General features: G+C 59.9%; 45 protein-coding genes (1 of these 45 cut by a window edge). 18 read left to right on the top strand and 27 right to left on the bottom strand.

Annotated features, from left to right (window positions below; all coding sequences use genetic code 11):
- Positions 1-219: 219 nt before the first annotated feature.
- Both ABD903_RS08045 and ABD903_RS08050 read left to right on the top strand, forming a co-directional pair.
- Positions 220-465 (top strand): hypothetical protein, encoded by a 246-nt coding sequence (locus tag ABD903_RS08045; RefSeq protein WP_345222942.1) that lies wholly within the window; start codon positions 220-222, stop codon positions 463-465.
- Positions 465-1,724 carry a hypothetical protein gene (locus ABD903_RS08050; protein ID WP_345222944.1) on the top strand — a complete coding sequence of 420 codons (1,260 nt, stop codon included), beginning with the start codon at positions 465-467 and terminating at the stop codon, positions 1,722-1,724. The genes ABD903_RS08045 and ABD903_RS08050 overlap by 1 nt, the downstream gene beginning before the upstream one ends.
- Here ABD903_RS08050 and ABD903_RS08055 read toward each other — a convergent pair.
- Complete coding sequence (locus tag ABD903_RS08055) at positions 1,714-2,253, bottom strand: DUF6642 family protein (RefSeq protein WP_345222945.1); 540 nt, start codon at positions 2,251-2,253, stop codon at positions 1,714-1,716. The two genes, ABD903_RS08050 and ABD903_RS08055, sit on opposite strands and share 11 nt — an antisense overlap.
- A 68-nt stretch (positions 2,254-2,321) precedes the next feature.
- Positions 2,322-3,722: an asparagine--tRNA ligase gene (gene asnS / locus ABD903_RS08060; RefSeq protein WP_345222946.1), complete on the bottom strand. Its 1,401-nt coding sequence runs from the start codon at positions 3,720-3,722 to the stop codon at positions 2,322-2,324.
- A gap of 210 nt (positions 3,723-3,932) precedes the next feature.
- Between asnS and rpoN the strand changes: the two genes are divergently transcribed.
- Entirely contained in the window at positions 3,933-5,510 is a 1,578-nt protein-coding gene (gene rpoN / locus ABD903_RS08065) for an RNA polymerase factor sigma-54 (RefSeq protein ID WP_345222948.1), read from the top strand.
- Between the two features lie 73 nt (positions 5,511-5,583).
- Here the strand turns inward: rpoN and ABD903_RS08070 are convergent, their stop codons facing one another.
- Complete coding sequence (locus ABD903_RS08070) at positions 5,584-8,475, bottom strand: T9SS type A sorting domain-containing protein (protein WP_345222951.1); 2,892 nt, start codon at positions 8,473-8,475, stop codon at positions 5,584-5,586.
- Positions 8,476-8,762: 287 nt separating this feature from the next.
- On the bottom strand, positions 8,763-11,333 hold the full coding sequence (locus ABD903_RS08075) for a T9SS type A sorting domain-containing protein (RefSeq protein WP_345222953.1): 2,571 nt from the start codon (positions 11,331-11,333) through the stop codon (positions 8,763-8,765).
- A gap of 205 nt (positions 11,334-11,538) precedes the next feature.
- Between ABD903_RS08075 and ABD903_RS08080 the strand changes: the two genes are divergently transcribed.
- Complete coding sequence (locus ABD903_RS08080) at positions 11,539-12,171, top strand: phosphatase PAP2 family protein (protein ID WP_345222955.1); 633 nt, start codon at positions 11,539-11,541, stop codon at positions 12,169-12,171.
- A 79-nt stretch (positions 12,172-12,250) separates the two neighbouring features.
- On the opposite strand, the gene ABD903_RS08085 is transcribed toward ABD903_RS08080, so the two are convergent.
- Positions 12,251-13,633, bottom strand: coding sequence for an FAD-dependent oxidoreductase (locus tag ABD903_RS08085; RefSeq protein WP_345222957.1), 1,383 nt, complete (start codon positions 13,631-13,633; stop codon positions 12,251-12,253).
- Between the two features lie 629 nt (positions 13,634-14,262).
- On the opposite strand from ABD903_RS08085, the gene ABD903_RS08090 reads away from it, so the two are divergent.
- Positions 14,263-17,007: a TonB-dependent receptor gene (locus ABD903_RS08090; protein WP_345222958.1), complete on the top strand. Its 2,745-nt coding sequence runs from the start codon at positions 14,263-14,265 to the stop codon at positions 17,005-17,007.
- 75 nt (positions 17,008-17,082) lie between these two features.
- On the opposite strand, the gene ABD903_RS08095 is transcribed toward ABD903_RS08090, so the two are convergent.
- From ABD903_RS08095 to ABD903_RS08125, 7 genes are all read right to left on the bottom strand, one after another.
- Entirely contained in the window at positions 17,083-17,682 is a 600-nt protein-coding gene (locus tag ABD903_RS08095; RefSeq protein WP_345222960.1) for an alpha-ketoglutarate-dependent dioxygenase AlkB family protein, read from the bottom strand.
- 14 nt (positions 17,683-17,696) lie between these two features.
- Complete coding sequence (locus ABD903_RS08100; protein ID WP_345222962.1) at positions 17,697-18,353, bottom strand: hypothetical protein; 657 nt, start codon at positions 18,351-18,353, stop codon at positions 17,697-17,699.
- A 49-nt stretch (positions 18,354-18,402) separates the two neighbouring features.
- A complete protein-coding gene (gene kynU, locus ABD903_RS08105) occupies positions 18,403-19,686 on the bottom strand; it encodes a kynureninase (protein WP_345222964.1) in 1,284 nt (427 codons plus the stop codon).
- A 53-nt stretch (positions 19,687-19,739) separates the two neighbouring features.
- Positions 19,740-20,762 carry an amidohydrolase family protein gene (locus ABD903_RS08110; protein ID WP_345222967.1) on the bottom strand — a complete coding sequence of 341 codons (1,023 nt, stop codon included), beginning with the start codon at positions 20,760-20,762 and terminating at the stop codon, positions 19,740-19,742.
- A gap of 28 nt (positions 20,763-20,790) precedes the next feature.
- Positions 20,791-22,134 carry a hypothetical protein gene (locus ABD903_RS08115; RefSeq protein WP_345222969.1) on the bottom strand — a complete coding sequence of 448 codons (1,344 nt, stop codon included), beginning with the start codon at positions 22,132-22,134 and terminating at the stop codon, positions 20,791-20,793.
- A gap of 229 nt (positions 22,135-22,363) precedes the next feature.
- The gene (locus tag ABD903_RS08120; RefSeq protein ID WP_345222970.1) at positions 22,364-22,588 is read right to left on the bottom strand and encodes a hypothetical protein; all 225 of its coding nucleotides are present in this window, start codon (positions 22,586-22,588) and stop codon (positions 22,364-22,366) included.
- An 8-nt stretch (positions 22,589-22,596) separates the two neighbouring features.
- The gene (locus ABD903_RS08125) at positions 22,597-23,124 is read right to left on the bottom strand and encodes a 3-hydroxyanthranilate 3,4-dioxygenase (RefSeq protein ID WP_345222972.1); all 528 of its coding nucleotides are present in this window, start codon (positions 23,122-23,124) and stop codon (positions 22,597-22,599) included.
- Positions 23,125-23,322: 198 nt separating this feature from the next.
- On the opposite strand from ABD903_RS08125, the gene ABD903_RS08130 reads away from it, so the two are divergent.
- Positions 23,323-24,114: an SDR family oxidoreductase gene (locus tag ABD903_RS08130; protein WP_345222974.1), complete on the top strand. Its 792-nt coding sequence runs from the start codon at positions 23,323-23,325 to the stop codon at positions 24,112-24,114.
- Between the two features lie 186 nt (positions 24,115-24,300).
- Here ABD903_RS08130 and ABD903_RS08135 read toward each other — a convergent pair whose 3' ends face one another.
- The 3 genes from ABD903_RS08135 to ABD903_RS08145 are packed head-to-tail and all read right to left on the bottom strand — an operon-like array spanning position 24,301 to position 27,888.
- On the bottom strand, positions 24,301-24,831 hold the full coding sequence (locus ABD903_RS08135) for a carbohydrate binding domain-containing protein (RefSeq protein ID WP_345222975.1): 531 nt from the start codon (positions 24,829-24,831) through the stop codon (positions 24,301-24,303).
- Positions 24,832-24,869: 38 nt separating this feature from the next.
- Positions 24,870-26,258, bottom strand: a complete 1,389-nt coding sequence (locus tag ABD903_RS08140; RefSeq protein WP_345222977.1) for a hypothetical protein — start codon at positions 26,256-26,258, stop codon at positions 24,870-24,872.
- Between the two features lie 52 nt (positions 26,259-26,310).
- The gene (locus ABD903_RS08145) at positions 26,311-27,888 is read right to left on the bottom strand and encodes a glycosyltransferase family 39 protein (RefSeq protein WP_345222979.1); all 1,578 of its coding nucleotides are present in this window, start codon (positions 27,886-27,888) and stop codon (positions 26,311-26,313) included.
- 159 nt (positions 27,889-28,047) lie between these two features.
- On the opposite strand from ABD903_RS08145, the gene ABD903_RS08150 reads away from it, so the two are divergent.
- The 3 genes from ABD903_RS08150 to ABD903_RS08160 all read left to right on the top strand — a co-directional run bounded on the left by ABD903_RS08150 (position 28,048) and on the right by ABD903_RS08160 (position 30,399).
- Positions 28,048-28,797 carry a class I SAM-dependent methyltransferase gene (locus tag ABD903_RS08150; protein WP_345222980.1) on the top strand — a complete coding sequence of 250 codons (750 nt, stop codon included), beginning with the start codon at positions 28,048-28,050 and terminating at the stop codon, positions 28,795-28,797.
- Between the two features lie 42 nt (positions 28,798-28,839).
- Positions 28,840-29,823: a glycosyltransferase family 2 protein gene (locus ABD903_RS08155; RefSeq protein ID WP_345222981.1), complete on the top strand. Its 984-nt coding sequence runs from the start codon at positions 28,840-28,842 to the stop codon at positions 29,821-29,823.
- Between the two features lie 138 nt (positions 29,824-29,961).
- Positions 29,962-30,399, top strand: coding sequence for an Imm50 family immunity protein (locus ABD903_RS08160; protein ID WP_345222982.1), 438 nt, complete (start codon positions 29,962-29,964; stop codon positions 30,397-30,399).
- A 27-nt stretch (positions 30,400-30,426) separates the two neighbouring features.
- Here the strand turns inward: ABD903_RS08160 and ABD903_RS08165 are convergent, their stop codons facing one another.
- A complete protein-coding gene (locus ABD903_RS08165; RefSeq protein ID WP_345222984.1) occupies positions 30,427-32,175 on the bottom strand; it encodes a DUF6311 domain-containing protein in 1,749 nt (582 codons plus the stop codon).
- A 122-nt stretch (positions 32,176-32,297) separates the two neighbouring features.
- Here ABD903_RS08165 and ABD903_RS08170 point away from each other — a divergent pair, with 122 nt between their 5' ends.
- On the top strand, positions 32,298-33,740 hold the full coding sequence (locus ABD903_RS08170) for an aldehyde dehydrogenase (RefSeq protein ID WP_345222985.1): 1,443 nt from the start codon (positions 32,298-32,300) through the stop codon (positions 33,738-33,740).
- Between the two features lie 172 nt (positions 33,741-33,912).
- Positions 33,913-35,403, top strand: coding sequence for an ArnT family glycosyltransferase (locus ABD903_RS08175; protein ID WP_345222986.1), 1,491 nt, complete (start codon positions 33,913-33,915; stop codon positions 35,401-35,403).
- Between the two features lie 18 nt (positions 35,404-35,421).
- Here ABD903_RS08175 and ABD903_RS08180 read toward each other — a convergent pair whose 3' ends face one another.
- Together ABD903_RS08180 and ABD903_RS08185 are read right to left on the bottom strand one after the other, a co-directional pair.
- Positions 35,422-36,879: an energy transducer TonB gene (locus ABD903_RS08180; RefSeq protein ID WP_345222988.1), complete on the bottom strand. Its 1,458-nt coding sequence runs from the start codon at positions 36,877-36,879 to the stop codon at positions 35,422-35,424.
- Between the two features lie 234 nt (positions 36,880-37,113).
- Positions 37,114-39,390, bottom strand: a complete 2,277-nt coding sequence (locus ABD903_RS08185; RefSeq protein ID WP_345222990.1) for a DPP IV N-terminal domain-containing protein — start codon at positions 39,388-39,390, stop codon at positions 37,114-37,116.
- 154 nt (positions 39,391-39,544) lie between these two features.
- On the opposite strand from ABD903_RS08185, the gene ABD903_RS08190 reads away from it, so the two are divergent.
- Positions 39,545-40,435, top strand: a complete 891-nt coding sequence (locus ABD903_RS08190; RefSeq protein WP_345222992.1) for a hypothetical protein — start codon at positions 39,545-39,547, stop codon at positions 40,433-40,435.
- A gap of 83 nt (positions 40,436-40,518) precedes the next feature.
- On the opposite strand, the gene ABD903_RS08195 is transcribed toward ABD903_RS08190, so the two are convergent.
- The gene (locus ABD903_RS08195) at positions 40,519-42,030 is read right to left on the bottom strand and encodes an OmpP1/FadL family transporter (protein ID WP_345222993.1); all 1,512 of its coding nucleotides are present in this window, start codon (positions 42,028-42,030) and stop codon (positions 40,519-40,521) included.
- A 44-nt stretch (positions 42,031-42,074) separates the two neighbouring features.
- Positions 42,075-43,406, bottom strand: a complete 1,332-nt coding sequence (locus ABD903_RS08200; RefSeq protein ID WP_345222995.1) for a hypothetical protein — start codon at positions 43,404-43,406, stop codon at positions 42,075-42,077.
- Positions 43,407-43,599: 193 nt separating this feature from the next.
- Here ABD903_RS08200 and proS point away from each other — a divergent pair, with 193 nt between their 5' ends.
- A complete protein-coding gene (gene proS, locus ABD903_RS08205) occupies positions 43,600-45,075 on the top strand; it encodes a proline--tRNA ligase (RefSeq protein WP_345222997.1) in 1,476 nt (491 codons plus the stop codon).
- 112 nt (positions 45,076-45,187) lie between these two features.
- Here the strand turns inward: proS and ABD903_RS08210 are convergent, their stop codons facing one another.
- From ABD903_RS08210 to ABD903_RS08220, 3 genes are all read right to left on the bottom strand, one after another.
- Positions 45,188-45,433, bottom strand: coding sequence for a hypothetical protein (locus ABD903_RS08210; RefSeq protein WP_345222999.1), 246 nt, complete (start codon positions 45,431-45,433; stop codon positions 45,188-45,190).
- Between the two features lie 58 nt (positions 45,434-45,491).
- The gene (locus tag ABD903_RS08215; RefSeq protein ID WP_345223001.1) at positions 45,492-46,067 is read right to left on the bottom strand and encodes a DinB family protein; all 576 of its coding nucleotides are present in this window, start codon (positions 46,065-46,067) and stop codon (positions 45,492-45,494) included.
- A 62-nt stretch (positions 46,068-46,129) separates the two neighbouring features.
- Positions 46,130-46,735: a Crp/Fnr family transcriptional regulator gene (locus ABD903_RS08220; RefSeq protein ID WP_345223003.1), complete on the bottom strand. Its 606-nt coding sequence runs from the start codon at positions 46,733-46,735 to the stop codon at positions 46,130-46,132.
- A gap of 158 nt (positions 46,736-46,893) precedes the next feature.
- Here ABD903_RS08220 and ABD903_RS08225 point away from each other — a divergent pair, with 158 nt between their 5' ends.
- Together ABD903_RS08225 and floA are read left to right on the top strand one after the other, a co-directional pair.
- Positions 46,894-47,358 (top strand): NfeD family protein, encoded by a 465-nt coding sequence (locus ABD903_RS08225; RefSeq protein WP_345223004.1) that lies wholly within the window; start codon positions 46,894-46,896, stop codon positions 47,356-47,358.
- Between the two features lie 113 nt (positions 47,359-47,471).
- Entirely contained in the window at positions 47,472-48,473 is a 1,002-nt protein-coding gene (gene floA / locus ABD903_RS08230; RefSeq protein WP_345223007.1) for a flotillin-like protein FloA, read from the top strand.
- Positions 48,474-48,564: 91 nt separating this feature from the next.
- Here floA and ABD903_RS08235 read toward each other — a convergent pair whose 3' ends face one another.
- Positions 48,565-50,628 carry an OmpA family protein gene (locus tag ABD903_RS08235; RefSeq protein WP_345223008.1) on the bottom strand — a complete coding sequence of 688 codons (2,064 nt, stop codon included), beginning with the start codon at positions 50,626-50,628 and terminating at the stop codon, positions 48,565-48,567.
- Positions 50,629-50,862: 234 nt separating this feature from the next.
- Between ABD903_RS08235 and ABD903_RS08240 the strand changes: the two genes are divergently transcribed.
- Positions 50,863-52,908, top strand: coding sequence for a hypothetical protein (locus tag ABD903_RS08240; RefSeq protein ID WP_345223010.1), 2,046 nt, complete (start codon positions 50,863-50,865; stop codon positions 52,906-52,908).
- 75 nt (positions 52,909-52,983) lie between these two features.
- Here ABD903_RS08240 and ABD903_RS08245 read toward each other — a convergent pair whose 3' ends face one another.
- Positions 52,984-53,808 carry a hypothetical protein gene (locus ABD903_RS08245; protein WP_345223012.1) on the bottom strand — a complete coding sequence of 275 codons (825 nt, stop codon included), beginning with the start codon at positions 53,806-53,808 and terminating at the stop codon, positions 52,984-52,986.
- 115 nt (positions 53,809-53,923) lie between these two features.
- Here ABD903_RS08245 and ABD903_RS08250 point away from each other — a divergent pair, with 115 nt between their 5' ends.
- Together ABD903_RS08250 and chrA are read left to right on the top strand one after the other, a co-directional pair.
- On the top strand, positions 53,924-54,901 hold the full coding sequence (locus ABD903_RS08250) for an isopenicillin N synthase family dioxygenase (protein ID WP_345223014.1): 978 nt from the start codon (positions 53,924-53,926) through the stop codon (positions 54,899-54,901).
- A gap of 244 nt (positions 54,902-55,145) precedes the next feature.
- The gene (gene chrA / locus ABD903_RS08255; RefSeq protein ID WP_425555425.1) at positions 55,146-56,387 is read left to right on the top strand and encodes a chromate efflux transporter; all 1,242 of its coding nucleotides are present in this window, start codon (positions 55,146-55,148) and stop codon (positions 56,385-56,387) included.
- 85 nt (positions 56,388-56,472) lie between these two features.
- Here the strand turns inward: chrA and rfbA are convergent, their stop codons facing one another.
- On the bottom strand, positions 56,473-57,351 hold the full coding sequence (gene rfbA, locus ABD903_RS08260) for a glucose-1-phosphate thymidylyltransferase RfbA (RefSeq protein WP_345223016.1): 879 nt from the start codon (positions 57,349-57,351) through the stop codon (positions 56,473-56,475).
- Positions 57,352-57,425: 74 nt separating this feature from the next.
- Positions 57,426-57,671: the end of an SDR family oxidoreductase gene (locus ABD903_RS08265; RefSeq protein ID WP_345223018.1), read on the bottom strand. It continues 762 nt past the right edge of the window; only the last 246 of its 1,008 coding nucleotides appear in the window; its start codon lies off the right edge, out of view — the gene reads right to left on this strand; it ends in the stop codon at positions 57,426-57,428.

Here is a 57,671-nt window from a genome sequence, read left to right on the forward strand (position 1 = left end):
AACCGCGCTAACCTGAGCGCTGCACGCCACCCAACGGCACCCTGCATGCGTAACAGTGGCTGCTCTGACTGGTGTTAAGGCGGATTCTAAGCTTGTTGTTAGCTACTAGCCAATGCCGTTACCGCAGCTGAAATGCGTTGCCATTCAAACCTGGAACAGGCCAAGTGAAAAGCCCGGGAAGCGCGCTTTTCTTTCCTTTGTTGTCATCCTACATCTGCCATGGCTGCTTACCGTCCCATCAGCTGCGTTTTCTACGACGAGTTAGAGTCCCGCGCCACTCTGCGTCAACCCTGCGCCATTGTGTACCGAGTTGGCGGTGAGGGCACTGAGGCCACAACACACGGCGTAATCGATACGCTCTACATCCGCGACAAGGTGGAGTACCTGCGCCTGACCGACGGCTTCGAGCTGCGGCTTGACTGGCTCGTGTCGGTAGACGGGCGGCAGCTCGACGCCTACTGCTAATGCGCCACCCAGCAGGTTTCACGCCCCGGCCGACTGCGGCACAGGTCGCTCTGTTCGGTCTGCTGTTCGCAGGGCTTGTGGCGCTAACCTTTCCCCTTGGGCACCGCAGCGACGTGGGCTACTGGACCGACTGGGCCAGTCACATGCACCGGCACGGCTTAGGCAGCATTTATCAACGCTCCGATAACAGTTACAACCCCCTGTACCACTATCTGTTGTGGCTGTACGGGGAAGCGGCCGGCAGCCTGGAAAACATCCGGCAGTACCGCCATTACCTGAAGCTGCTGGTGCTGCCCTTCGATGTGGCGGGCGCGCTGCTGGCCGCCTCGCTGGTGCCCGAGCGCAACCGCCGTTTTGGCTGCGTGCTGCTTCTGTTGCTGAACCTCGGCTACGTGTACAACACCCTGGTGTGGCAGCAAATTGATGCCATCTACACCTTCTTCGCGTTTGCGGCCGTTGTAGCGGCGTTGCGGCAGCGGCCGGTAATCAGCCTGCTGGCGTTTGTGCTGGCGCTGAACACGAAAACGCAGGCCGTTATTTTCCTGCCGCCGCTGCTGTTGCTATGGCTGCCGCTGTGGTTTCGGCAGCCAATAACGCTGGCGAAGGCAATCGGCGCTGCGGCGTTGGTGCAGCTCTTATTGCTGGCACCGTTCATCTGGGGACCCAGCGGCAACTACCTCGGCACCATCATCCGCAACAATTTGCAGGCCACCAGCTTCCTGCCCACGGTTTCCCAGAACGCCTTTAACTTCTGGCACCTGCTGCTGCACCGGCCCGACATTAACAGCATCTCCGATTCGGTGGAATTTGCGGGCCTCTCCTACCGCGCCTGGGGCCTGCTGCTGTTCTGCTTCGCCTCGTTTCTCACGCTGCTGCCGCTGCTGCTCCTGACGCTGCGCCAACTGCGGTTTCGCGTAGAGCCGCCCGTTTCTTACCCGCAGATGGTGCTGCTGAGCTGCGGTGTCATTCCCATTCTCTTCGCCTTCTTCAACACCCAAATGCACGAGCGGTACTGGCACGCCGCTATTCTGTTTCTAGCCGCACACGCCTTTCTGAGCCGGCGGTACACGATTTACGTGCTGGCCTCGGTGGCATACTTACTGAACTTAGAAGCCATTTTGGGTGCTTTTCACCCGCTCGGCCAGGATTTTCTGGTGTTCAAACCGCGCGTGGTGGCGTTGCTGTTTGTGGGGGTGATGCTGCTTGCGGGGAAGGAGAACCTCAGAAATTGGAGACGTATTTTTAAAGCTATCTGTTAGTAACGAATCCTAATTCTTCGAAAGGGCCAGTTGCAATTTTGTGCATCTTATTCATAAAGTCACCTACTCGCGAATAATTAAGCCAGTTAATCAAGTATAGGTAGTCAAAAGCGGTACTTAAGTGCCAGTCAATTGTCCTGCAAAAGCCAGACACTGCACTGACACCTGTCAACTGGATGAATGAATCTACTTCGTTCTGATTCCTAAAAACCGAACAACTGCCAAAATGCACAACTCGTCCTTTCCACCGATATCCAATCTTCTCTCCTAATTCTGTTAAACTTAGTGGATGCCCCCCAATGTGAATCTTACCAGAAGAACCGTGTAAAGCAAAATAGACAAGGTCAATACTTGTATAGTTGGATACCTTTTCAATATTAAAATCAAGCTCCTCAACAGTGTTACAACTTCTATGAAAGTGCTTTGCTGGTTGACCTGATGCTTTAGTAGCTAATTCTAAAATTGGCGAAACAGAACGTGAACCTTGCCAATCCTCCCAATCATTTTCGATGCAGACTAATTTTTTCATCCTGCAACATAACAAAAAAGCGGCCCTACAAGTGGCCGCTTTTTTGTTGATTACAGCATTACGCAGCCCTAAAACTCCGCGCTGCGTGGAAAACGCGGGAAGGGAATAACGTCCCGAATGTTGGCCATGCCCGTCACGAACAGCACCAACCGCTCGAAGCCCAGGCCGAAGCCGGCGTGCGGGGCCGAGCCGAAGCGGCGCAGATCCAGGTACCACCACAGGTCTTCTTCGGGCACGTGCATTTCCTGCATGCGCTGCTGCAGCTTCTCCAGGTTTTCCTCGCGCTGCGAGCCTCCGATGATTTCGCCGATGCCCGGGAAGAGCACGTCCATGGCGGCTACGGTGCGGCCGTCCTCGTCGAGCTTCATGTAGAAGGACTTCACCTCCTTTGGGTAGTTGGTCAGGATAACCGGCTTCTTAAAGTGCTTTTCCACCAGGTACCGCTCGTGCTCCGACTGCAAATCGGTGCCCCAGTCCACGGGAAACTCGAACTTCTGCTTGGCCGATTTCAGGATTTCTATCGCCTCGGTGTAAGTCAGGCGCTGGAAGTCGTTTTCCACCACGAATTGCAGGCGGCCGAGCAGCTCTTTGTCGTAGTGCTCGGTGAGGAACTTCAGATCGTCCTGGCACTTCTCCAGGGCGTAGCGCACGAGGTACTTTAGAAAGTCCTCGGCCAGGTCCATGTTGTCCTGCAGGTCGAAGAAGGCCATTTCCGGCTCAATCATCCAGAACTCGGCCAAGTGGCGGGCCGTGTTGCTGTTCTCGGCCCGGAACGTGGGGCCGAAGGTGTACACTTTGCCCAGTGCCATGGCGGCAATTTCGCCTTCCAACTGGCCCGATACCGTGAGGTTGGTGGCCTTGCCGAAGAAATCCTGGCTGTAATCCACCTGACCGGCCTCGTTGAGCGGCGGGTTTTGCTCGGGCAGCGTGGTTACGCGGAACATCTGGCCGGCGCCTTCGGCATCGGAGCCCGTGATGATGGGCGTGTGCACGTAAAAGAAGCCGTTGTCGTTGAAGTACTGGTGTACCGCAAAAGCTAGTGCATGGCGCAGGCGCAGCACCGCCCCAAAGGTGTTGGTGCGGGGGCGCAGGTGGGCTATTTCTCGCAGGAATTCCAGCGTGTGCCCTTTCTTCTGCAATGGGTAGGTGGTGGTATCGGCCGAGCCGTACACCTCAATGTCGGTGGCTTGAATTTCCACCGTCTGGCCCTTGCCCTGCGAGGCCACCAGCGTGCCGCGAATGGCCACAGCCGCGCCGTTTTCCACGCCGTCGGCTTTCAGCTTCTCTTCCGGGAAGGTTTCGGCGTTGGCAACTACCTGAATGCTATTAATGGTCGAGCCGTCGTTTACGGCAATGAACTGCACAAACTTGTTGCCGCGGCGGGTGCGTACCCAGCCTTTTACCAGCACTTCGCGGTCCAGCTCCTGGCTGGCAAGCAGTGCGGCTACGCTTGATCTTCTGACGGACATTGGCTTACCGATGGGATTGAGCCAGCAAAAATAGGCGGCCCGGCCCGAGAAATTGCGTACTCGGTTATTGTTACTGCAGTTGTGTGGGCCTATGGCCTGCAATAGCACTTAATTACGACCAACCTTTCGGCCCCGAACGAAGTACACAAACGGCTATCTTTGGCCAAAGCCTCCACCGCTTTTCAGCCGCCGCCGCACGCGTTTTTTGCTATGCAACGACTTGACATGAAACAACTTCTCTCGCAGAAGTTGTCACCCCAACAAATACAATTCATCAAGCTCCTCCAAATTCCCACGGCGGAGCTGGAAATGCGCATCAAAGAGGAGCTGGAAATGAATCCGGCCCTGGAAGAAGGCGACGCCGAAGAGGCCGACATGGCCGATGACGACGCCGACGACGAGTTTGGCGACGATGCCGACGACACAGCCGACGAACCCGTGGAGGGCGAAGAGTACGACAACGAGGAAAACATCCTCGATGAGGACTACGAAGAGCCCGCCGAACCCGAAATAGAGCTGCCCAAGGAAGAAACCGCCGAAAGCGCCGAAAATTCGGACGACCTGGACATTGGCGACTACCTCGACGACGACGAAATAGCCGGCTACAAGATGCAGGGCGACACCGGCGGCGACGAAGAAGAGCGCGACATGCCCCTAGCCGACACCGGCTCCACGCTCATCGACTCGCTGTTCGAGCAGTTGCGCTTCCTCGACCTCGACGAGCGGCAGGAAGCCATTGGCGCTCAGCTCATTGGCTCCATCGACGCCGACGGTTACATCCGCCGCGACCTGTCGGCCATTGCCAACGACCTGGCCTTCTCGCAAAACATTGAAACCACCGAGGAGGAAATAAACCAAGTACTGCGCCTGATTCAGACGTTCGACCCGGCTGGCATTGGCGCCCGCGACCTGCGCGAGTGTCTGTTGCTGCAGCTTGACCACCGCCCGCACGACGAGGTTGTGGAAAACGCTCAGCGCATTCTGGAAGACACCTTCGAGGAGTTTACCAAGAAGCATTACACCCGCATTCAGCAGAAGCTGGATCTGGAAGACGACGAGATTAAGGAAGCCATCAACCTCATTCTCAAGCTCAACCCTAAGCCTGGCGGCTCCGGCCCCACCGGCGGCGGCCGGGTGCAGTACATCATCCCCGACTTCATTCTGACCAACGACAACGGCGAGCTGAGCCTGACCCTGAACGCCCGCAACGCGCCCGACCTGCGCGTGAGCCGCGACTACCAGGAGATGTTTCAGGCCTACGACAAGGGCGCCAAGAAGGACAAGAAGCTGAAGGAAGCCGTAACCTTCGTGAAGCAGAAGCTGGACGCGGCCAAGTGGTTTATCGACGCCATTAAGCAGCGTCAGAACACGCTGTTGCGCACCATGGACTCCATCGTACGCTACCAGCACGAGTTCTTCCTCGACGGCGACGAGAGCAAGCTGCGCCCCATGATTCTGAAGGACATTGCCCAGGAAATTGGCATGGACATCAGCACCGTGAGCCGGGTGGCCAATTCCAAGGCCGTGCAAACCGAGTTCGGTATTTACCCGCTGAAGTACTTTTTCTCCGAAGGCATTGCCACCGATTCGGGCGAGGACGCTTCCAGCCGCGAGGTAAAGCACATTCTGAAGGAAATCATCGAAGCTGAGGACAAGCGCCGCCCGCTGTCCGACGACAAGCTGGAGAAGATGCTCAACACCCGCGGCTACAACATTGCCCGCCGCACCGTGGCCAAGTACCGCGAGCAGCTGAACATTCCCGTAGCCCGCCTGCGCAAGGAATTGTAAAGCCACCCATTCAAACCGTAACGCCCCGCTTCTTTGGCAGAAGCGGGGCGTTACGGTTTTGGGCTGCTCGGTTTTAGCGGCGCGTTACCCGCTGCGAGCTGGTACGGCCGTCGGTAGTGCGTACCGTAAGCACGTAAGAACCGGAAGCCAAGGTAGGAACGCGCACAGGCAGCTCCAGCTGCCCGCTGGCTTGGGTGGTAAACACTGTGCGGCCTTGCATATCGGTTAGGCTAATGCGCACGGCCTCGGCGGGAACCTGGCGCAGCTTCACGGTGAAGGAGCGGTCGAAGGGCACCGGATAGGCACCCACCAGCAGCGGAGCCGTAGAAGAAACGACGGTGGCGTTGGCTACCGTGGAATAGGTGAAGGTGCCGTCGTTATCGAGCATGCGCAGGCGGTAGGTGTAGCTACCGGGCGCCGCCGTGGCATCCAGATAAGAGTAGTCCAGTCGATTGGCCGACTCGCCGGCCGCCGCAACCGCTCCGATTTTAGCAAAGGGCTTGCCGGCAGCGGCGCGTTCTATTTCGAAACTGCGGGTATTTTGCTCGGTGGCCGTTTGCCAGTTCAAGGCCACTCCGGCCTCGGTAGCGCGGGCCCCGAACTTCACCAGTTCCACGGGTAGCGGCAATCGGGTAAGGGCAAATATGTTCGACGTGAACACACCCCGCCCGTGCGAGGCGGCTACCACCGCTTTGTCGCCGGGGCGGTAGCGGAGCATGCTCACGCGGGTGTTCATGGTTGCGTAAAGCGACGGCTGCCAGTCAGTGGTAGCGCCGGAGAAGGCATCGGTGCTGTACACGCCCATTTCGGTGGCCAGCAGGGCCCGGGTAGTATTGCGCGGATCGAACAGGGCCCAGCGTACCGGCATGTCGGGCAGGTTGCCATCCAAGGCAGTCCAGGTAGTGCCGCCGTTGGTGGTTTCCAATACGTTGGTAATACCGTAGTTGCTGTAGGTAACCAGCAAGTGGCTCTCGGTGGCTGGATCGATGGCCACGCACGACACCGACGTGCCGGCCGTTCCGGTGCGAATAAGGGTTACCGTGGGCGTTGTCGTGTGGGCGTTATCCACCCGATACACCTTGCCCGCGTTGGTACCCACGTAAATGCGGTTGTCGGTCAAAGGCGAAACCGTAACGTGCGTTACCCGGCCGGCCCCGGCACCCAAACTGGGGTTGATGGTAGCGGCGTTGGCTACGCTGGTGGCGGTAGTGGCATTTGTCCAGGCCAGGTACGTGTCGGTGTTATGCGCCGCGTACAGAATATTGGCCCGGCTGTCGTAATCGAAGGGGTTGATGAACGAGCCGTTAGTGGTCAGATTGAACGTGGTGTATGAAGTCCAGGAGTTGCTGGTACGGCGGTATTGGTTATATACGTAGCTGCTGAACTGGATATTGCCGTTGTCCTGGTCGATGGCGCAGAAACCACCGTCGCCCCCGGTTACTTCCACCGAAGCACCCAACCCAGCCGTGCTCAGGCGTTGCGTGCCGTTATCCTGCGCCCCGGCCAGAAAAAAGTTATAGTTGGTGGGGTGCGCCGTAACGGCGTAGAACTGAGTTACATTCAGTCCGTTGTTGCGGTTGGTGAGGGCAGGAATAGTATTGCCGGCCGTGGTAGTGGAGAAAAAGCCGCCATCGTTACCAAAATAGGCTTTCGAACCCGAACCCGGCTGAAACACAATGGCATGCTGATCGGCGTGCACGTTCTGGAAAGTAAACCCACCATACCAATGGGTTACCTGCTGCCAGGATACGGTACTGGCCGTAGCGGCTCCGGCGTTCGAAGTTTTAAAAATATCAATGCCGCCCACAAACAACGTGTTGGGGTCTGTCGGCGACACGGCAGCTGTTAAATCGTACCAGGCCTGCCCGCGTGTAAAGTCGGTGCCAACACCGGGGTCGGCATCTACGGGCCGTGGCAACGTTTGCCAGGTAGCCCCTCCATCCATAGAACGGTAGATGTTAAGGAGCGCATTGTTGGTGCCAGCGAACAGCGCGTACACGCGGTTGGCATCCGAGGGGGCGCAGGCCAGTTCAATGCGGGTAAACCCCGTAGTGGGCAAACCCGAGGTGGCTATATCGTTGAGCTTGGTCCAGCTGCCCGCATCTCCGGAAGCGGAGCGGTAAATGCCATCGGTTGTGAACAGGCCGGAGCTGGCGTAAACCGTGCCATCGGCGGCTATTTCGATGTCGGCAACGCGGGAAACCGGTAGTACCCTTACCCAACTTGCCCCGGCATCGGTGCTGCGGTACACGCCGCCCAAACCCGAGCCACGCGTTGCCGCATAAACGTTTTTGGTGGTGGGGTGCACCATCACTTTCTGCACGTACTCGAAATTGGCATTGTTGGTACTGGCCAGTTGCGCCCAGGAGTTTCCCCCATCGGCCGACTTCCAGATACCCATACCCCGGATGGCATCGACATTAAAAAAACCCTCACCGGTGCCGGCGTACATCACCGTGGGGCTGGTGCCCGGCGTGTAGGCCAGGCTTGACACAGCGAGGGTGCTGAAGAACCGATTAACATTGGTCCACTGAAAGTTAGCCGCCGTAGCATTCGTAATTTTCCAGAGCCCACCACCTGCCGCACCGGCCCACACCGTGTTGCCGGTGGCGTCATTGGGGTCCACCATCAGCGTACGCAGGCGGCCGGCCACGTTGGATGGCCCGCGCTCCGTCCACACAGCATAGGCCAGGCTACCGGTGGTGGCGCGCTGCTGAGCCTGCCGGGCCACGTATTCCTCGTTAAACTGATAGGCTGCCAGTAACCGCTCCCGGGGCACGGTACCGGTGTTCGGGTCACGGGTAAGCTCCGCGTCCTGCTCCATGGCGAGGTCGGGCTGGTCGGGGCGCTCCTCGGCCGTTTCCAGCTTTGGCGGGTTGGCGTTTCCGCAGGCTGCAATTACGCTTGCGGCGGCTACCTGCAAAAACAGGTTCGCAATACGGTTCCAGGAGTACGTTTGCTTCATGAAAAAGAACAGGGTACAATTCAGCAATTAGTACAAGAATACTACGTAGCTAGCCATATCAACCAGTCAACCCAGCCGATTACCTGAAGATTCAAAATAAATAATAGCTAACTACTATTATTTCAACCTAAAGCTCTTTCATGCTGATGCTTACCTGCTTTAACATGTACCCCATTCGTGGTATAGTTATAAGTAACAAGCAGATGATCAGTCTGAAACGCACACGGGTTCGGCCGGCACAAAGTACCAACCGAACCCGTGTGTGCTTAGGCCTACTGCCTGAGATGTTACTTGTGTACCACGCGGCGGGTAGCTGTTTCGCCGCCACCCGTAACGGTTAGCACATAAGTACCAGCGGCCAGGCTGGCTGGGGTAGCTACGCGCAAAGTGCGGCCGGCAGCTGCCACCGTAGTTGCCAGCACTTTACGCCCCATCATATCGGTTAGCGTAACCGCGGCGCGGCCCGTTACGGCCCGGCCCAGCTCCACGTTCAACTCGCGGTCGAAGGGGTTGGGGTAGGCGCTGCTAATGAGCGTCGAAGAAAGCTTGGCAGCCTTGGTATTCGAGGTGATTACCGCCATGATATCGGAGGTAAACAAGCCACGGCCGTGCGTAGCGGCTACCACCATGCGGTCGGGGGTAATGTGCAGCATGGTCACGCGCACGTTCACCGGGCCGTTATCGGCAGCCGTCCAAACGGTGGTATTGCCGTTGAGCTGCTCCGTAGAGTACACGCCCATTTCGGTAGCCAGCAGGGCACGGTTCCGGTCAGTCGGGTCAAACAAAGCCCAGCGCACCGGCATGTCGGGCAGGGTGCCTTCCACACTGGTCCACGTGTCGCCGGCGTTTACCGATTCGAATACGCTGGCGGTGCCGTAGTTGGAGTACGTGACCAGCATGTGGGCTTCGTCGTTGGGGTCGATGGCAATGCACGACACCGAAGTACCCGTGGAGCCCGAGCGCAGCGTGGTAACAATGGGCGTGGTGGTGCTGGCGCTGTCTACGCGCAGCACGCGGCCGGCACTGGTACCAATGTACACGCGGTTGCGCACCGTTTTCGATACCATGAAGTGCGTGGGCGTACCCACGCCGGTGCCCAGGCTACGCGGCGTGGCCGAGGTAGTGCCCGAGGTGTTGGCGTTCAGCCAAGCCACGTAAGTATTAGCGCCGTACGAGGCGTACAGGGTCTTCAGACGGCTGTCGTAGTCGCAGGAGTTGATGAACTGCCCGATGGTGGAGCTGATATTGAAACTGGTAAACGAGGCGCCGCCGTTAGTCGAGCGGCGGTACTGGTTGTACACGTAGCTGCTAAACTGAACGTTCGGGTTGATTTGGTCGATGAAGCAAAAGCCGCCGTCGCCGCCCGTAGCCGTAGTAGTATTGCCTAGGCCAGGCTGCGTAAACCGCTGCGTGCCGTTGTCCTGCGAACCGGCCAAGAAGTAATTGGCATTGGTCGGGTGCGCGGCCACCGCGTAAAACTGCGTAACATTCAGGCCGCGGTTGATGGCAGCGAAGGTGGGCGCGTTGCCGCCGTTGGTTTGAGAGGCATTGCGCGAAACGAACACCCCGCCGTCGTTGCCGAAAAACGCGAGGTCGTTGGTGGCCCCGAACACAATGGCGTGGTGGTCGGCGTGCACGAAGTAAGGCGAGGTGCTGCTTACGTTCCAGGCCGATTCTTTTTCCCAGGTAACGGCCGTGGCTACCGTATCGGCGTTTTTGGTGCGGTAAATATCCAGGCCACCCACGTACAGCAAGTCGGGGTCGGTGGGCGCAACGGCCGAAATCAGGTTGTACCAAGCCTGACCGTTAGTAAAGTCAAACGTAGGGTTGGTGGCGGTAGAGCCGGGGCGCTTAATGGCCACCCACGTGTCGCCTTTGTCCGAGGAGCGGTACACGTCGAGCAAGCCGTTGCCGGTGTTCTGGAAAACGGCGTACACGCGGTTGGCATCGGAAGGAGCACAGGAAATTTCGATGCGGCGGTAGCCCGTGCTGGGCAGGCCCGAAGTAGCCACGTCGTTCAGTTTAACCCAGCTGCCCAGGTTACCGGTGGTGGAGCGGTACAGGCCATCAGTAGTAAACAAGCCCGCCGATACGAACAGGGTATTGTCGGCCGCCAACTCAATGTCGGCAACGCGCGTGCTGGCCAATACCAGCGTCCAGCTGCCGCCGCCGTTTTGGCTGCGGTACAGGCCCTCACGCGTGGCGGCGTACACATCGTGGGTTACGGGGTGTACCACCATTTTCTGAACGTACTCAAACGCAGGCGTGGCCGTGCTGCGCAGCTGTGCCCAGGTAGCCCCGCCGTTCGACGATTTCCAGATGCCCGCGCCGCGTGCGGCATCGGCGTTGAAAAATCCTTCGCCGGTACCGCAGTACAGGTTGGTGGTGCCGGGGTCGGCGGCTACAGCCGTTACGGCTAGGTTGGTGAGGAAGCTGTTTACGCTTTGCCACTGGGGCACAGCCGCCAACGCATTAGTGGTTTTCCAGAGGCCGCCACCGGCAGCTCCGGCCCACAGCGTGTTACCGGAAGGGTCGTTGGGGTCGAGCAACAACGAGCGGATACGACCGGCTACGTTGTTGGGTCCGCGCTCCGTCCAGGTAGCGGTTGATAAGGCATTGCCGGAACGACGGGCCTGGCGTTGCGCCTCGTTGTAAGCGTAAGCTGCCAGTAGCCGCTCCCGGGGCACGGTGCCGGTGCTAGGGTCGCGGGTGAGTTCCGCGTCCTGCTCCATGGCCAGGTCCGGGCGGTCCGCTTTGTCAATCATCTTTTTGCCCGACTCGTCTCTCTTCACCTTAACCACCTGCACGAGCTTCTCTCGGGCTTCCGGGGTCATGGTATCCGTTTCGGCGCTACTCATGCGCCATGCCCCGAAACCAGCACTTGTAAGTGCCAGCAGCCCAATCAATGGGCGTTTAAACCTTGTAGAAAACTTCATAGACAAGTGAAAATGTGAGGAAACCCGGCAACACGCCTATAAGACATATCGTTCGGCGAACGGATGCAAAAGCGCAGGCTTAAATATACAATAGACTGTAATTTGGTCCCAACTTAGTTCAATTTTCATGCAGCCACTGCGTTTGCTTGCCCAAGGATTATCGGTGGTTTTGCACCCGCTGGCCGTTCCTACCTATTTAGTGGCCTTACTGGCCTTTGGGCTTCCGGCAGGTGTACTAGGCCTGGCAGCTTCCGCACGGGGGCCACTGGTTGGGTGGGTGGCGTTGTTCACATTCGTGTTGCCGGCACTGGGCACCTTGCTGCTGGTGTGGTTAGGTGTGGTAAACTCAGTTGAGCTGGCCGACCGCCGCCAGCGCCCCTTACCTCTCACGCTGGCGGGCATGGGCTTCCTCGCCGCAACGCTTGCGGTTCGTTTTACACCTCGTTTTCACCATGCCTTGCTGGTGCAGGTATTGGCTGGCATCACGCTCGCCCTGCTCTGCACGTTGCTCATCACCTTTTGGTGGAAAATTAGTGCCCACGCCGTGGGAATGGGCGGCGCAGTGGGCTTGCTGTTGCTTTTGCAAGAGGAGTTGTTCCCTACCCAAACGGCGGTAGCAGGCTGGGCCGCCGCCGCAACTATGCTGGCACTGGCGGTTGCCTGGGCCCGGTTATGGCTTCGGGCGCACACGCCGGCTCAGGTGGCAGCCGGTTTCGCACTCGGAATTGGAGCTGCGCTGGCGGGCAAGGCCGTGCTCTGAAGTAGGGCACAAATAAACCCGCCGGCGCAGGCGCACCGACGGGTTTATATACCTTCTGAAATCTGATTAGCCGCGGCTACTACTGGCGGACAGCTACCCGGCTTTCCATTTCCTGCTGCACCAGCTCCTGCACCTCGGGCCGGTCGTAGTCGTCGAGCTCCTGAATGTGGGGCATGAGGCGGGCCATGATGGCGTCCTGCCGTTGGCCGTTAGCCCAAGCCTCGTGGTAGGGCGTGTGCGAAAATGTTACCTGCGAATACAGCGGCAGCCACTGGTCGGGAAACTGGGCCGAAATTTTGGCTTCCACTTTTTTCTGCAGCAAAAAGCGCGGGTCGGCTACCCGGTCGCGCATTTCCACAAAGTTGTACACCGCCAGGTCGGCAATGGCATCGGCATTGGGCTTGCGCTGGTGCTGAAAGGCCTCGAAAATGGCCTCCCAGTTGTTGCCGTGTTCCTGCATGAGGTGGTCGAGGGCGGTGCAATCTTCGAAGCCCGCATTCATGCCCTGCCCGTAAAAAGGCACAATGGCGTGCGAGGCGTCGCCCAGCAGCAGCACAGCGTCGCTAAAGGCCCACGGAAAGCACTTTACCGTTACAAGCGAGGCGGTGGGGTTGTGGAAAAAGTCCTCTACCAGCTCCGGCATCAAGGGCACCGCATCGGGAAACACCCGCCCGAAGAAGGCCTGCACGTCGGCTGAGGTTTTCAGTGTCTCGAATGACTCTTCGCCTTTGAAGGGGAAAAACAAAGTGCAGGTGAACGAGCCGTCCAGATTGGGCAGGGCAATCATCATGTACCGGCCCCGGGGCCAGATGTGCAACACGTTTTTCTCCAGCTGCCAGCCGCCGTCGGCCGCGGGAGCAATGGTCAGCTCCTTGTACGCGTATTCGAGGTACGACTGCGAGTAATCGAAACGGTCGGTTTTCTGCAGGGCGCCGCGCACAGCCGAAAAGGCGCCGTCGGTGCCAAACAGGTGCCCAAAGCTTACCTGCTGCTCGTGCCCGGTGGTGGTGTCGCGCAGGTGCAGCTGCCGCTCGCGCAGGTTTACATCGAGGCACTGCTGCTGAAAGCGCACCGTTACATTGGGCTCGGCCTCGGCCAGTTCCAGCAAGCGGCGGTTCAGCCCGCCCCTCGACACGGAATAAATGGCTTGTCCCGGCTTGCCGTAAGGTTGGTGGGTAAGGTTTCCTTCCGCATCGTGCATCACGCGGCCGTACATGGGAATGGCCACTTCGCGCACGGCATCGGCCACGCCCACACCTTCCAGGGCCCGCCAGCCACGGTCAGACAAGGCCAGGTTAATGGAGCGCCCGGCATCGGCTCCGGCACGGCGCGGGTCGCTACGCCGCTCGTACACCTCTACGGTGTGGCCGCGGCGGGCCAGGTACAGGGAAAGCAACGACCCAACCAAACCAGCACCCATAACGGTGAGGGGCTTGGCGGAAGCAACAGGGGGAAAAGACATAAGGTGTAAACCGCTTTATACGCACGGCCAGCGGCCCTAATGTAAGGCCTTTGCCTCAGCTATGCTCGGCGTGATTTCAGAACCATTGAGCGAGCCGTACAATCCGTTCGCATAAAATTTCTATTTCCTGAAAGAGCACAAGATACTTTTGAAGCTTTCAGGTATTTAATAAGATATAACCCCCTCCCAATGTTTACCTCCGGTCAATCTTCCCTGTATGTAGCTGAGTCTGGCGCCGCTGTATTGGCTGGCGCAGCTACCCGCCCATTCGTTGCTTACCTACCAGGTCCCAAGGCCTCCCAAGACCGCCGCAGTTATTACACCCCGGCCGCAGCGGCTGCCATTGAATTAAAAGTAGAAAACTACACGATTGGAGAATCCGATTGTCCGTTTCTGTTCGGGGCGCCTAACATGCGCTATTGATCATTTGACCAACTCGGTCCGGCCTGTTTTTTACTCCGGGTATAATACTTATGCTGAAGCAATTGCAATTCCGTGCTGGGATTGTATTTTTCGCAAAGTTGCGTGATATATTGTTGCTTATGCCTCATAAATCACCAACTTGCATCCCCTGTTTTTCAGCTGCCCTCTGAAACAGGATTTTTATCCCTTTCCCCTACGCTCCTCACATGCGAAAAACTTTACTTTACCCGCTGGCGCTGGGCATGACGGCCTTGTGCGCGCCAGCCTGGGCTCAAACCGGATCCACCATTGGCGGCGTGGTACGCAACGACGCCGGCGCACCCATCCCCGGCGCTACCGTGTTCATCAAAGGCACCCTTATTGGCACTGGCACGAACCGCGAAGGGCAGTTTTCCGTGCCCGCCGATTTCAGCCGGGGCCCTTTGGTGCTTTCGATATCCTTCCTCGGCTATGAGTCGCGCGAACTGGAGCTGAGCCAGCCCACGCCCGACGTACTGGTAACGCTCAACGAATCCATCACGCTTAACGAAGTGGTAGTAGCCGCTTCGCGCGTGGAAGAATCCCTGCAGCAGGCCCCGGTAACCATTGAGAAAGTGGGCGCGGCGCAAATCATGCGCACCCCGCCGCCCGATGTGCTGGCCGGCCTTAACCAGCTCAAGGGCATCGATGTGAACTCGACGAGCATGGTGATGAGCAGCCTCAGCACCCGCGGGTTTAACTCGCCGAAGTCGGAACGCGTGATTCAGCTGGTCGATTACTTCGATACCCAGTCGCCGAGCTTGAACGTGAATTCGGGCAACCTGCAGGGTCTTACCGAGCTGGATATTGCCAGCATCGAGGTGATTTACGGCCCAGCGTCGGCACTGTACGGCGCCAACGCCTTTAACGGCGTGGTGTTGCTCAACTCCAAAGACCCCTTCGTGACCGAGGGCTTTTCGGCCCGCGTACGCGGTGGCGAACGGTCTTACATTGACGGCCAGTTCCGTTACGCGCAGAAGCTGGGCAACAAGTTCGCCTTTAAGCTGGTAGGCAGCTACCTGACGGCCCAGGACTGGATTCCCAGCAACTACGCCCCCACCAGCCGTGTGCTGGTGCCCAACAACAACCCCGAGGGTTCGGCTCAGGGCTACGACGCCGTAAACCGCTACGGCGACGTGCCCAACACGTACTCCACGCGGCAAAATAACCCGCAGCTGGGCTACTCCGTGAGTCCTGAGCTGGTGGGCAAAACCGTGTTCATGCCCGGCTTCGACGAGCGTACCCTGGTGGGCAGCGACGACAAAGCCCGAGCACTAAAAGCCCAACCCACCATTTCGTACTTGTTTACCGACAAGGTAAAGGCTACCGTGGGCGCCAGTATTTCGCGGGGCACGGCCAGCTACCAGTCGTCGAGCCGCTACCGGTTTAAGGACTTCGGCACCAACCAGTACCGCGGTGAGCTACGCGGCGAACGGTGGTTCCTGCGCGGCTCCTCTACCCAGGACTTCGGCAACGACACCTACGACTTGAGCTTCCTGGGCAGCTTTTTGCAGGCCGCCCCGAGCGAAGTAAACGGCCTCTCGTACGGTCAGCTGTACTTCGTTACCTACAACAACGCTTTCAAGGCTGCCCGTAACGCCGGCCAGCCGCAAGAGGCCGCTTTGGCCACGGCCAAAGCCACCGCCGACGCTACCCAGCTCGACCCCAATAGCCCCCGTTTCCAGGAACTTCGCTCGGCCATTATTCAGGACGACCGCCCCGGCCGGGGTGCCCGCCTGAACCCCAGCTCCATTCTGAACGAAGGCAACGCCCAGTACAACTTCAAGTTTGGCGAAACCACCGACCTGATTGTGGGCGCCTCGTACCGCAAGTTCCGCCTGGGCTCGAACGGCAACTTGTTTTCCGACGACACCGAACGCATTCAGAACTCGGAAATGGGCGCTTACGGGCAGTTGTCGCAGCGCTTGTTTGACGAGCGGTTGAAACTGGCCGTAGCCGCACGTATCGACGAGTTCAAGAACTTCGACGCGGCCTTCTCGCCCCGCGCCTCGGCGGTGTATTCGGCCGGCGAAAACAAGCAGCACAACTTCCGCGCTAGCTACGGCCGCGCCTTCCGCGCCCCCACTCAACTCGACCAGTACATTCGTCTGGATGTGGGCCGGGTACTGCTGCTGGGCAACGTAGGTGGTGGCTTCCAGGGCTACTCCACCGACCTGAGCGCCTCGCTGCAGGGTATCCTGACCAACCCCGATGCCAACGCCCGCGCCGAAGCTTTGGCCCGGTTCGAGTACAACGCCCCGGCCCTGAAGCTGGAGCGCCTGAACTCCTACGAGTTTGGCTACCGCGGCGAGCCAGTGAAGGGCCTGAACGTGGACGTGGCCTACTTCCGCTCGCGCTACAACGACTTCATTGGCGCCCGTCCGTTCATTGGCAACCGCGACGGTTCGCGCCCCTCCCTGCAACAGCTGGGGGCCGAGGCCCAAACCTCTACGCCGTTCCAGAATAGCGCCTCCGTTACGCGCGTGCTGCAGGTGTGGACCAACGCTAACCAGGAAGTCAACACCCAAGGTGGAACCCTGGGCGTAAGCTACACGCTGGCTCGGCCGTTCACGCTGGCGGCCAACTACAGCCTGAACCTGCTCGACGACGACAAGCTGCCGGAAGGCTTCCAGACCTTCTTCAACACGCCCAAGCACAAGTACAACGTGGGCGCCAGCGGCACCGCTGGCAACTTCAGCTACTCGGCTAACTACCGCTGGGCGCAGAAGCACCTGTACGAAACGCCGTTTGCCGTGGGCGAGCTGGACGATTACAGCACCGTCGACGTGTTTGTGGGTTACACGCTGCCGAAAATTGCCACCACCATTCAGGCTGGCGCTTCTAACCTGCTCGACAGCAATAACGTGCAGATTTACGGCGGTCCGCAGATCGGCCGCCTCGCTTACGTGGGCTTGCTGGTCGACATCAAGTAAGCTTCATCTACCCTGTACAAGCAAAAGGCCCAACTCAGCTGAGTCGGGCCTTTTGCTTGTACAGGGTAGATGAAGTCAGTGGTTGCCCACGCGGCGGAAAGTAAGATTGAGCCGAGGCCCTACGGCCTGAGCCGTTTTGGGCACGGCGTGCTGCCAGCAGCGCTGGGTGGTACCGCCCATCACCAACAGGCTACCCGCGGCCAACTCCAGGGTTAGCGGCGGGTGCGCGGGGCCAGCCGCGGGCCGCGGGCGCAGGCGAAAGCGCCGGGCACTACCAAGGCTAACAGAAGCAATAATGGGTTCGGGGCCAAGTTCGGGCTCGTCGTCGGCGTGCCAGCCCATGCTATCCTGGCCCGAGCGGTAAAGATTGAGCAGTACGCTGTTAAACGATGCGCCTGTGGACTCTTCTACCTGCTGACGCAAAGCCTGCAAGGCCGGCGTCCAGGGCTGTGGCTCCAGCAGCAGGCCCGAATAGCGGTAGGCAGCGCCCGCGTCGCCGTGCCAAGCCGTAAGCCGTGGCTGCATTACCTCGCGGCCAAACAGCTTAATTGGCTCGTGCCGCCAGGCAATGGTAGAAGTGAGTTCCTGCAGCCAGCTTTCGGCTTCGGCCGCGGAAAGAAATGCCGGGTCCAGCAGAACATCGGCGGCGGGCAGCGGAACGGGCGTGAGCGGCATACCGGCTACCGCCCTTACTGGCTGAGACCGGGCAGGGAAATACCCGTGTAGTGCAGCACAATGCGCACCAGCATGTTCACAACGAACATCACAATCAACGGAGCCAGCCAACTGCGGGATTTGTAGGGCTGCGAGCCGATGAAACGCGGCCACAGCACATACACGTACAGCAGCGCCAGCACCAGGTTGGTACCGAAGAGTGCGTAAATGGGCTCAATCCCAAACTGCCCCGCTACCCACCCAAAGCTACTGATGCCCAATACAATGAGAGCCAGCAGCAGCATGGCGCCCCCGTAACGGCGCAGGCGCAGCAGGTTAATCAGCATCAGCACGCTGCCCACCAGAAAGGAGAACAGCGAAAACACAGCCACGGTAGCCGGCGAATACAGCGTAGGTGCATCCGGCTCTTCGGTTTCCTCGGTCGGTGTTTCGGATTTGCGCATCCACGAGGGCTCCGGGGCGGGGTTGCGCACGGCCTCGGCGTTCGATTCTACCAACGAGGCTTGCAGCTCGCCCCGTATGGCGGCGCCATCGGGCACCTGCTGGCCGCGCTGCTCCAGCTCGGCCAAGGCCGCCAACACGGCCTCCTCGCGGTATTCGCCGCGGTTGGTCACGTAGAGCCGCAGCTCGGCTTCGGTTTTGCGGGCCATTTTGGCCGCGTAGTCTTCCATGGTTCGGTCCCAAACGATGTGGCACCCAGCCACACCAAGCTAACAACGGTTATACGGGATGGTTCGCCCAAGTGGCTACCGCCTGCCCAATCCGCCATACGTCCTCAAACGAATTATAGAGCGGCACGGGTGCCAGACGCACTACGTTCGGCTCGCGCCAGTCGGCCACAATGCCCTGGCTGGCCAGGTAATCGAACAGGGCCCGGCCGCGCTGGCGCACCAGCAGCGAGAGTTGGCACCCGCGCTGGGCGGGGTCGGAGGGCGTTATGATTTCCAAACGCTCGGCGGGCAGTTGCAGTTCGCGCAGCAGCCACTCCAGGTAACCCGTAAGCTGCTCGCTTTTCCGGCGCAGTACGCTCATGCCGCCGGCCTCGTCGAACAGGGCGAGCGAGGCGCGGTGAATGGCCATGGGGAAAATCTGGGCGTTTGAGAGCTGCCAGCCAGCCGCCCCGGCCATGGGCCGGAAGCCCTTTTTCATCTGAAACCGATCCGACGGGTCGTGGCCCCACCAGCCAGCGAGACGCGGCAGCTCGGGGGCGTTGGCAAACCGCTCGTGCACAAATACGCCCGAGGTGCCGCCGGGGCCCGAGTTCAGGTACTTGTAGGAACACCAGCAGGCAAAATCCACGTCCCAGTCGTGCAGGTGCAGCTCGAGGTTGCCGGCGGCGTGTGCCAGATCGAAGCCGACCTTGGCGCCCACGGCATGACCCGCGCGGGTTATGGCGGCCATATCGAAGGCCTGGCCGGTGTAATAATTCACGCCGCCTAGCATCACGAGGGCCAGCGAGTCGCCGAGTTCCTGAATTTTGGCTTCTATATCCTCGGTGCGCAGGGTATGCTCGCCGGCGCGGGGCACCAACTCCACGATGGCATCGTGGGGGGCGTAGCCGTGCAGCTTCACCTGCGACTCCACAGCGTACTGATCAGAGGGAAACGCGCCGCCCTCCATCAGCAGCTTGTACCGGCCGCCGGCGGGGCGGTAAAACGAGATGAGCAATAGGTGCAAGTTGGTGGTGAGGTTGTTCATCACCACTACTTCCACGGGCTTGGCCCCTACCAGCCGCGCGGTGGCGTCGGTGAGGGTTTCGTGGTAGTGCATCCAGGGCGAGGTGCCGTGAAAATGGCCTTCCACGGCGTGTTCCTCCCAGCTTTGAAACTCGGCTTCTACCGCCGCACGCGCCGCTTTGGGCTGCAGGCCCAGGGAGTTACCGCAGCCGTACACGCCGGGCTGGCCAGTGGGCCCTAGGGGCAGGTGAAACCGGTCGCGAAAAGCGCGCAACGGGTCGTGCGCATCGAGGCGCCGGGCGAAGTCGAGGGTGTTTTCGTAGGTCATTGGAGGCGGGCCGCGAAAGCACCGTGGCCGAGCGCGAAGGTAGTGCCCCGCGCTTACACGCGCGCCTTCAGGAATTGCTCTACCCCCACGCCCAGCCAATCGAAAGCATTCTGACCGAGCATACGGGCTTTTACTTCGGGGGAGTATTCCATGGAGCGAATGAGCTGGCCGGGCTCCAACTCCCCGAGCGGGAACGGGTAATCGGTGCCGAGCGTGATTTTATCAGCCCCGAGGGTTTTCACCAGATAATCGAGCATGAGCGGGTCGTGCACCAGCGAATCGACCCAAAACTTGCCCAGGTATTCGCGCGGGTTCACGGGGTTGTCGACGGCGCACAAGTCGGGGCGCACCTGAAAGCCGTGCTCGATGCGGCCGATGGTGGAAGCAAATGTGCCCCCGCCGTGGGCCACGGCCACGCGCAGGCGCGGCAAACGTTCCAGCACGCCGCCAAAAATGAGCGAGCAAAGCGCCAGAGTGCTTTCGGCGGGCATGCCCACCAGCCACGGCAGCCAGTACTTGGGCATTTTCTGCTGCGCCATCATGTCCCAGGGGTGCACAAATACGCAGGCACCCAACTCCTCGGCCGCCGCAAACACCTCGAACAGCTCGGGGGCGTCGAGGTTCCAGTCGTTCACGTGCGAACCGATCTGAATGCCGGCCAGGCCGAGCTCCTTCACGCAGCGCTCCAACTCACGAACAGCCAGATCGGGCGCCTGCAGGGGCACGGTGCCCAGGCCAATAAAACGGTCGGGGTAATCGGCTACCACGCCGGCGAGGTGGTCGTTGAGCAGCTTGCTCAGGTCCAGCGCGTCGTGGGGCTTGGCCCAGTAGCTGAACATCACCGGCACGGTGCTCAGCACCTGTACATCTACCCCAAAATGGCCGCACTCGCGCAGGCGCACGGCGGGGTCCCAGCAGTTGTCCTGAATTTCGCGGAAGAACTTGTCGTCCTGCATCATGCGGGCGCAGCAGGGCTTGTGGTGCTCCAGCCGGATGAAGCCCCCGTAGCCGTACCGCTCGCGCAGGTCGGGCCATTGCTTGGGCAGGATATGGGTGTGGATGTCGACGGTTAACACGGGCGGAATGGGGAAAGGGTGGGTGGGGTTAGTGGTCGGGCGGAATATCGGTAATACCGCCCGGCGGCAGCCACATCTGGTCGCGGCTCACGACGAAGAAGTTGTGGAAGTAAAGCTCGGCCGTGTTGTGTTCCCAGTGCAGAATGCCGCGGTGATACTGCCAGGTTTGCAGCACGTTCAGCAAGATAAACAGCCCCATGAGGCCCGCCAAAGCCGGCTGCCAAGAGCGGTACTCCGCGCCCACATACGCCACCAGGCTGGCCAACGACAGGGCCAGCAGCGGGTACAGGCTGATGAGGGGCCGGGCGCTGAACCCGCCCCCGTACCACCACTGCTCCCAGCTGAAGGTAACGTACCACACCACCGGCAGCAGCAACAGCGTGGGCAGCCAGGCCGCCGCCACGTAGCGCCGCACCACCAGCCACCCCAGCAGCGCCAGCGCCATTAGGGGCGTGTACAGCAGCCAGCCTTTGCGGAAGCTGAACAAGCCATCGAGAATGTGGGGGCGGGTAAAATCGAACTTCTCGCCCACGTAGGTATCGAGCAGCCAGTGGCCGCTGGTTACCTGCCAAAAGGCAAACTGCAGGCTCAGCACCGCCGCCGCCAGTGCCACGGCCACCAGCAATTGGCCGCGGTGCTGCCAGAGGGCCTGCAGGCGCGGTACCACATCGGTCCAGCGCAGCAGGCCCCAGCCGAGCGGCACCAGCACGTACATAATTTCCGACAGCCGGGTCAGGCAAATCAGGCCCATGAACAGGCCCAGCCCTACGGCGTGGCGCCAGCGGAAATCCTCGTACCAGCGGGCTACACAGTAAAGCATGGCGGTGTGCCACAGAAACAGCGGCGCGTGCGAAATATTGGCCTCGTAGGAAGCATAGTAGAGCAGGTTAGTGCCCAGGCCCACGCCGGCTAACGTCCAAGCCGTTACGCCATCGGGGAAATAGCGCAGCAGCAGCTTGCGCAATAGCCACAGGCCAATGATGGCGTATACCACACCTCCCAACGCTATGGCTTGCTGGTAAGGTCGGGTAAAGCCATCGGGGGTGTAGCCGGCCAGGGGCGCGTACCAATGGGCCGCCAGAAACCAAGGCACGTTAGCCAGAGCTACTCCCAGAGGATACTTGGGAACGGTATTTCCATTGGGCAGCGCCGTCAGGCCGATGGCGTGCGGGACATCGGGACGGTACTGCTGGTGCTTGGTTTCAATCCAGTCGGCGCCGCCTAAGTCGTGGTAGATAAAAGCACTGGGCAAATAGGCGTAGTAACCGCCAGCGTCGTAATCAAACATGCCCAGGTTAGACCACCGGCGCGCCTGAAACGTGGCGAAAATGACCAGCACGGCCGTAAACCAGAAAACGGCTTTTGATTTCATCGACCCTAAGTGTTAAACTATTGGCTTTAAGCAGTTAGTCGTTGGCTTTATAATGGTAAGCAGGGCGTTACCCATCAATGATTGCCGGGTTGACGGGAGCTTGGCGCTTCATTTCACGGGAAGCCGGTGCCAGTTGTGCTACCGGCCAACGGGTTGCGCCGGCGCCGGGCAAGTCTCTGTACCACATCAGGCCGGGGCGACCCACGACCACGCCAGCCGACGCGCTTTCCTAGGATTCCGGCCAACTCAGCTTCAGGAAGTACTGTTTGTAGATTTCCCACGTCATCTCGCAGCAGTGAATCAGGCCCATGTTGTATTGCCACGTTTGCACCACGTTGAGCAATACCAGCGCAAGAGTAAGCGTGCCCAGCAGCCAAGACGCTTGGGTTAGCCACCGGTGGTACACGCTGGCGCGGTAGAAACAAAATGCATTGCGGCAAAGGTAATCTGGCACAGCCTCAATTAGCTAACCGGCGCGGGGGGCTGCATTACGGTGCCGCAGCTTTGGCAGGTTCGGCGGGCTTCGTTTTGCCAGAAGTTGCCCATGATTACGGGCAGCTGCTGCACGATGTCGGTTACCTCAGCAAACTCCTCGTAAAGCTTGGTGCCGCAGTTTTCGCAGTACCACTGAAAGCCGTCCAACTCGCCGGGCTTCCGGTAGCGCTCCACCACCATGCCAACGGTGCCCGCCGGTCGCTGGGGCGAATGGGGCACGCCGGCCGGCAACAGGAAAATCTCGCCGGCCCGAATGGGAACATCCACCGGCTGGCCGTCCTCAATAATCTTCAGCACCATATCGCCTTCCACCTGAAAGAAAAACTCTTCGCTGTCGTCGACGTGGTAGTCTTTGCGGGCGTTAGGGCCGCCCACCACCATCACAATAAAATCGTCGTTGCCTTTGAAAACCTGCTGATTGCCCACGGGGGGTTTCAGCAAATGGCGGTGTTCATCGATCCACTGCTGGAAATTAAAGGGGCGGGAAACAGGCATAGCCGGAAGGAGAATGGGTGGGTGAAAAGCGGTGATTGGGGAGACGGGCTGGCCGGAAACCGGACGCAAACAGTTGCTGTCTGAGTTGATTACCGCAGCCCGGCTCATCCGTTTTTCCTCCGCCGAACTTACGCAAAAGCCACCATACGCCCGACTACAGTAAACGGGCTGGGCACTGTTTTTACGTACTTTCGGCCCATGTTAACCGAACTCCTTTCCTCCCGCCGGGCCGTGGTATGCGGTAGCACCCAAGGCATTGGCCGGGCCGTAGCCGAGGCCCTGGCCGCCCGCCACGCTACCGTTACCCTCGTAGCCCGCGACGAAACCAAGCTGCGCGAGGTGCTGGCCACGCTGCCCACCCCTGCCGGCCAGTCCCACGATTACGTGGTGGCCGATTTTACCCGGCCCGATGAGGTGGCCGCACGCATGGCTCAGTGGCTGGAGCAGCACGGGCCGGCGCATATTCTGGTAAACAACACCGGTGGCCCGGCCGGCGGCCCGCTGCTAGCGGCCCCCGTGAATGCCCTGCGCGCCGCCTTCGAGCAGCACTTGGTGTGCAACCACTTGCTGGCCCAAGCCCTAGTGCCCGGCATGCAAGCGGCCGGTTACGGGCGCATTATCAACGTTATCAGCACTTCGGTAAAGCAGCCGCTGCCCAACCTGGGCGTTTCCAATACCATTCGAGGGGCCGTGGCTAGCTGGGCTAAAACGCTGGCCACGGAGCTGGGCCCCCACGGTATTACGGTGAATAACGTGCTGCCGGGCGCCACGCTTACGCAACGCCACCACAGCCTGCTGGAAGCCCGGAGCGCCAGCACCGGCCAGCCCGTGGAGGCGCTGGAAGAAAACATGCTGCGGCTGATTCCAGCCGGCCGCTTTGCCGAAGCCGATGAAGTGGCCGCTGCGGTAGCTTTTCTGGCCTCGCCCATGGCCGGCTACATCAACGGCATTAACGTGCCGGTGGACGGCGGACGGACGGGCAGCTTGTAGGCGTTTTGCGCTGTTACTTACTGGCTCTGTTTTGCAGATACCCGCCCCCAGTCCACGTGCTGACTGTTGACTGATGCGTACCCCATGCTATCTGCGGGCTGCGCTCAACGAAAACACAAAAACGCCTTCCCGAAGCCAGTACAAGCTTCGGGAAGGCGTTTTACTTGAAAAATCGACTGCCAGATACTAGTCCAGCGGCGTTAGGGTAATGTCGTCGATGTAAGCCGGGGCCGATGCTCCGGCACGCCACAGGAAAATCTTCATGTGGCTCATGTACTCCGCGTTTGGCGGAAACACAATGTCCTTGCTCACTTTAACCCACTCGTTGTACTTTTTTACTTGCTCGCCCAGCTGTATACCCTCGCCGAGAATGGTTTGCTCCGAGTTTGGGGCGTTAATCACCAGGCCTAGCTTGGCGTCGCCTCCTGCATTGGGCAGGTAAGCCCATGCTTCCAGTTTCACCCCACGCAGGCGCTTCGCGCTCAGCTTGCCCAGCAACACATCGTAGGTGAGGCTGAACTCGGTGTCTTTGTCCACTTTCAGGCTGTAACGGCCGGAGTGGGCTCTTTCAGTAGTCAACGATTTGTTTTCCGGAGCCCAACCTACTATGGACTCGAAATCGTTAGACATCAGCGCGTTCTGAGGCGCGGCGGAATCTTTGTCGGACGAACACGCTAGTAGTCCAACCAGCGCCAAGGGTGTAAAAAGACGTTTCATGTGGAGCAAAAACTCGGGCAGAAAGTGAAATTGAAGAATCAGGAGGCGAAACGGGCCGTTAGCCACGCTTGTAGTTGAGGGCGCAGTTGCGGCCAGGCTTGCAGCCACACCAACAACACAGTCCAGGGAAGTAACCACGCCATGCGGGTTTGCAGGCGGTCGAGCACATTGGCCAGGTTGGCCGTAACCGCGGCGTTAAGAACAACGGCCAGTGCCACCAGCACCACCGTCATCCACAGCACGGGCGGCACCGCTTGGCGTAGCGGGGCCAACAGCAGCAGCAGTGCTGCCAGCAGCGTTAGGGCTAGGGTGTTGTATGATCTTTCGGTTAGCTCTTTGAAATTTAGAGCCCCTCGGTTTTGCAGGGAAGAAGTGTATTCCTTGAGTTCGTAGCCGAAGAACGCCTGGACTTTCCAGAACGGGTTGCTGCCGTCCAAAAACGGAGTCAGGCCGTCGCCGTGGCCCACGTGCGTTAGTTGGCGCACGGTTCCCAGAACGCCTTCCTCGAGAAGCAGCGGGTAGTAGCGCGGCGTGGTTAAAACACCGTTGATGATGCGTTTGTATTCTTCGCGGCTGGTTTCCCAGCCACCCATTTGATTGGGAATGTTGGGCTCGCCCCACACGAAGGATACGGCGTTGTCGGGCAGTTTGCCTCGGTACTGGCACAGGGCCAAGTTTTCCTCTCCGCAGTGCTCGTCTAAATACCGGTCCAGCAAACCGGTTTCCACGAGTTTCCCCATCAGAAACACCGGTGCGCCGCGGTTAATGGCAAAGTCTCCGCCGCAGGCTGCGTGCAAACCGGGCAGTATCACCCAGCTGAGCAGTACCGCAGCCAAAGCTACCCCAATGCCGGCCGGTTTCAGCCAGGTTTTGAGCGCTCCGGTAAACCAGGCCACCGCACCGGTTAGCAAAACCAGCAAGGTGAAGGTTAACAGGTTAGAGCTGTGCATGAGGGCGCTTAGCATCACAACAACGCTCCACGCCAGTTTCTCGGCTAGTTGCAACGGCGCCAAGCAAATCAAGGCCAGAGCCAGCACGCCGATGGATGTGAAAATATCAGGCATGAGCTGCCCGCTAAACCACGCCAGACCCGTGGCCCAGGTTACGCCCCCAACTAAAGCCAGGCGCAGGGGGTAAGCCGTTACGCGCGGCGCAAACACACTGATGTAACGAAAAAGCAGTGCCGCCAGCAGCAGGCTTTGCGCCACCACCACAAACCACAACGAATGCTTGAAGCTGACCAGCCGCAGAAACAGCCCGTAGGAAATGGGCCGGTCGATGGGCACGACCAGACGCATGCCGCTATCGATGTACGCACCGGTGTCGGATGTTACAAGCGGATAGCCGTTGTAGAGGGCTGCGCTAAGCAGCAGCAGGGCACCCAAAAGAACCCACAAACCCGCGCCCAAGCGGTAGAAAGAACCCATATATTACCTAAGAAGTTGCGGTCGTGATAAGCCTATAAAGCTTAGCGGGACTCTACCAGTGGGGAGGGGCATTTTTGCGGTGCAATAATACAAATTGCGGCCGATCAACCCGGATATCAAATTCGTTAAATAGCGCTGGCTGAGCGCGTCGCAGCGTTTCGTACGCAGGCCGTCGCAGCAAGAGGTGGTCGAGGGCGAAGGCGTCCATTCGTTGCAGAACCTCGGCCGCCTGTACCCGGTTGAGGTCGGGTTTCCAGGTGAGGCCGCGGCGGTCGAAATAGATCAGGCTTAAGTTGGGCGGGTCCTCGTTCATTACCAGCAACGTGGCGTTGGCGGGTACTTTGGCCTGAGCCATGGCCTCCGATGCGCCGTTCAGCCACTGGTGGTCGTACCAGTCGCTAAAAGGCGGATAGGTTTCGGCCATGCGGTTGCGGTAAATCTTGAACCCGCTCACCAACAGGGCCACGCTTAACACACCCATGGTTACGCTTAGGCTCCAACGCGGAACCCGTAAGCTGCTCACGTTTAGCACGGCCAGCACCACAAACAGCACCAGCACGGGTGCGTAAGGCGCCACCACGTAGTAATCGTGCACGTCCAGCTGGTGGCCCATCAGCCAGAAAAAGCAAAAGCCACCGGCCAAGCCCAGCACCAGCTGGGCGCTGAGAATGTTGTGAACCAAAACGTTGCGCTTAGCAAACACCACCCACAAAACCATGGCCCCCACCAACAATCCATACTGAAAAGTAGTGAGGTACTGCCCCCACCAGTAGTTCAGGATGCGGTCCATCACGTGGGCATATTCGGCTTCGGTTTGAATGGGCTTCGCCTCGAAGAAAAACATGGTGGCCCCGTACGTCTGGTTCAGGTGCTTATTGAACACGATGTAGCCGCCAATGGCCGCCGCCCCGCCCGCTACCAGCGCCAGGAACCCCAGTTTTTGCCGCAGCGTCATGGCCTGCGGCACGAAGTACGACCACAACAACGTGCAGCTTACGGCTGCCACCCAATAGATGCCCGACGACGATTTAATGAGCGTGGCTACGGTAAAAACCACCAATGCTACCGCCAAATCCTGAAAACGGCGGTTATCGAAGTAACGCAGAAAGTAGAAATACGCAATCAGGGCCAGCGAAGCGCCGGCCGGATCGGGCTGAAAGCTGCCCGCGTAATAGGCGAAAACCGGCGAGCAAATAATGAAACAGCCGGGCAGCAGCGCCGCTACAAAATGCCGCGTGCGGCTGTACACCGCCCGGAACATGTACCATTGCGCGGCTACCATTATGGAGGCAGTAATGGCCCGAAACAACCCCGGCACCATGTCGCGCCCCAGTACTTTGCCGCCCAAGGCCGCCAGGTACGCAATGATGGGAAATTCCACCCCCACGATTCCATCGGCGGAGGTGAGGTTAAAGGTTCGCGGGAGGAAAAACTGCATGCCGCGGTCGTAGTAGCTCATGGCCAAAGCCAACCGGTCGGCTTGCGCCCAAGCGTGAATACCCCGCGGCAACAGGCCCAGGTACGGCGTGTACCAAAGCGCGGCTAATCCAATAAACAGCAATAACGCGGCGGCATAGGGAAGCCGACTTTGCCACTGCAAAGGCAATCGAGAAATAGTAGATGTAACCATGGATGCGCTGCTGCGGCCCGCGAAAGGGTAGCAAAACTAGTGCATCCACTTCGATTAACCCGCTAGCACAGCGCATCAAAGCCTCAGCACCCGGGATTTTGGCACTTTTTTACCGCCGCAACGGAACGCCACTAGTCAATACCTATTTTTGTCTTTACTATGGACTTAGCTTACGAAGCCAAATACCACCAGTTGGAAGAGCAGCATTGGTGGTTTACCTCGCGCCGCAACACCGTGTTCGATTTGGTGCAGCGCATGAACCTGCCGCTCGATACGCGCATCCTGGAAATTGGGTGTTCGGGTGGGCCGTTGCAGTTTATGCTGCGCAAAGCGGGTTTTCAGCACGTAACGGGTATCGATGTTAGCGAGCCGGCCATTGCTTTGGCCAAGCACCGTGGCCTGACCGATGTGCACCTGATGGACGGCGCGCACCTGGAATTCCCCGATGCTTCGTTCGACTTGGTTATTGCCTCCGACGTACTCGAGCACATTGAGAACGACGCGCAGGCTACCCGCGAATGGGCACGCGTACTGCGCCCCGGCGGTCAGATGGTGGTATTTGTGCCGGCTTTTCAGCAGCTCTGGAGCCAGCACGACGTGGTAAACCATCATTTTCGGCGGTACACCGGTAAAGACCTGCGGCAGGTGTTGGAAGCAGCCCGGCTGCACGTCAGCCGGGTATCTTTCTGGAACATGGCCCTCGTATTTCCCACGGCCCTCATGCGTATGGTGCAGCGCCGCCTCACGCCTCCTACCAAACCCACCGACGGCGGTGGCGACCTGCACGGCCTCCCCGGCCCGCTCAACAACCTGCTGAGCTTGTGGCTACGCGGCGAAAACGCGTTGCTGCGGCGGCTGAATTTTCCCGTGGGCGTGAGCGTGTTTGCCGTAGCGCAGAAAAAAGCCTAACCCATCCGGCGGCTTCGTGCCGCTTTGCCCGTTCCCTTACCCGTGCTTGCCCCTCCCGCCTTGGACCTCTCCGTCGTTATTCCCATTTACAACGAAGAAGCCAACATTCCCACGCTCTACCAGCGTTTGCGCGGCGTTATCGACCCCATGGGGGTGCGCTGCGAGTTCATTTTCATTAACGATGGTTCCCGCGACCGGTCTTTGGAACTGGTGCAGGCCCTGGCCGAGCAGCACGCCGATGTGCGTTTCATCGATTTCAGCCGCAATTTCGGCCACCAAATTGCTGTAACGGCGGGCCTCGATCTGTCGCAGGGCGAGGCCGTGGTCATCATCGATGCCGACCTGCAGGACCCGCCGGAGCTTATTCCGCAGCTCTACCAGAAGCTGCACGAAGGCTACGAGGTGGTGTACGCCAAGCGCCGCCGCCGCGAGGGCGAAAGCGCCATGAAGCTGTTCACGGCCAAGCTGTTTTACCGTTTGCTGGCCCGCATTACCAACGTTTCTATTCCCGTTGACACCGGCGACTTCCGCATTATTTCGCGGAAAGTGGTGGAGGCCCTCAAGCAAATGCCCGAGCAGAACAAGTTTCTGCGCGGCCAGATTTCCTGGATTGGCTACCGCCAAACCTACGTGGAGTATGACCGGGCCCAGCGCGCCGGCGGCGAAACCGGCTACACCTACGGCAAGATGATACGGCTGGCCCTGGACGGCATTACCGCGTTTTCGGACGTTCCGCTGAAGGCCGCTACCATTATGGGTTTTTCGGTGTCGGGCATTGCGTTTCTGGTGCTGCTTTACACGCTCTACGCGCGTTTCATTGCCCACGATTACCAGCCCGGCTGGCCCTCGCTCATGGTCAGTATCCTGTTCCTGGGCGGCGTGCAGCTGATTTCGGTGGGGCTGATTGGCGAGTACCTCGCGCGCCTGAGTACCAACGTACGCCGCCGGCCGCTCTATATCATTTCCAAGACCAACATACCCATTACCCTGGCTCCGCCTGCCGCACCCGGTTCGTCTTTGTTGTGAGGCGCAGTAAAGGGCGTGGGGCAAGCAGCTGAAAAGCAACTCTTGGGTAAAATTCCAACGTCATGCTTCATCTGGCGTCCGCTTGTCGAAGCATCTCTACCGCTTCGTAAGAACTCTTCTCAACTCGTCAGTAATAATGTGGCTGAAGTAGAAAACCACGCAATCAGCCGAATACTCAATGGCGAGATTGTTCGTCAGCATTTCGGATACTGGCCGAAGTTCCACGATGCTGAAATCACCAAAGTGACTTTCGAGGCAAATCCTGGTTTCTGGCCTTCCGTCACTTTTGTGCTGACCGCTTCTGAGATGACCAAAGAAGTCGATGAAAGAGGCTACTACAAGCAGGCAAAGCAATGTGACGTCGAACTGCAGTTTACTGGAGTAAAGGAAATTGATTTCGATGGCTTTGGTCACCAAAACGTCATTTTTGAATTGGTGCTCGAAGAAGAAGGAATCAACATCAAAGGCTCATTCAATCCATCAGTTGGGCTTGATGCAATTATTGTTGCTGAAAAAGTCTCCGTATTGAGTTTGACTCCAACAAACAGTAGAGATGCTTCGACAAGCACAGCATGACGTCCTTTTGCTTACTGTTCACACACCCTAGCGCGCCAGCAGAACGTAGTCGTCCACCGTTTGTTCCCGGTAGCCAAGCGGCATCAATACCCTCCGAAGGTATAGATGAGCCGAGGTGTTCCGGAACGCCGGCGCCACCACGAAGGCTGCGGGCTGGTAAACCCGTAGGAAGTCCTTTACTGCCGCTGGCTTGGGTTCGGCCAGTGCAGTATCGGGCCGCTGCTGCAGCGCCAGCAAATCGCGCAGTACGCCCTCACGCCCAAAGGCATCGAAACGGTCCTGCGGCACCCGCGAGATGTAGGCGCCGGGCAGCTTTTTACGATGAATGGTCTGGTAGAACAGCTCGTCGGTGTTGAATTGCCCTTTTTGGCGGTAGCCATCTACCAACCCCACGGGAATAGTGAACAGGGTTTCGCCCGGCAAACCCGCCGTTACCCGGTACACGCGGGGTACATTGGCCAGGTGCAACAGAGGCGGTGGCGTGGGCTGAAACTCCAGCACTATAATAACCAGCAGCCCCACGGAAGCCGTCGTGCGCCAAACCGGTCGTAAATGACCGCGCAGCCACTCGTCCAGGCCTGGGAAAAGCACCAGAGGCAGCAGCAGGCTCACAAACAGCACAAAACGAGTGGGCACGCGGATGTTGTTCAGCAAGGGTAGATAGTGAACCAAACTGGTGGGCAGGCGCAGCACCTGCTTGCCGAAAACGCGCAGCTCGGGTAGGGTTAGCATAATGAAGAGGAGCAGCAGCCACGCCAGCGCCGGCTCAGACCTGGCGGCGTGAGGCTCCGTCGAAACCGGCTGACGGCGCAGGCGCACCAGCCACCACAACGCCAGCAGCGGCAGCGCGTAACCCAGAAACATCACGTTTTCTATCGAAGCGGGCGTATTGAAAACGTGCTCGTTGTGGTGCAGCGCTTCGGTAGTGCCAGTACTTAGCCAGCGGCTGTTGAGCGGCGGCAACAGGTAGCCGGCCACGTCGCCGCTCCACCAAAAACCGTCGTTGTCGAACACTTTGGCCGATTTCAGCAGGCGCGAAGCCACGTGGCCCAGCACCAGCACCGCTCCCAGCAACAGCCACGGCCGGCGGTGCCGCCAGTTAATTTGCCCCAGCCGCAGCCCGTAATACAGCGCAAAGCCCGCGGAGAAGTACACGAGGCCCATCAGCACGTAATAATCACTCAGCAACGTAAGCAGGCCCAGCGCTACGCACAGGCTTACCTGCCCCCAGCTACGCACCTGCGGCCACAGTCGGCCCGCCCGAAAGGCAAACGCGTTCAGAAAAGCCTGCACGTAGAACGGCACCGTGGCCGTGAGCAGCAGGTTGTAGTGCTCGGGCAAGTGCGCCAGCTTGTAGGGCGAAAAAGCAAACACCAGTCCCGCCACCGCACACAACACGGGGTTTTGCACCCAGCGGTGGCACAAACAGTATGCCCCCACCCCCGACAGCACGAAGCTGAGCAGCAGCGCTACGTTTACGGCCAGAATCTCGTGCCTGAGCAGCACGTTCAGCAGACCGATAACTGGCGTGTACGTGTGCATTACCAGCGACGTACCCTGCGGATAAAGCAGCAACGAGGTATAAAAGGGGTTGCTGCCTTCGGCTACGGCCTGGCGGAAATTGTAGGCATTCCACACGTACTGGTTGGCATCGTGGCCGGGAATACCGGGGAATGCCGTGGTAAAGTGTGCAGCCAGGGGCCAGCTGTACCACGCAAAGAGCAGGGTAAAAAGCAGCGTGCTAAGCCCGAGTTCGAGCCAACGTGTAGGTTTCATTAAGCCACAATAAGCCTCGGTGAACAGGCCGCGCGAAGATACACTGCCCACGCGGCGGCTTTGCGCACCCCGGCGGTAAGGCCGCCCCGATTCAGTAGCTTTGGCAAGCTTTCCTCTCGCTCATGCTTCACTTGCTCAACTACATTGGCGGCCAGCTACTACCGCCGCGCGCCGGCCGTTACCTCGATAACGTGGACCCCGCCACAGGCCAGGTATACAGCCTCATTCCCGATTCCGACGCCGACGACGTGCAACAAGCCGTGGCGGCAGCCGAAGCCGCCTTTCCGGCGTGGAGGGCCCTACCGGCGGAGCAGCGCGGGCGCTTGCTGGTGCGTATTAGTGAGCTAATTGAGCGCGACCTGGAGCGGTTGGCCCAAGCCGAAAGCGTAGACAACGGCAAGCCCATTAAGCTGGCGCGGACGGTGGATATTCCGCGGGCGGCCAGCAACTTTGCCTTCTTCGGCACGGCGGCCGGGCACTTTGCCTCCGAGTCGCACTTGCAGGAAGGCGTGGCCCTGAACTATACGGTTCGGCACCCCTTGGGCGTGGTAGGCTGCATCTCGCCCTGGAACCTGCCGCTGTACCTGTTTACCTGGAAAATTGCGCCGGCGCTGGCCGCCGGCAACTGCGTGGTAGCCAAGCCCTCGGAAATCACCCCCATGACGGCCTACCTGCTAAGCGAGCTGTGCATGGAAGCCGGTTTGCCAGCCGGCGTGCTCAACATTGTGCACGGGACCGGGCCGGGAGCCGGCCAAGCCATTGTGGAACACCCCGCCGTGAAGGCCATCAGCTTTACGGGCGGTACGGCTACGGGGGCCCACATTGCCCGCACCGCCGCCCCCATGTTCAAGAAACTCTCGCTGGAGCTGGGCGGCAAGAACCCCAACATCGTTTTTGCCGATTGCGACTTCGAGGCGGCGGTAGCTACCAGCGTGCAGTCGAGCTTTGCCAACCAGGGCCAGATATGCCTCTGCGGCTCGCGCATTTTCGTGGAACGGCCGATATATGAGCGGTTTAAAGCCGCTTTCCTGGAGCGCGTAGCTGGCCTGACCGTGGGCGACCCACTGGCCGAGGAAAGCCGGCAAGGCGCTTTGGTAAGCGAGCCGCACCTGCAAAAAGTTCTCGGTTACATAGACCTAGCGCAGCAGGAAGGTGGCCGGTTGCTGGCCGGCGGGCAACGCGTACATCTTCAGGGACGCTGCGCCGGCGGCTACTTCCTGCAGCCTACCGTATTTGAAGGCCTCTCGCCCGAGTGCCGCGTGAACCGCGAAGAAATTTTCGGCCCTGTGGTTACCCTCACGCCTTTCGATACCGATGACGAGGTTCTTGGCTGGGCTAATAATACAGATTACGGCTTGGCGGCCACCGTTTGGACGCGCGACCTGCAACGGGCGCACCGCGTGGGTCAGCAGCTGCACGCCGGAGTGGTGTGGGTAAATACTTGGTTGCTTCGCGACTTACGCACGCCCTTCGGCGGCATGAAGAACTCGGGCGTAGGGCGCGAGGGTGGCGTGGAAGCCTTGCGCTTCTTCACCGAACCGCAAAACGTGTGCATCAAGCTGTAAACCCGCCCCCTTAAGCAGTTGCTCAAAAGTAAACGCGTTGCTCGTTGTCCGTTTTTAGTCAAGCGGTTGCATCAACCCTAACAACTGACAACTACTGACCGACAACTTAACTTCAGCTGCCGGCACTTCAAACTCCCGGCAGTTTTGCGGCCACCCTTTACAGTTCGCCCCGGTGACCTTTTCTTTTCTTCCAGCCTTGTACAAGCCGGGTCGGTTCTGGCTTACTTTCGGCCTGCTGCTTTTGCTGGCGTTTATTCCCTTGTTTTGGCTGCTGGGCAGCTTGCCTGCTCAGCAATGGGACGAGTCGCGTACGGGCCTGAATGCCATGGGCATCTGGCAGCACCGGGAATGGCTGGTGCTGCGCCATAACGGCCAGCCCGATTTATGGAACGGCAAACCGCCGCTCTGGCCCTGGATTTTAGCTCTGAGCTTTCGGACAATCGGCTTCACTGAGTTGGGCCTTCGCTTACCTGCTGCCCTCGCGGCCCTGGCCACCGTGCTGGTGGTTTTTCGGGCTGGGCGGCACTGGCTGGGTAGCTGGCCGGCGGGCTTACTTGCCGCCTTGGTGCTGCTCACGAGCCAGGGTTACGTAACGCTGCACGTATCCCGTACCGGCGACTACGACGCGCTGCTAACGCTCTGGACTACCCTGGGCGCTCTTAATTGGCTGGCCTACCTGTGCACGGGCCGCTCGCGCTGGGCCTGGACCACGGGCTTATGCTTTGCCTTGGCCGTTTTCACCAAAGGAATTGCCGGTGCTCTTTTTGCTCCTGGACTACTGCTGGCCACCGCGCTGCTGGGCCAATGGCCGCGGCTGCGGCGCCCCGCGCCGTGGCTGGCGGCGGGTTTGGTATTGGCTACAATGGCAGCCTGGTACTCCATTCGGGAAGCGGCGGCGCCGGGGTATCTGGCTGGCGTATGGGCCTACGAGGTTGGCGGACCGGCTACCACCCAGTTGGAGAAGCACTACCACCCCCTGGAGTGGTACATTAGCCTGCTGGCCGAACACAAGTTCACGGCCTGGCTGCTGGCAGCCCTGGTGGGCTGGCTGATTGGCGCGGCCTCCCCGCGCGGCAGCCGCATGTGGTGGCTCAGCCGCTACACGGCGGTCGTGGTGGGCTGCTACTTACTGGTTATTTCGCTGGTGCAAACCAAGCTGGGCTGGTACGACGCGCAAGCCTACCCACTGCTGGCACTGCAAGCGGCCGGCGGGCTTACCTGGGCGGGGCAGCTGATCAGCCGTCAGTTACAGCGGCGGCCGGAATTTGGCTTGCAGGTTGGCGCCGTGCTCTTGATAGCCGCGTTTCCGTACCTAGCGCAGTGGCAGCACATTCGCGGGCTGCATCAGCGGCGGTTCGATAACGCGCAGCTGCTGTACGGGCGACACTTACAGGAGCAATTGCGCCAGCGGCCCGAGCTTCAGAGCTATACCTTGGTGACCGACGGCGACTACAACGACAGCCCGTTGTTTTACGCTACCGCGGCCAGCCTCACGCACGGCCACAAAGTACGCGTGTTTGCCCCGTGGCAGCCGGAATGGGGCAATCAGCCGTGGCAGGTGGTGGTGGCCTGCGGCAACAAAGCCACTCGCACCGTGATGCAGCGCCCCAACACCGAAATCCTGGTGCGCACCGACTCGTGCCTGACGGTTATTCTGAAGTAGCGCAAACGCCGTAAGGGGCTAGCGTAACTTGGCCAGGGAAGTTTCCAGGTCGGCGAGGGTCGTTTCCTGAAAGTCCAAAGCCTCGGTGTGCTCCTGCCCCGGCACTAGTTCGCGCAAAGCCAGGTAAGGCGTGCCGTTGGTAAACCGCAGCCCTACCAGCCAGGCCCGTTGCTGCGAAGGTGCCTGCGCGAAAACGTACTGCCCGTTTTGGGCTTCGCCCGTAAGCACTGCCGCGGCGCCGGGGTATACGAGGCGCACAGAGGTGTGCTCGTCCGGCTCCTGGGCCACAGTTACGGCGGTGTGGTTGGCCGTTCGCCAGGGGCGCAGCCACGTTAGCCAGCCCAGCTGCGCACTGGCATAGCCGCGGGCGCTTGGTTTGATGGCGTCTTCGTCGGGCTCTACGTCGTTGGGCACGATTTCGCCGGGGGGTAGGGTGCTGTCGGTGGAAGCAAGCAGGCCTTCGTCGGTGTTAAAGCGAATGGGCACCGTCATTTTCACTTTCACGGCTCTACCGTCGCGGTAGCCGGGCGTCCAGCGGCCGGAAGTGTAGCGTAACACCCGCAGCACTTCTTCGTTGCAGCCGTTGCCCAGGCCGCGCACAATTTTTGGGTTCACCACCTCGCCGTTTTCGTCTACCACAAACGAAGCCAGCACCAGGCCTTTAGTGCCTTTCCGCAGCGCGGCATCGGGGTAACGCACCAGGCTGTTGAGGTCGGCGGTACCGTTGCGGAAACCGGGCATGGGATACGCCCGGCTATACACCCGATCGGAGGTGAGCATGGCGGGCGCCGCAGCAGCCCAGCGCACGGGCTGGTTGCGGCGGGCTTGCCCGTGGTACAGGGTCAGTGTTGGCTGAATGGGGGTTTCTTCGGGTAGCTCAATCTGTAGGGCCGTTCCCTCGGCTAGTTGCAGCACTTTGTTGCCGGTGGTGGCCCGAACCAGCAGCATGCCCGCGGTCTGCTGGGGCATGCCGTCGGCGGCCACGCTCACGTGATTCGACAGCAACAAATCGGCCACCGAGTAGCACTCCTTCAGCTCTACCCACACTTGGCCCGTAACGGGCTTTTGGCGCTCATCCACCAAGGCATTAGCAGGAATGCGCACGATGGTTCCCTCGCGGCCGCGTACTTCGGCGCCCGTGGTGGGGTCGATGCGGAAAAACTCACTGGCTTTCAGGGTCAGGTCGAAAAGCCGGGCATCTGCAGGGGGAGCAGCGGTATCGGGCTGAGCACTGCGCTTTATGGCGGAGTAACGCACCAAGGGCGCACCCGCGCGGGTGCGGCGGGCCAGGCGATGCCAGGTAGTGCGGGCTGCTGCGGGTAAGGTATCGGCGGCTACTTCGTCGGCGCTGGCTACTGATTCGGTAACAGCGGCAGGAGCCGGGCGTTCGGTTTGGGCTGCGTTTTCGCGCTGGCATGCAATGGCACCCAACCCGATCAACCCCAAAAGCCCCACGATGAGTCGATATGTACGCATGGAAGGCTACTACGTAGAAAGCTTCCTGAAGGAACGAGTAACCTTGGCTATTTCGTATACTTTTTTGTTTTTTATTTGAGTATCAAGTCCAAATACTGTCAGTAAAGGTCAAAAAGACGAAACAGCACCTCCAAAACCCAGCCGATTCGGAGCTCTGCCAGGGTGGCCTTTAAGCAGAAAAAGCCCCGCCCGGCAGCGTGCCGAACGGGGCTTTTAAATCGCAGCAAGACCTTATTACAGGTTCGCCAGCACGAAGTTGGTCATCTGACGGTACAGGTGCAGGCTGGTATTACCACCCGAAATACCGTGGTTCCGGTTCGGGTAGTACAACGTTTGAAAGTCCTTGTTTTCCTTCACCAAAGCGTCCACAAAGTCCACGGAGTTCTGAAAGTGCACGTTGTCGTCGCCGGTGCCGTGCACGAGCAGGAACTTGCCTTTGAGCTTGGCCGCGTGCTGCACAGGCGAGTTGTCGTCGTAGCCTTGGGGGTTTTCCTGCGGGGTTTTCAGGTACCGCTCGGTGTACACGGTGTCGTAGTAGCGCCAGTTGGTAACGGGCGCTACCGACATACCCATCTTGAACAAGTCGGCTTCCTTGGTCATGCACAGGGCCGTGAGGTAGCCGCCGAAGCTCCAGCCCCACATGCCAATGCGGGCTTTGTCGACGTACGGCAGTGTGCCCAGGTATTTGGCGCCTTCGCCCTGGTCAATGGTTTCGTACTTGCCCAGGTTGGCGTACGTGGCTTTGCGGAAGGCCGCACCACGCCCCGACGAGCCCCGGCCTTCTACCGACACAATGATGTAGCCTTTCTGGGCCAGCATCTGGTACCACATGTAGCGGCCGAAGCTGCTGCCGCCGCCCGCGTTGTCGAGCACAGTTTGGGTGCTGCCGCTGCCAAAGCTAGGGCCGCCGTAGCAATACATCAGCACGGGGTACTTCTTGCTCGCGTCGAAGTTGGCGGGCTTGATCATCCAGCCGTTCAGGTCCAGGCCTTCGGATGTTTTGAAGGTAAAGAACTCGAACTTGCCCAAGTCGTACTGCCCGAGCGTCTGCCGCAGCTTGGCATTGTCTTCCAGCACCTTAACCAGCTTGCCACTGCCCTCGCGCAGGCTTACCACGGCCGGTACGCCAGCCGAGGAACGGTAGTTCAAGAAATAGCGCGTGTCGGGGCTCATGTTCACCACATCGGTACCGTTGCCGGCTTCGCTGATGCGGGTTTTGTTTTTACCGTTCAGGTTTACGCGGTATAGGTGGCGTTGCAGCGCCGAGGCCTCGGTGCTGGTGAAGTACACCACGCCGGCCTTGGCATCGAAGCCGTTGATCTGGCTGATTTCCCAAGGGCCTTTGGTGAGCTGCCGCACCTGCTTGCCGTTCATGTCGTGCAGGTAGAGGTGCTGGTAGCCGTCTTTTTCGCTGGTGAAGAGGAACTGCTTGCCGCCGGCGAGGTAGCGCAGGTCGTCGTTCACCTCCACGTAAGCCTTGTTGGTGTCCGTCAGCACTACTTTGCTTTTGCCGGAGGCGGCATCGGCGTGCAAAATCTCCAGCTTGTTCTGCAAGCGGTTCAGGCGCTGAATGCTGAGCAGGTTGGGTGTGGCCGTCCACATCACCCGCGGAATGTACTGGTCGGCTTCGGGGCCCACGTCCATTTTGGTGGCGCGGCCGGCGGCCACATCGTACACCGATATGCTCACTACCGAGTTTTTTTCGCCGGCTTTCGGGTACTTAAAGCGGTAATCGGTGGGGTAAAGCTTGCCCCACACCTGCATGTTGTACTCGGGTACCTGGCTTTCGTCGAAGGTGTAGTAGGCCACCTGCCGGCTGTCCGGCGACCAGAAGAAGCCCTGCGCGAAGCCGAATTCCTCTTCGTACACCCAGTCGGCCGAGCCGTTAATGATTTTGTTGAACACGCCGTCGGTGGTTACGGCGCGTTCCTGCATCGTAGCCAGGTCGGTAATGTACAGGTTGTTGTCGCGCACAAAAGCCACGCGCTGGCCGTCGGGCGAGAACGTGGCGTAGCTCTGTTTGCCGCCGGGGCTCAGGGCCACCAGCTTGCGCGTGCCGCGGTCGTATACGAAGAAGTTGGCCTTCGATGAGCGACGGTAAATCGGTTCGCTACCGGTGGTCAGGAGCAGTTTCTGCTCGTCGGCGTTGAAGTCGTACCCATCCACGCGGATGGCCTGGTCCTGGCCCACAGGTTTGAGGTCGGCGGCGGGCACCAGGGTTTTTACGGCTGCGCCGGTGGTAACCTCGTGCTGCACTACTTCGCCGCCCACGAGGGCCGAGTAGTAGCGGCCGTCCTGCATCCAGTTAAAGCCCTGTACGCTGCGGGCCGCAAAGGTGCCTTTCTGCCACACGTCTTCGAGGGTAATGGCCTGGCGCTGCTGCGCCACGGCGGAAGCGGGGGCCAACAGGGCCGTAGCCGGCAAGGAGCTGCTCAGCAGCACGGCCAGGGCCAGGCGGCGGGTCGAGGAGAGAAAAGAGGTTTGCAACAATGTTTGACGGGGGAAAAACATGCAGAAAAAGCAATTAACGCCGTTAAAGGTACACAAAGCCGGCAGCCTACCCAGCACTCCGCACGGGGCCGGGGCGGCTGTCCACCGCTTCGCCAGACCAAAGCGCGGCCGCCGCTTTTTGTTCGCGCCCTTTCCCCGACCTTTGCCCGTAGCTATGCACTTGTTCCGTTCTTTTTCGCTGCTTACGGCGTTTACAGCCCTGCTCGGCTGTGGCAAAGACGCGCCGCCCTCGCCGCGGGTCGATTTGGTTTCTACCGGCCGGTTCCAGACCAGCAGCCGCGTAGTACCGCCCGGCGACACCCTCACCACCCGGGTTTTCGCCGATACGCCCGACAAAAACGCGCCGCTGCGCCGTTTCCGGATAACGGTGCAATACGGCGAGAATGATTCCATACCCGTACTCACGTACCTGGATTCTACGCTTTCCACCCAGGAGTTTATCTGGGACAACAGCTTCGTGGCCAGCACCAACTCGGGCCGGGAAATTTGGCGCTACCAAGTCACCGATACCGAAGGCCGAACCGCCATGCGTCAGTACCGCCTCGTAGTGCGTCAGCCCGATTCGGCCCAGACCTGGCACTCCTATACCACCGTGTTGCAGCCGCCAAGCACCGTAAGCAGCCGCGCTATTCTGCCTACTCGCCGCGGCAATGCCCTTCCGCCCCATGCAGCCAGGCAGCCCGAGTTTCAACGGCTAATCGACATTTTGTTCGTGCCAAACGCCGCTGGCGCCCCCACCCTGGCCTCCCCTACCGACGCCGCCGCCCGCACCAATCCCGTGCTGGGCGTAAATGCCTGGAGCGTCAGGCGTGCTACCGGCATTAAAATAGCCGCCCTTTCCATTGACCAATTCAACCAGGCCAACTCACCGGCCAGCATTGAGGCGGGAGTAGCAGCGGGTTCGGCGCTGGGCACGCGTACCGGCGCCCTCGCCAAAGATCAAATTGTAGCATTTCGCACCCAGGAAGGCCGCCCTGGTCTGATACGCGTAACCGAGGTTACGGCGAGAGGCAACTTGGTGCTGAACGTGAAAGTTGTGCGCTAAGGCCCGTCTTTCCCCTTGCTTTAACGCCAACGGGCGGCTTTCTCTCGAAAGCCGCCCGTTGGCGTTTACTGGTATTGCCGTCCTTAAAACTGCACGCCCAAGGTAACGGTGGTAGTAAAGCGGTTGTTCTGTACTTGAACCCGCGGCTGCAGGTCGCTGGCCAGGGTATAGGGCTGGTAAAAGCGGTCGGACTTGGTGTATACGCCGGCCAGATCCAGGAAGAGGTTTTTCTGCCGCAAGCCTACGCCACCCGTGAAAAACTGCTGGGTGCGGTCGAAGTCGCTGTTGGCGAACGGGTCACCGTAGCGGGCGTAACCGGCCCGCACCCGAAACACATCGAAACGGCCCTCGGCGCCCAGGCGAACGTTTACTGCCGGGCGGTAATTCTCTTCGATGGCTTGGTTCTCGATATCGAAATTGTCGTTGAAGTCGTCGTTAGGATCGTCCTGCAAGCGGGCCGATGAATAGTCCACGTACTCCACGTCGCCGGAGAAGAAACCATACTTGCCCGCTACCACGGCCACGCCGCCGGAGGCCCGCCACGGGGTATTGAGGCGGTACGAAAACTCGCCGGGCTCAATGGCTACGTTCTCGCCGGCCGTGGTTTGGTTGTTCGTCAGCCGCAAAGCCGGACTGAACGTGGTTCTAAGCGAAGTGGTGTAGGAAATCGTCTGGGAGCCGAACGTGGGCGTATGCACCGTAGCGCCCAGGCGTACCCAATCGGAGAGGCGGTAAATAGCACCAATTCGCAGGTTTAGGGCACTCCCCCTGAACTGGTCCTCGTCGCGCTGGGTGAGGCTGTTAAACGAAGTGGTCGGGTCGGCGTCGGTTTCCGTTAACTCGCGGGTTTCGTTGTAGCGCGTGGTTACAATGCCCAGCGCGCCGCCCAGGTATAACTTGTCGCGGTAGCTGGCGCCGTAAGCAATATCGAACTGCGTTTGTGCGCCCGAGCTGGTTACTACCCCGCTTTGGGTGATAACGCCGGCTCGTTGGAGCGCAGTGGGAATGTACACTTCCCCGTTCGCCCGCACATTGGTAATCAGCGCCCCGTAAGCCAGGGCGTCCAGGTCGTAGTACTGGTCCCGGTCGTATTGGCGGAAAATGGCCGTTGTATCGATGCGTGGCTCCCGAAACCGCTGATACACCGACGCACGGTCGTCAACGGCACCGCTGTAGCGGAACTGGGTGTTGAAATCGTTGGTGCGGGTAAACCCAATGCCCAGCGCGCCGCTGCGCCAGTCGGAGGTGTGGTCGTCGTCGGGGAGGCGGTTGGCCAGCACTACCGCCAGATTGGCCACGTGCAAGCTGTTGCGCTCATCCGAAACCGAGGTACCTAAGCCGCTGGTCTTGGTATTGGCAAGGCCGAAGCCCGGGGTAAACGTAAACTCTGAACGCTGAAAAAGACCCAGCCCGGCGGGGTTGCCGCTAAGGTTCCCTACATCGGCTCCAAGCGCAGTGGTGGCTCCGCCAATGGCCTGAGTACGGGCCGAGCCGCCGAATTGCGTGCGTGAAAAACGGAGGGCATCGGCTTCGCTCTGGGCAAAGGCGTGGCTAGCCAGACCCAACAGGGCCAGCGCAAAATAATAGCGTTTCATGGCTGAAGAGAATCTATAAGTACCAGGGGCCTTGCTAAACGACCCTATTGAACACGACCTCGGCCACGTGAACCGCCCGAGCTGCTGCCACCGGAGTTGCCTCCGCCGTAGTTACCGCCGGAATTACTGCGCGGCGCCTCGTACGAACGGCTGGGGGCCGCCTCGTAGCTCCGCTCCCGGCGGGCCGGACGCTCGTACTGCTGGGGCTGCTGCACCGGTTGCCCGCCACCATCAGCTACCCGCTCCCGACGTGGCCGGGTGTAGGTTTCCTGCGGTGCGGCCTCCTCGGCATTCTGGGTTACCCGGTCGGGACGGCCCGTGTTAAACTGCTCTTTGGTAACACGCTCGGGCTGATTGCCAGTGCGTACACCCCCGGTTTCGGGCACTGCCTCGGTGTCTACAATGCGGTAGAGACGGCCGCGGCCCGGACCCGTGGCAGGTTGCTCCTGGGTTTGGGTTACGTTGTCGAGGCGGGTGTTGCGGTCGGTGGCAATGGTTTTGCCGCCACCGGTGCCGGTCGTCTGGTTATCTTCAACCACCCGCGGACGGCGCGGATTTACCACCGGGCTAGAGCCGGAGTTCGACCCGTTGGTTAGGTTGCCATTACCGGTAACCACGCGGCCACCCAGGTCATCGGTTCTTGGGCGGCCACCGTTGGAGCGGCCGCCACTGTTCAGGGCCTCGTTGTTACGCTCGCGGCGCGGGCCGTAGTTCACGTTGCGCCCACCGTTGCGGTAACCGTTCCAGCCGAAGCCGTTGCCGTAATACCCGGGGTTACCGTACATGCCAGCGTAGTAGCCGTCGTAAAAGCCGTTGCGGTAGCCACCAAAGCCGTAGCGGTACGGCCGGTAGCCCCACGGGCCACCCCACCCGTAGCCGAAGCCGATGCTGATATTTACGCCGCCGTAACCGCCCCAGAAGGGGTCGTAAAAGCCACCATAGCGCGGGCCGTAGTAAGCGGGAAAGCCGAAGGCATCGTAGCCGTAAAACGCGGCGGCCGGGTTGTACCAGAACGGATCGACGTAGGCAAAATCGTAGTAGCCCATGCCCAGGCCGCGGTAATACGGCTGGTGGAAGCGCCGGATACGCGCCGAATAGCTGTAATCGTCGTCGTAGTACTCGTCGGAAGTACGGCCACGGGCCGACGAACGACGGTCGTCCTGGTACTCGGGGTTATCTACCGCGTTAGGGTCGTCGGAAGCAGCTACGTCACCCACCGAGCTGCCGGTAGAGGCCGTCACGACTTCCGTGGTGCGGTCCTTAGAGGAATAATAAACGCCGTCCGGCTCGGTGGTAGCCAAACCGGAAGTGCCTGCGCAACCGCCGAGCGTGAGCAAGGCCAGGGCGGGCAAAAGGGTGGTTGAAATGGGTTTCATGGCAGGCGGACGCGAAAAGGTAGAATCGATAGGCGGAGAGAAAGGCCCAAAACCGGCCGTAACCTCCCCAACCAGCTAGGGCGTAATGCTCCGGTTTAATAACGTATTTTTGGCCCCAAACGGTGCCCTTTTGTAGTACTCAAATCTTGTACCACTTCCGGGAACCATTTTACTTTCTCTAAGATACTCCAACATGAGCAAACAGTTGCCCAAGCGCAGCGAGGATTATTCCCTGTGGTACAACGAGTTGGTTAAGCGGGCCGGCCTGGCCGAAAACTCGCCCGTGCGCGGTTGTATGGTTATCAAACCCTATGGCTACGCCATTTGGGAGAAGATGCAGCGCACCCTCGACGACATGTTCAAGCGCACCGGCCACCAGAACGCTTATTTTCCGTTGCTGGTGCCGCGCAGCATGTTTGAGGCCGAGGAGCAAAACGCCGAAGGCTTTGCTAAAGAGTGCGCCGTGGTAACCCACTACCGCCTGCAAACCGACCCCGATAACCCCGGCAAGCTGCGCGTGGATCCCAATGCCAAATTGGAAGAGGAGCTAATCATTCGCCCAACCTCGGAGGCCATCATCTGGAGCACGTACAAAAACTGGATCCAGAGCTACCGCGACCTACCCCTGCTCATCAACCAGTGGGCCAACGTGATGCGCTGGGAAATGCGCACCCGCTTGTTTCTGCGCACCGCCGAGTTCCTGTGGCAGGAAGGCCATACGGCCCATGCCACCGCCGAAGAGGCCGTGGCTGAAACCCGTCAGATGCTGAACGTGTACGCCGAGTTTGCCGAAGAGTGGCTGGCGCTACCCGTGGTGAAAGGTGTGAAAACGGAATCGGAGCGCTTTGCGGGGGCCCTGGACACGTACTGCATCGAAGGTATGATGCAGGACGGCAAAGCATTGCAGGCGGGCACCTCGCACTTCCTTGGTCAGAACTTCGCCAAGGCTTTCGACGTGCAGTTCGCCAACAAAGACGGCCAGCTGGAGCACGTATGGGGTACCTCCTGGGGCGTGAGCACCCGTTTGATGGGCGCTTTGGTAATGGCCCACTCCGACGACGAAGGCCTGGTGTTGCCGCCCAAGCTGGCGCCCATTCAGGTAGTGATTGTGCCCATTTACAAAACCGGCCAGCTCGACGAGCTGCTGGAGCGCATTCGTCCCATCCAAATGGGCTTAATTGAGCGCGGCATTTCGGTGAAGATTGACGACCGTGACACCGAGCGTCCCGGCTTTAAGTTTGCCGAATGGGAGCTGAAAGGTGTGCCCGTACGCATTGCCGTGGGTGCCCGCGACCTGGACAACGGCACGCTGGAAGTAGCCCGCCGCGACACCAAGGAGAAAATGAACCTGCCGCTGGCCGACATCGTGAACAGCGTGGACACGCTGCTGACCGATATTCAGCAGAACATTTACCGCAAGGCTTACAACTTCCGCGAGGAAAACACCACCCGCGTAGATAGCTACGACGAGTTCAAGCAGGTACTTAACGACAAGGGTGGTTTTGTGGTGGCCCACTGGGACGGCACTGCCGAAACCGAGAAGCGCATCAAGGAAGAAACCAAAGCCACCATCCGCTGCATTGCCCTCAATGAGCCCGATGAAGACGGCGTGTGCATGGTAACCGGCCAGCCAAGCAAGCGCCGCGTGTACTTTGCGCAAGCTTACTAGACCACAGATTTCGGCGGATTCATCGGATTGCGCGGATTCTGTAGTCGATTGACAGCCAGAGCCCGGCCGCAGTAGTTGCGGTCGGGTTCTGGCTTTTTGCACAATACTTAAACTACTGAGCGGCTTCTATGGCGGCGGTAAGCTCTTCGTCGGAAAGATTTTCGAACCAGTCTTTGCCTAGCTCTAGGCGTACAGTTTGCGCGCCGCCTGTGGGCGTGCACACCACGGGCACGGCGCCGCCGGTGGTTTCGCTGCGTTCGGCGGCCTCGGCGGCCACGGTGCTATCTACACCGGTATAGGCTTGCACGCAGGCCCAAGTGGTGTTGTGCGTATCGGTTACTTCGCGTTGTTGCATCATGCCCTGCCGATACGCAAAAAAGCGGCTTTGGATGGATTGTCGCCCGCCAACCAAGGGCTTACACCATCAGCACTGGCGCCGTTACCTGGGCGTGTTGGGCCGCCCGCTGCGCTTGCTGCATGTGCCGCTCTTCGTGCAGCACCACAAACTCTAATGCCTCGCCGGTGCGCAGCTTCAGCAGCTTAAAAAACTCCACGGGTACGGCTTTCTGATTAAGGTCGGCCGCCTGGGCATTGGCGAGAAGCGTAAGCAGTTCCTGCTGGTGCTGCAGAAACTCATCGAGCACGCCGCGGCTGAGGCGGCTGCCGGCGGGGTTCATGTGTTTCACAGTTTTGCTGGCTTTGCCGTTGCCGGGCCGCACAATGTCCAGGGACTTGCGGCCGAGCCAGCTGTAGCGCACCTCGGCCGCCTCCGAAACCGGCTGACGGGCCGGCTGCAGGGCTTGGGCAAAGGCCGGGTTGTAGTAGCGGCTGTAACGGTTCAGGTGTTCCAGGCACTCCAGCACGCTCCAGCTCTCGGGGCGGGCTTTGGCGTTCAGCACCTCGCTGCTCAGCGGTTTTAACTCGGTTTCGACGACGGTTTGCAGGCGGCGCACGGCGGCTTGCAGGTTCTGAAGAAGAGCGTTGGTTTTCATAGCGTTTCGTTTCTACAAATGTCAGCGCCCCCGCAAAGCCGCGCCTTGATTGGAATCAAGATTTAGCGCAGCCGGCTGAGGGTTTCCGGCGTCATGCGCAGGTAAGAGGCAATGTATTTTTTGGGAATGAGCTGGAACAGCCGGGGGCTGCGGGTGCGCACGCGGTCGAGGCGCTGCTGGGGCTCGGGCAGCAGCAAGTCAATTTGCCGCTCGATCTGGCCCAGCACGGCGCGCTCCATTTCCATGCGCCAGAACCGCCCGAAGTTGGCGTTGGTATCGAGCAGGTTCAGCCAGTCGGCGCGGTTCACGGCCACCAGTTCGCACTGCTTCAGGGCCTGAATGCAGTAATCCGACGGCTTGCCGCCCATAAACGACGGCACCGAGCACACCATGGTATTAGCGTAAGCAAAGCCCACGCAAATATCCTCGGCGGCCGTGGGCAGGTAAATGCGCAGCGTGCCATCGACCACGAAATACAGGTGCTGCTCCATTTGGCCTTCGCTGATGAGAAAGTCGTGGCGGCGCAGCGTTATCTGGCGTTTCCAGAGCGGCAGCATCTGCTCGATGTCGGCGGGCGTTAGGTAAGGCACCTGGCCCATCATGGCAGCCAGCATAACAAGGCCCGGTGAGTTGGAATCGGGCACGGTGGCGGTAGGGAAATTCAGCATAAAACGGGCGTCAGCCGGCAGAAAACCAGGCAAAGCGTGGCGGCTGATCGGAATATATAGCCGCATCACGGGCTAATCTGTTTCTTTGAGGCGTATATTTTCAGTAGTCACTCCGGCGGGAGCGGCTAACTTCCTCTTTCGCAAACTTTTCCTTTGTTATGGACTGGCTGCTGATTGTCGTTTTGCTGCTCTTCGGAGCGTTGTTTCTGGTGGCCGAAGTGCTCCTGATTCCGGGCACAACAATTGTGGGCCTGGCTGGCTTCGTGCTGCTTACCGTGGGCATCTGGCTCAGCTACCGCGACCTGGGCCCTACCACCGGCCACGTGCTCCTGTCGGCTTCCGTGCTGCTCGTGGCCGTGGTGGTCTGGATTGGGCTTCGCCCGCAGTCGGTCAACCGCTTTGCCCTTACCACCCGCAACACCGCCCGCGTCGACGATGTGCGCCGGCCCGATGTGGAGCTTGGCCAGATCGGCCGCACGCTGTCGGCGCTACGGCCGGCAGGCACGGTGCTTTTTGGCGAGGAGCGCCGCGAAGCCACTACGCAAGGTGAGTTTGTGGAATCTGGCGCGGCCGTGCGCGTGCTACGCATCGACCAAAACCGCATTGTGGTAGCAGCCGCGTAGGCTTTTTACCAAGAACTGCAGTGCCTTGCGGCCGCAGTTGCCCACCTCGCTTCGGGCTGCGGCGCACTACTTCGGCCAAAATGCGCTAACTACGGCCGTCAACCCCCACCATTATGGATTTTCCGCTACTGCCCGTCATACTAGGTGCCGTCCTGCTCCTGGTGTTTCTGTACTTTTTCCCCATCAGCCTTTGGATTACGGCCATCTTCTCCGGCGTGCGGGTGGGGCTGTTTCAGCTGGTGCTGATGCGGGTGCGCAAGGTGCCGCCCTCCCTCATTGTAAACTCGCTGATTACCTCCACCAAGGCCGGCATGAACCTGACGGCCAACGATTTGGAGACACACTACCTGGCCGGCGGCAACGTACCTACGGTTATCAAGGCCCTGATTTCAGCCGATAAAGCCGGCATTCCACTCTCGTTCAACCAAGCCACGGCCATCGACCTGGCTGGTCGCGACGTGTTTGAGGCCGTTACCACATCGGTAAACCCAAAGGTGATAAACACGCCCAACGTGGCGGCCGTAGCCCAGGATGGCATTCAGCTTATTGCCAAAGCCCGCATTACGGTGCGCGCCAACATTGCGCAGCTAGTGGGCGGCGCCGGCGAAGAAACCATTCTGGCCCGCGTGGGCGAAGGCATCGTAACCAGCATCGGCTCTTCGATTTCGCACAAAGAGGTGCTGGAAAACCCCGACAAAATTTCCAAACTGGTGCTGCAGAAGGGCTTGGATGCCGGCACAGCCTTCGAAATTCTCTCCATCGACATTGCCGACATCGACATCGGCGAAAACATTGGCGCCAAGCTGCAAATCGACCAGGCCAACGCCGACTTGAAAGTGGCCGAAGCCAAGGCCGAAGAGCGCCGCGCCATGGCAGTGGCTGTAGAGCAGGAAAACCGCGCTAAAACCCAAGAAGCCAAGGCCCGCGTGGTAGAAGCCGAGGCGGAAATTCCCAAGGCCATTTCGGAAGCTTTTCGCAGCGGCAACCTGGGCGTGATGGACTACTACAAAATGCGCAACGTACAGGCCGACACCGACATGCGCGACTCCATTGCCAACCCCGGCGGCCAGAACAGCGCCACCAAGCCCGGCCGCGACGAGCAGCGTCTTACGTAACCGCGCCCGCCACCGCGCCACGTCCCTAACGCAACAGCCCGCCTCCGGTACCGGAGGCGGGCTGTTGCGTTAGGGATAGGACAGTTGCGTATTATTTCTTGGTAATCACAAACTCCACGCGGCGGTTGAGTTTGCGGGTGTCTTCCTGGTCGTTGCTGCCGATGGGCTTGGTGTCGCCGAAGCCTTCGGTGGTGATGCGTGTGCCGGCAATGCCTTTGCTCACGAGGTACTTCTTCACCTCGTTCACGCGGTCGATGCTCAGTTTCAGGTTCAGGGCCGGGTCGCCCTGGTTATCGGTGTGGCCTTCCAGCTTAATTTCTACCTGCGGGTAGTTTTTCATGATGCTCACCAAACGGCCCAGCTCGGGGTAGGAGTTTTCGCGCAGGTAGTAGCGGCTCTGCTGGAAGAAGATGTTGTTAAGCTTGATCTTCTGGCCCACCTGGAACGGAATCAGAAACAAGTCCTGGGTTTCTTCGGAGTAGGTGCGGCGGTCGGTAATGTCAAGGTTCTGGTCTTCGGCGAGGTAGCCTTTGGCATCGGCGCGGTAACCGTAGTGGGCGCCCACGGGCAGTACAATGGTATAGCTGCCATCGGTGGGATTGGTTTCGGCCACACCCACTTCCTCGCCGGTAATCAGGTTCTCGTAGCGCACGGTGGCCGCCACGGGCTTTTTGGTTACGGCATCGAGCACGCGGCCGCGCACCAGTGCCACTACCTCGGGACGGTTTTTAGGCGTGAGGGCAATGCGGAAAATGTCGCGCGAGCCGTCGGTTCCGTTGCGGTCCGACACCAGGTAGGCGTCGTCGCCGGCGGCGGAGAGGGTAAAGTAAGCGTCGTCGGCGGGCGAGTTAATGCTGGGCCCGAGGTTGCGCGGCTTGGTCCAGTTCGTCCAGGTATCGTCGAGGCGCTTGCTGTAGAAAATGTCGCTTTTGCCGTAGCCCGTATGGCCGTCGGAGCCGAAGTACAGGGTTTTGCCGTCGGAGGCCAGGAAGGGCGCAAACTCGGCCTTCTTGGTGTTGATGTTGCCGCCCAGGTTCACCGGCCGGCTCCAGGAACCGTCGGGCTGGCGCAGGCTCACATACAAGTCCTGCTGGCCCTTGCTGTCCTTGCGCTCCACGGCCATCAGCAGCTGCTTGCCCGAGGTGGTCATGAAGAAGTCGACGTTTTCGGGGTCGTCGTTGTAGAAATCCTGAATGTTCAGGTTCTCGGGCTGGCTCCAGCCGGAGGTGCGACGCCGCGACATGCTGGCGCCCTTGGGGTCGAGCGAACCATCGGGCAGGTAGCGGTTGATAAGCAGCGCCGAGCTGCCGTCGGCCGATACCGAGGCCAGGCCATTGGGGCCGGGCGTGTTAACCGGGGCGCCCAGGTTCTTGGCCGGGTTCCAGGCTTTGGTTTTGGGGTTGGCCAGCGTGGAATACCACACGTCCTGCCCGTCTTTACCGCCGCCCACGTTACCGGGAGCGTACTGCCGGGCAAAGAACAGGGTGCGTCCGTCGGGCGAAATTACGGGCCGTACTTCGGTAAACTTGGTATTCACGTTCGGGCCGAGGTTCACCATGGCCGAGTCGAAGGCCACGGCGCCGTCTTCGCTGGCGGCCGTGGGCACCGTACGGAAGTCCTTTTTCACCATCACGTCGGTTACGTCGGCCATGCCGATGGCGTCGATCTGGTTCACCCCGTTCACCTTGGCCGTGTTCATGGTCACCACAATGCCAATGGTGCGGAAGGTGCCGGGGTTAAACTTAACCTGCAGCGTGCGGAAGATGTCGGGAATGGGGCCGGGGTTATCGTTTTTGTACACCTCGTGCCTTTCGCCGCGGGTGTCCACCAGCTCGATGCGGATAATGGAGCCGGGGTTAAAGTTTTCCACCACCGTTACCTGCCGGGCCACGAGGGACTTGGCAAACTTGACTTCGATGAATTCCTTGGCTCCCTCTTTTTTTGGAATCCAGGCGTCGTTGCTGATTTGGCCTAAAGGCAAAGCGTTCGGTTCTCCCAATACTTTTTCGGGCGAAAAGGGCTCTTTGCCCTCGGCTTTCTGCGACGATACCTCTACTATTTTCGAGGCCCAAACGGCGTGTTGGGCCTGTGCGTGGCTGCAAAGTCCGCCCACTATCCCCACGGTAAGGCCCAATGATAGAAGTAGTTTCTGCATGCTTGTGAACAGTGGTACGGGACGGAATGAAGGCTGCTGAGCTTGGCGTAACCCGACCTCTAGACGTCCATAAGTAACGGGAAGTTTCGAAAGGGGGGCAAAGCCAGGCTCAAAATTACGCTTATGCCCTTGCAAAGGCATCACATAAGCGGGTTATGATCAGCCCCGAACGGGCTTGTAAGCGGGGCGCTAATTAACTACTTTGTGTGGCTTCGGGCATATTCCTACTCTTTCATGGGCCGCTTCGCCCGCCTTCTTGTGGTTGTGTTGGCCGGCTGCTGGCTGCTGGCACGCCCGGCCGTGGGGCAGGAGGTAGTGCCTAACGCTCAACCCACCGCTATAACCCCACTTTACGTTCCCGCCGATACTGTGTTGGGGGTGGCGGTACGGGCGCGGCGCGTGGGCGTGAGTACGTACGTTCAGCAAAGCAATACGTACGGCTTGCTGGCCCTGGGTAGCCGCCAGCAGCTGCGCTACCGCTTCCTTTCCGAGTGGGTGTACGACACCCGCGGCCGCCCGCCCTTCGTGCGCGAAGACTACCACGGCGACCTGCTGCACACCTTGCGCCTGAACCGCGCCTGGCACCTGGGCCAGCAGGTGCGCTACGACGAGAACCGCGCCAACCGCATTCGGACCGCTACGTGGCTGGGCCGCGTGGGCTGGCAGAACCGGCTGCGTCCCACCAACGCCGCCGATACCGTTTCCAGCGTGCAGGCCCTCCTGCTGGGCGGCCTGGCCCACGACATGCGCAACGGCATTCAGGACCTGGGCCTCAGCTACGGCGGCGCGCTCATTGCCGTGTTTCGCCCCCTGCCCGGCCTACCCGACCCCGTAAGCCTGCGCCTGAGCGGCACGCGCAGTCATTTAGGGCCGCGCATTTGGGAACGGGCCGTGGCCGACACTTGGTACGAACGCCGCCTCGACGAAAATGCCACCGGCTCGTTGCGCCTGGGCTACCGCCACAACCGCACCGAGGACTACCTTCTGGCCCCCGATGGGCAGGCGGGCAATGTGCAGCGCATTCAGAGCGACACCGCCGCGGCGCAGCTCAATTGGGCGTACCAACTGGGCAGCCAGGCCGCCTTTCGCTCCGACAACACCCTGCTGCTGCCCACCCGCTCCTTCCGCTACCGGCGCGTATTAGCTTCCGCCGATACCATGCAAAACGTGGGCTATCAGCAATACGAGCTCGATACGCGCCAGGAGCTGACGCTTACCAGCGCCAAGCTGCAGGCTCGTGCCCTGTTTGGCTACCACGAGCGCGCCCGTACCTACGCCCTCAACAACAACCGCAACCTCTCCCCCACCCGCCTACGCCAGGCCACCGAGCGGGAACAGATACGGGACATTGTGGAACAAACCACTCAGTGGCAAGGCGAGCTTACGTGGCTGCCCACGCCCAAGCAGGCCATTGGCATTGGCACCACGGCCCAGCTGCTGCGGGTGAACACGCCCAGCAGCGCCAACAACCAGGACCGCGACGAAGCCAGCAACCAGCTGCGCCTGAGCCTAACCTCGCGCTGGCATCCCACTTTCCGTACGTCGCTGGCCATGTGGGGCGAGTATCGGCAGTTCGTGTTTATTAAGGCCGAACAAAGTGCCGAAAACTACACCGACCGCCTGCTGCACTGGGAGCCGGGCTTTACCTGGGCCCCTGGCAACTTCAGCTGGCGTGCCGCCTACCACTTATGGGTGAGCTATCAGGTGCGCGACCGGGCCAGCGAAGCCCTGCGCAACCGCGCCAGCCGTGTGCTGGAGCTGGAGCAACACCTCAGCTACCAGTTCACGCCCAATTGGCTGGCCACCGCCGACTACCAGCGCCGCGAAAACCGCATCGGCCTGCTGCGCTGGCCCCAGTTCCGCGAGAGTCCGCTCGATACCACCATTGTGCACGACCTGAGCGCGGGCATTAGGCGGGGCTGGAACGGCCGGCGCGGCCAAAGCAGCTTGCGCGCCGGGTACCGCTTCCTGGAGCAGCGCACCCACAACCGCGCCGCCCTCATTCCCGACGAAGCCGGACCCACGGCCCTCATTTACCTCCGCGCCTTCACCCGCCAGCACGGCCCCGAGCTGGCCTACGAACGCCGCGCCGGCGCCCTGGCCCTGAGCGGCAGCATTTGGCTGCAAAGCCTGCAAAACCGTTACCGCTACCGCCCCGGCCAAGGAACCTACGTGGGCGCTGGCTACACCGTCGAGGAACTGCGTCGCCGTTCCGACCGCCTGCTGCCCTACTTCGAGCTGCTGCTGGAGTGGCAGGTGCGCCGGGGGAAGCGACTGTAAAGGCAACACCCAGAAAACAGCACCGCCCGCCCTCCTGACGGAAAGCGGGCGGTGACGCAATGCAGCAGAAAGCCCTTACTGAGCCAGCGTAAACGTGCGGGTTACCGAGTTGTAGGGGCCGGGCACCAGGTTGCCGCTGGCGTCTACCAGCTCCAGCTTCACGGTGTTCTGGCCCATGGGCAGGCCTTCCATCATGTAGGGCGCCCACTGATCCAGCATAAACTCAGTACCGTTGATGGTGGCGCGCACCTTGTTGTCGTCGGGCCCGAGGGTGGTGTTCACCAAGTAAAAGTCGAGCATCACCTTCTGAGCGTCTTTGCCGGTGTACTCGCCCTTGGGGCGGCTATAGAACATGTGCTTGCCGGCTAAGTCGATGTTCAGGGGCGTGGCGGGGGCGTTGCCCACGTTAATCACGCGCAGGTCGTAAGCGGTGCGGTGCTTCAGGCTCTCGTGGTAGGAGCGCGAGAGGAACGACAGCACCACGTGCTGACCGTCGGCAATGGGCTTGGTGAACGAGGGCGTGTAGTGGGCCGTGTAGGGCTCGTTGTCCACGATGTTGTGAATGTGCTGGCCCTGGGCCGAGTTGGCCATTTCCTCGCCGTGCTGGTGCCCAGTCATTTTCGTGAGCTGGAAGTTGGTCAGGTCGTAGCTGAAGGGCACAGCGCCGCTTGGCACGGTGGAGTTAGCGGTGGGCGTTTTTAGGCGCAGGCCAGCCGAGGGATATTTCGGCGAGTCGGTAAACGGCGTGAGCCGGATGCCGTTCTTTTCCATAGTGGCGGCGGCAGCGGTGGTGCGTACTTGCTCGGCGGTGGCCGAAGCGGTGTCGGCCTGCTGGCGGGTGGTGTCGCAGGCGGAAAGACCGAGCACGGCAGCGCTCAGCAGCCAAAGGGCTTTTTTCATGGTGGAGGCAGTATGATGGTATTATGCAGCAGGCGGCATCCCTGCACAAAAGTGAATTTTTGAGTACCTTGCCGCAGTACGTAAGGTTTCCCCAAAAGTATATTTTGAATTCGCTATGAGCGAAAAATTGTTGGACGAAATTCCGTCGCTCGATCTTGCGGACTTCCGCTCGGGCGACCCGCAGCGCAAAGCCAAGTTCGTACAGGACCTCGGCGAAGCCTACCAGAACATCGGCTTTGTGGCGCTCAAAAACCACGGTCTGAACGACGAACAGACCCAAACGCTGTACCGCGACGTGCAAGCTTTCTTCAGCCTGCCCGACGAGGTGAAGCAGCAATACGAAAACCCGGAGCTAGCCGGCCAGCGCGGCTACATCAGCAAGGGCAAGGAACACGCCAAGGGCCGCAACACCGGCGACCTGAAGGAGTTCTTCCACGTGGGCCAGGAGGTAGACGACCCGAACGACCCGATCAAAAACGAGTACCCGGACAACATCTTCCCCAAGGAGATTCCCACGTTCCGCGAAACAGCTCTGCAAACCTATAAAACGCTGGAAGCTGCCGGCAAAGACGTGCTGCGCGCCATTGCCCTGTACCTGAAGCTGCCGGAAAACTACTTCGACGACAAGGTACGGAACGGCAACAGCATCCTGCGTCCCATTCACTACTACCCCATCGAGAACCCCGATGCGGTACCGGCCGACGCCGTGCGCGCCGCCGAACACGGCGACATCAACCTGATTACTCTGCTCATGGGCGCCTCCGCCGATGGCCTGCAGGTGAAGCGCCGCGACGACAAGTGGATTCCCATTACCGCGCTGCCCGACCAAATTGTGGTGAACGTGGGCGACATGCTACAGCGCCTGACCAACGGCGTGCTCAAGAGCACCATCCACCGCGTGGTGAACCCCGCCCGCGAAAAAATGAACTCCTCGCGCTACAGCATTCCGTTCTTCATGCACCCGCGCTCCGAAATGAGCCTGGCTGCCCTGGAGCACTGCGTAACGCCCGAAAACCCCAAGAAGGAAGCCGATATTACCGCCGGCGAATTCCTGAACGAACGTCTCATTGAGCTGGGTCTGAAGAAGAAGTAAGATCCTGATCGGACACAGTCTGGTTTAAATCAAGCTGCTCCAATCAGACTTAGTTTTCAGAATAACTTACAAAAGCCCGGCCCTGGCGGCTGGGCTTTTGTTGTTTAGGTAGAGGCTGACGAACGTTTCTTGCCCTCGTAAACTCGCGGCTATCCGTCTCTTTTCGAACCGTTTGGCCCGGCGCAACGGCTTGTTGTGTCGACCGGATTGTGCTTCTTTACAATACTATCCCATTGCCCCACCCGTGCAGCAACAGCCTTTGGAAGCCGACACGCCGGTACAGCTGGCTCCTCCGCCGCGCGGCGTACGCACGCGGCGGGTCCGCGGCATTATTTTCCTGAAGGATGTGGCCGTGCTCGGTTTAACGGCCTTTGGTGGGCCGCAGGCGCACACTGCCATGATGCTGCGCTTACTGGTAGACAAGCGCCGCTACCTCACCTCGGCCGAGCTGCTGGAGCTCATGGCGCTGTGCCAGGTATTGCCCGGCCCCACTTCCACCCAAACCATTACGGCCATCGGGTTTCGGCTGGGCGGGCCCAATTTGGCATACCTCACCCTGCTGATCTGGATGCTGCCCTCGGTATGCATCATGGCTGTGGCGGGCCTGAGCATGAGCTACCTCGACAAAGCCCAGATAGCCCAGGTGGTGCGGTTCGTGCAGCCGGTGGCGGTGGGCTTCGTGGCGTTTTCGGCCTACAAAATTTCCGAGAAGGTTATTCACACGAAAACTTCGGTGGCTCTGCTGGTGGTATCGGCCTGGTCGATGTATTTCTTCCAGGTGCCGTGGGTGCTGCCGCTGCTGCTGCTGGGCGGGGGCTTGGTTACCACGTTCCGGTACCGCAAAATGCCCGTGGTACGCGAGAAGCAGCCGCTGCGCATCGAGTGGGCCAACTTCGTATTATGGCTGGCGGTGTTCCTGGCGGCGGCACTGCTGGGCCATTACACGCGGCTGCTGCCGGTGCGTCTGTTCGAGAATTTCTACCGCAACGGCTCCTTGGTGTTTGGGGGCGGCCAGGTGCTGGCTCCGCTGTTCTACACCGAGTTCGTGGAGTTCAAAGGCTACCTCTCCGGCCCCGAATTCCTCTCAGGCTACGGCCTTACGCAGGCCCTGCCCGGGCCGAACTTCGCCTTTGCCTCCTACGTGGGGGCCCTGGCCATGCGCGACTACGGCATTGGCGGCCAGGTAATAGGAGCGTTTGTGGGGGCAGCAGGCATCTTCATGCCCGGTACCCTGCTCATCTTCTTCCTGATTCGTTTCTGGGACCAGCTCAAGCAATACCGCGTGGTTAAGGCGTCGCTCGAAGGCATTAACGCCGTGTCGGCTGGGCTGGTGTGCGCCGCTACCTTCCTGCTTTACCACCCGCTGCCCGACACCAACTGGAACATGGTGCTGGTGGTCGTTACTTTTCTGCTGCTGCTCTGGGACCGGTTTCCGTCTTACGTATTGGTGTTGGGGGCACTGCTCGCCGGCGCGTTGCTGCCTTAGGGCTTAGCTTCACCGATGTAAAACAGCACGGCGCGCCCGGCTATGGAAGCCGGGCGCGCCGTGCTGTTTTACATCGGTGTACTGACTAGCTGCCGATAACCAATTGCTCGGGCAGATGCAGCAGGTAGTCGCCGTAACCGCTTTTGCGCAGGGGTTCGGCAATCTTACGCAGCTGGTCGGCGTCGATGAAGCCCTGACGGTAAGCTACCTCTTCGATGGAACCTACTTTCAGACCCTGACGCTGCTCAATCACGCGCACAAATTCGCCGGCCTGCATCAGGCTTTCGAAGGTACCGGTATCGAGCCAGGCTGTGCCACGACCCAGAATGCCCACTTTCAGCTTGCCGCGACGCAGGTATTCCTGGTTGACGTCGGTAATTTCGTACTCGCCACGAGCGGAAGGCTTCAGGTCTTTGGCAATCTGCACTACCTCGTTGTCGTAGAAGTACAGACCGGGCACGGCGTAGTTGCTCTTGGGCTGCTTGGGCTTCTCCTCGATGCTCAGCGCCTTCAGGTTATCATCAAACTCCACCACGCCGTAGCGTTCTGGGTCGTGTACGTGGTAGGCATACACCACGCCGCCGTCGGGGTCGTTGTTGCTCTTGAGCAGCTCTTCCATGCCGGCACCGTAAAAGATGTTGTCGCCTAGCACCAAGGCCACTTTGTCGTTGCCGATGAAGTCTGCACCTAGTACAAAAGCCTGCGCCAGACCATTGGGAACCTCCTGTACCACGTACTGGAAGTCACAGCCAAGGTTTTTGCCGTCGCCCAACAGCTTGCGGAATTGCTCCTGGTCGTGGGGCGTGGTGATGATGAGGATTTCACGGATACCTGCCATCATCAAAATCGACAGCGGGTAGTAAATCATCGGCTTGTCATACACCGGCATCAGCTGTTTGCTAACGGCTAACGTGAGCGGGTGCAAGCGGGTGCCGGAGCCGCCGGCGAGGATAATACCTTTCATGGGGAAGGGAGGTCGTTACAACTGCAAAGAACGGTATGCGTGGTCTTTGCTTGGCACGTACGTTCGTTACTTAATTAATTCGACTGCCGGATGAATTCCTGGTTTTCGCGGAACCACGCCAGGGTTTTCTGTAGGCCTTCGCGAATGCGCACCTGCGGATCGTAACCCAGCAGGTTTTTAGCCTTGCTAATATCGGCCAGGGAGTCACGAATGTCGCCGGCGCGGTTAGGGCCGTACTCGGGCGTAATGTCCACGCCGGCTTCTTCCTTGAGGATATTGAACAGGTCGTTGAGCGACGTACGGTCGGCCACGGCTATGTT

The organism is Hymenobacter koreensis, from assembly GCF_039541855.1.
In the GTDB taxonomy this organism is placed as follows: domain Bacteria; phylum Bacteroidota; class Bacteroidia; order Cytophagales; family Hymenobacteraceae; genus Solirubrum; species Solirubrum koreensis.

What these genes read in the sequence shown, in the direction of transcription:
- ABD903_RS08195 (WP_345222993.1), bottom strand. Translation starts at nt 42,030, where the DNA reads ATGAAACGCTATTATTTTGCGCTGGCCCTGTTGGGTCTGGCTAGCCAC.
- ABD903_RS08090 (WP_345222958.1), top strand. Translation starts at nt 14,263, where the DNA reads ATGCGAAAAACTTTACTTTACCCGCTGGCGCTGGGCATGACGGCCTTG.
- ABD903_RS08115 (WP_345222969.1), bottom strand. Translation starts at nt 22,134, where the DNA reads ATGAAATCAAAAGCCGTTTTCTGGTTTACGGCCGTGCTGGTCATTTTC.
- ABD903_RS08215 (WP_345223001.1), bottom strand. Translation starts at nt 46,067, where the DNA reads ATGAAAACCAACGCTCTTCTTCAGAACCTGCAAGCCGCCGTGCGCCGC.
- proS (WP_345222997.1), top strand. Translation starts at nt 43,600, where the DNA reads ATGAGCAAACAGTTGCCCAAGCGCAGCGAGGATTATTCCCTGTGGTAC.
- ABD903_RS08245 (WP_345223012.1), bottom strand. Translation starts at nt 53,808, where the DNA reads ATGAAAAAAGCCCTTTGGCTGCTGAGCGCTGCCGTGCTCGGTCTTTCC.
- ABD903_RS08170 (WP_345222985.1), top strand. Translation starts at nt 32,298, where the DNA reads ATGCTTCACTTGCTCAACTACATTGGCGGCCAGCTACTACCGCCGCGC.
- ABD903_RS08100 (WP_345222962.1), bottom strand. Translation starts at nt 18,353, where the DNA reads ATGGAAGACTACGCGGCCAAAATGGCCCGCAAAACCGAAGCCGAGCTG.
- ABD903_RS08210 (WP_345222999.1), bottom strand. Translation starts at nt 45,433, where the DNA reads ATGATGCAACAACGCGAAGTAACCGATACGCACAACACCACTTGGGCC.
- asnS (WP_345222946.1), bottom strand. Translation starts at nt 3,722, where the DNA reads ATGTCCGTCAGAAGATCAAGCGTAGCCGCACTGCTTGCCAGCCAGGAG.
- ABD903_RS08130 (WP_345222974.1), top strand. Translation starts at nt 23,323, where the DNA reads ATGTTAACCGAACTCCTTTCCTCCCGCCGGGCCGTGGTATGCGGTAGC.
- ABD903_RS08150 (WP_345222980.1), top strand. Translation starts at nt 28,048, where the DNA reads ATGGACTTAGCTTACGAAGCCAAATACCACCAGTTGGAAGAGCAGCAT.
- ABD903_RS08250 (WP_345223014.1), top strand. Translation starts at nt 53,924, where the DNA reads ATGAGCGAAAAATTGTTGGACGAAATTCCGTCGCTCGATCTTGCGGAC.
- ABD903_RS08085 (WP_345222957.1), bottom strand. Translation starts at nt 13,633, where the DNA reads ATGTCTTTTCCCCCTGTTGCTTCCGCCAAGCCCCTCACCGTTATGGGT.
- ABD903_RS08055 (WP_345222945.1), bottom strand. Translation starts at nt 2,253, where the DNA reads ATGAAAAAATTAGTCTGCATCGAAAATGATTGGGAGGATTGGCAAGGT.
- rfbA (WP_345223016.1), bottom strand. Translation starts at nt 57,351, where the DNA reads ATGAAAGGTATTATCCTCGCCGGCGGCTCCGGCACCCGCTTGCACCCG.
- ABD903_RS08080 (WP_345222955.1), top strand. Translation starts at nt 11,539, where the DNA reads ATGCAGCCACTGCGTTTGCTTGCCCAAGGATTATCGGTGGTTTTGCAC.
- ABD903_RS08200 (WP_345222995.1), bottom strand. Translation starts at nt 43,406, where the DNA reads ATGAAACCCATTTCAACCACCCTTTTGCCCGCCCTGGCCTTGCTCACG.
- ABD903_RS08070 (WP_345222951.1), bottom strand. Translation starts at nt 8,475, where the DNA reads ATGAAGCAAACGTACTCCTGGAACCGTATTGCGAACCTGTTTTTGCAG.
- ABD903_RS08050 (WP_345222944.1), top strand. Translation starts at nt 465, where the DNA reads ATGCGCCACCCAGCAGGTTTCACGCCCCGGCCGACTGCGGCACAGGTC.
- ABD903_RS08240 (WP_345223010.1), top strand. Translation starts at nt 50,863, where the DNA reads ATGGGCCGCTTCGCCCGCCTTCTTGTGGTTGTGTTGGCCGGCTGCTGG.
- floA (WP_345223007.1), top strand. Translation starts at nt 47,472, where the DNA reads ATGGATTTTCCGCTACTGCCCGTCATACTAGGTGCCGTCCTGCTCCTG.
- ABD903_RS08135 (WP_345222975.1), bottom strand. Translation starts at nt 24,831, where the DNA reads ATGAAACGTCTTTTTACACCCTTGGCGCTGGTTGGACTACTAGCGTGT.
- ABD903_RS08075 (WP_345222953.1), bottom strand. Translation starts at nt 11,333, where the DNA reads ATGAGTAGCGCCGAAACGGATACCATGACCCCGGAAGCCCGAGAGAAG.
- rpoN (WP_345222948.1), top strand. Translation starts at nt 3,933, where the DNA reads ATGCAACGACTTGACATGAAACAACTTCTCTCGCAGAAGTTGTCACCC.
- ABD903_RS08165 (WP_345222984.1), bottom strand. Translation starts at nt 32,175, where the DNA reads ATGAAACCTACACGTTGGCTCGAACTCGGGCTTAGCACGCTGCTTTTT.
- ABD903_RS08125 (WP_345222972.1), bottom strand. Translation starts at nt 23,124, where the DNA reads ATGCCTGTTTCCCGCCCCTTTAATTTCCAGCAGTGGATCGATGAACAC.
- ABD903_RS08045 (WP_345222942.1), top strand. Translation starts at nt 220, where the DNA reads ATGGCTGCTTACCGTCCCATCAGCTGCGTTTTCTACGACGAGTTAGAG.
- ABD903_RS08140 (WP_345222977.1), bottom strand. Translation starts at nt 26,258, where the DNA reads ATGGGTTCTTTCTACCGCTTGGGCGCGGGTTTGTGGGTTCTTTTGGGT.
- ABD903_RS08220 (WP_345223003.1), bottom strand. Translation starts at nt 46,735, where the DNA reads ATGCTGAATTTCCCTACCGCCACCGTGCCCGATTCCAACTCACCGGGC.
- kynU (WP_345222964.1), bottom strand. Translation starts at nt 19,686, where the DNA reads ATGACCTACGAAAACACCCTCGACTTCGCCCGGCGCCTCGATGCGCAC.
- ABD903_RS08225 (WP_345223004.1), top strand. Translation starts at nt 46,894, where the DNA reads ATGGACTGGCTGCTGATTGTCGTTTTGCTGCTCTTCGGAGCGTTGTTT.
- ABD903_RS08185 (WP_345222990.1), bottom strand. Translation starts at nt 39,390, where the DNA reads ATGTTTTTCCCCCGTCAAACATTGTTGCAAACCTCTTTTCTCTCCTCG.
- ABD903_RS08190 (WP_345222992.1), top strand. Translation starts at nt 39,545, where the DNA reads ATGCACTTGTTCCGTTCTTTTTCGCTGCTTACGGCGTTTACAGCCCTG.
- ABD903_RS08095 (WP_345222960.1), bottom strand. Translation starts at nt 17,682, where the DNA reads ATGCCGCTCACGCCCGTTCCGCTGCCCGCCGCCGATGTTCTGCTGGAC.
- ABD903_RS08235 (WP_345223008.1), bottom strand. Translation starts at nt 50,628, where the DNA reads ATGCAGAAACTACTTCTATCATTGGGCCTTACCGTGGGGATAGTGGGC.
- ABD903_RS08145 (WP_345222979.1), bottom strand. Translation starts at nt 27,888, where the DNA reads ATGGTTACATCTACTATTTCTCGATTGCCTTTGCAGTGGCAAAGTCGG.
- ABD903_RS08180 (WP_345222988.1), bottom strand. Translation starts at nt 36,879, where the DNA reads ATGCGTACATATCGACTCATCGTGGGGCTTTTGGGGTTGATCGGGTTG.